The sequence below is a fragment of the Actinomadura alba genome (assembly GCF_014323705.1).
In the GTDB taxonomy this organism is placed as follows: Bacteria; Actinomycetota; Actinomycetes; order Streptosporangiales; family Streptosporangiaceae; genus Actinomadura_C; species Actinomadura_C alba.
The window spans coordinates 55,935-111,089 of record NZ_JABVEC010000022.1; the positions used below are offsets into that span (position 1 = coordinate 55,935).

Genomic DNA, 55,155 nt, shown 5'->3' on the forward strand with positions numbered 1-55,155 from the left:
GACGCCAGGCCAGCGATTTTCCGCTCGGCCGCGGTGGCGGCGCCACCGTGGCCTGCCTGGGGAGAAGTCTGGTCGGATCCGCGCGGGACGGGCGTGCCTGCGCACGCCGCCCACCTGTGAGATGTTCTGTCGAGCGTTCCGCCGGGAGCCGAGGAGAGGCCGATATGACGCAGTGGCAGACCGTACGCCTGGAGACACCCGCGGACGGGGTACGGCTCATCACCCTCGCGGATCCGGAGCGGCGGAACGCGCTGGGCGAGCGGATGCGCGTGGAGCTGAGCGCCGCCATCGCCGCCGTACGGGAGGACCGCTCCGCGCGCGTGCTGGTCGTCGGAGCCGAGGGGTCGTCGTTCTGTGCCGGCGCGGATCTTCCCGCGCTGTTCGGTACGGAACAGGCCGACCGTCCCGTGGGGGAGTTGCGGGACCGGCTGCGCACCTACTACCAGAGCTTCCTCGCCCTGCGCGACCTGGAGATTCCCACGATCGCCGCCGTGCAGGGCCCCGCCGTGGGAGCCGGCCTCAACCTCGCGCTGTGCTGCGATCTGCGCATCGCCGGCCCGGACGCGACGTTCGCCGCCACCTTCACCAGGATCGGGCTGCATCCGGGTGGGGGATGCACCTACTTCCTCACCCGCGAGCTCGGCCCGCAGCGCGCACTGGCGATCATGCTGGACGGGGGTGCCCTGTCGGCGGAGGAGGCGCTGGCACAGGGACTCGTGCTCACCGTCGAAACCGACCCGCTCGCTGAGGCGATGCGGCGCGCAGAGCGGCACGCCGGACTGCGTCCCGAGTTGGCCCGCGACCTCAAGCGCGCGGTCCGGCTGGCCACCCGCGACGATCTGGAGTCGGTCGTGGAGTTCGAGTCATGGGCGCAGGCGGAGAGCGCGACGCATCCCGAGGTCGCGCGATTCGCCGCGCGCTTCGACCGAAAGCGGTGAGCGCGTAACCGGATCAATCACCGAACTCGTTGAGGGCCCCGTACGGAGTCAACGCGGAGATGTAGTGATGCGGAAGATGGTCCTCATAGGAGTAGACGACGGGAAGCGAACGCAGTATCTGTGACCGGCGGGCGGCGAACGCCGATATTCCCAGCATCAGACCCAGAGCGCTCGGCATCTGCGAGGTGGGGTGCTGCTTGTCGTGCCAGTCACCCTGCCTGGGCCGGTGGGCGCACCCCAGGCGCCCCAGCCAGCCCAGCGCGTTCTGCTTGAGATGTGAGATCTGATACCGCCGCTCCCGACCGAAATGCTTGTACGGGCCGGAAGTGCGCGGTGGAAGATGCGGGACGACGTCGTTGTCGTAGGTGTACCGGATGACCTTGTCGCGCAGGAAGGAATTCTTCTCGCAGGCCGCGGCGAAGCTCGGGTCGCCGATCATGGGTTGGCCGAACGTGTAGACGGCTCCGGCGTTGAGCAGGTCCGCGAGCTCCTCGTACTTTCGCTCGTGTTGCATCATGACGGCCATCAACGCGGCCATCGCGCCGCCGAGGCTGTGTCCCGTGATGTAGAGCGCCTCCAGCCGCCCCGGCTCATGATCGCGTTCCCCGTTGAGCGTGCCGCGCAGGGACTCTCCCTTCAGGGCGCGGCGCAGCGCCTGCATGACCTCGTAGCGTGTGGCCCGCACGTTGCGGTAGAAACCGGCGTGCACGCCGGCGCACGGATCCCCGAGCTGGTAGCCCATGCGCTCCGGTTCGACGTCCCAGGCGGTCAGCCAGTTTATGAAGTTCGCCGGCTCGGTGCCCCGGTAGCAGAGAATGGCGACCCGGCCGTCGGCGCTCTGAATCAAGAACGACGTGGAACAGATGAACATCGGCTCGGCGATCGCCTGGATCATCCGGCAGCGATTGTCCTTTAGTCCCATTCTCGCCATGATTGTCGAGAGGGTCTCCGCATCCGAATAGGCGTATCCGGCGCACGTGGCGAGGACGTGTTCGATGATGGGGTCAGGGTGTTCCTTGACTGTCAGCAGATGGTCGACGAGGTTCGGATAGACCGGGAATCCGCGGCTTTCCGGAGCATCGTCGTAGGGCCGGAGATATTCGTAGGCCGGGGCTTTGACGTCATGGATCCGCATACCGCCGTTCGCCAGGACGGACTGCAGCCTCTCTTCCCATTGGAACTCAACGGTGTCCTTGAGGCCGGGTCTGCCCGAGACCGTCCTGCCGGATTCCCTACTGCGCTTGGTCTCTGCCATGAGTGTGAACCTCCGGACGGCATGAAATAGACGGTTCGTCTATTGCCTGGAGGTCCAAGGGCTAATCCCCGCTCTTGATCAAGCCCGCGTATCGTATCGGCGGGCCGGGTGGTCCGGCCGGTGACGGCCCGGTGACGGCGGTGCCGGTGCCTTCGGGTCGCTACGAGGGGGTCGGGAGCGGAGCACGCGCGGGTGACAATATCCTGTGCGGTACCGAGTTCCTCTAGCCCGAAGGGTCCACACGATGTCGAGCAACAGCCACGCGGGCCGCCCAGCGTCATGGGTCGCGGTCACCGTGATCATGGTGGGGTTCGTCCTCGGCGGATTCGGCCTGCCCATGGGGAACTGGGTCCTGTTCTGGGCCGGAGTGGGCGTGGTCGTCGTCGGTGGCCTGCTCGCGCTGTTCGCCGACATCATGAGCGACGTGGTCTTGGCGGAGCAGCGTCAATGATCTTCAACCGGCCTCCGCTCGAGGAACGCATCGCGGCGCGCCAGCGTGAGCTCGGACCGCTCAAGCCGGGACGGCATTTCGAGCACCGTCCCGCGGCCATCGTCTTCTTCGCCCTGATCGTCTGCGTGGTCCTGACCCACGTGGCCGCGTTCTTCATGATCGAGCTCGCCGCCGGCTGATCGTTCGAGGTCGACCGTTCCGTAGCCGGCGAAGATAATGTCGCCGATCGCGTAGCTCTCGGTGAGAATCCGCGTGTAGGTGGAGCGGCCTGTCAGCCGCGTCCCGCGCGTCGGCGTACCTCCTCGGCGAAGTCGGCGAGGCATTCGGCCAGCTCGCGATCATTGAGCTCGTCCGGTGCTCGGCCGCACTCGGCCTTCTCGGGCCGCCGCCCTTGCTCTGCTCCCGAGCTCGGCGCGGGCCGGCCGGACTCGGCGGTGGGCTGCCGCACCGTACGGGGCTGTACCTGGCCGTTCACGGAGACGTCGATGTAGCAGAGCGTCTGTCCGCCGTCGACGCCGTACACCCGCCAGTCCTGCCCGCCGAGCGGGATGAACTGCTCGAGGGTGCCGCCGCACGACGCGCTCTTGGCCTTGACGTTGAGCGCGTTGAGATCGGCGATGTTCGGGTCGCCGTCGGTGAGGGTGTAGAGGTCGTAGCGGTTCAGCCGCCCCGAGTCGACCTGGTCGGCGGGCACGACCCCGTACGCCACGAACAGCTCCGAGGAGGTGTCGCGCGGTGTGAGCGGCGTGACGTAGTAGAGCCGGCGGTCGGCGCCGCGCAGCAGGTACTCGCCGGGGTTGGCCTTCTGGGTCTCGAACCCGGTCGGTTCCAGACCGAAGGAGTCGTTGTGCTCGCCGCGGCCCGCGGCCCACTGGGCGGCGTCGCGCTGGGTGCGTACCAGTGAGATCGGGTAGACGGGGCCGGGCAGCTCTCCGGGCCGGACCCGGGGCCGGTGGGTGATGTCCGGGCGGCCGCTCGCGGACCCCTCCAGGATGAGCACTCCGGCGGCGACCGTGACCGTGCGATTGCGGTAGTCGATCGGCCGTTGTACGGCGATGACGATGACGGGCCGGTCGCCCTGGCAGTAGCCCCAGATGTCCTTGTCGGTATAGATCAGATCGGGATGGCGGTCCGCGAGCAGGTTGCGCAGGCTGTTGCGTCCGCTGCCGCCGAACGCCCGCTGGAACCGGTTGCCGGTGCCGAACCGGCACACCTGCGCGGAGTTGGTCCGGCCGTCCCACTGCGCGACGCCGTACGCCGGGGTGCCGCCGGATCCGTCGAGCACGGCCGACCACTGGCCGGTGTTGGGGGAGGAGCCCCATTGGTAGGTGAAGCTGCTCTCCATGACGTTGACCCCGGCCACCGGTGAGGCCGCCGCCTTCATCGCCGTCCGCGCCGCGGCGAGCGAGGACGTCCGCGACTCCCAGCGCAGGGCCGGATAGCCGTTGCCGACCTTGATGCAGGAGCGTACGTCGTGGCGGCCGAGCCGGTCGCAGCCGTCTCGGCCCGGCCGGGAGCCCTCGACCAGCTTGGCCATCGAGGACGGGGGACCGGCCAGGTTGGGCACGTGGAACACGGTGGCGCTGCTGTAGAACCGCTCCCGGTCCTTGTCGTTGTCCCAGAGAGCGCCCGGCATCGGCGCGAGGACCAGGCCGACGCCGGTCAGCACGAGCAGCCCCACCGTGATGGCCCGCCCGGGCGAGGTCCAGTCGACGTCCAACTCGGCGTATTCGTCGAGGCTGAGGACCAGCGCGGTCAGCAGCAGCCCGATGGCGATCCAGAGCCAGGTCACCGCGGGCAGCGTGAAGAGGTCGCCGCGCGGGAGGAACGAGCGATCGAACCACAGGGTGAGGACCTGCGTGAGCTTCCAGCCCGACATGAACATGTGCAGGAACAGCCCGACCAGCCCCACCAGCACGGGAATCCAGAGCCACAGCGCCGCGATCCACGCGGCACGTTTCCCAGGGGTCACGGTTCCTCCCGAACGCCGCTAAGCCGACAGATCGTCTCTTGGACGCATGAACGCGAAGACGCGTTCACCCGTACGGCCATCAGGCGAGCGGATCCCACGCGAGGAAGTCCTCAACGGTCGCCGCGAACGCCGCCGGGCGGGTCACCCACGGGAAGTGGGCGACGCCGGCCTGCGCGATCAGCCAGCCCTCGGGGAAGAACGCCGCAAGTTCCGCGGCCTGGTTCGGCGTGGGTCCCGCGTCGAGCTCGCCGACGACGACGAGCACCGGGGCGGTGAGCCGGGACAGCGCCGCGCGGGTTTCCTCCGGTGCGAAGGCGCCCTCGGTGTAGAAGCCCTCGGCGGCCGCAGGCGCGCGTTCCTCGAAGCCGCCGCGCGCATGGGCGAGGGCGGCGTCGTCCCACTGCCCGTAAAGGAACGGGGCCGCCCTCAACCGCACCGCCGGGCTGTCGTCGCCGGAGTCCCACGCCGTCATCGCCTCGCGCGCGTCGGCGTACCACGGCCGATCCGACATGCGCTCCAGCGCCGCGTGCCACTCCTCCTCGGTCTCCTCCACGCCGACCGCGGACAGGGCGGGGGTGACGAGGACGAGCCGGCGCAGCCGCTCCGGATGGCGGGCCGCGTACAGCACCGCCAGATCGCCCGCCGCCGAGTGGGCGAGCAGGTCCATGCGCTCCAGCCCGAGGTGGACGCGGAGCGCCTCGACATCCGCCACGAGGCGGTCGCAGCGGTACGTGGCCGGATCGGCCGGCCTGGCCGACTCCCCGGAGCCCCGGCCGTCGAGCCGGATGAGCGTCCGGTGCCGGGTAAGACCACCCAGGTCACCGAGGTAACGTGATGCGCGGCCCGGCCCGCCGGGAAGGCACACGAGAACCGGTCCTTCTCCCTCGACGTGGTAGGCGAGCTTGGTCGCGTCATCTGAGGTGAAAGCGGGCACGCCTCGAGCCCACCACGGCACCGAGGCGGTCCGCCGGCATTTCGCGGAACGCTGATCGTCACTGTTACGGTCGGGAGCGCGAAACTCATCCCCCGTAGTACCGCAGTGGCCCGCGCCCGCACGGCGCCGGTGCCCGCGGGCGTACGCCGGCGGGGTGATCGAATGGGCCGGAAGATGAGAAGGGATGGACGCCGGGTGGACTTCGAGCGATCGGCGCTGCCAGGAATCGGGCTTTTGCATGTCTTCACGACGCGGCAGGGCCGCCGAGTGGGGGTCGTCTCGCACCGCTCGGGCCGTCGTGACCTGGTGGTCTATGACGCCGACGACCCCGACAGCACGAGCGAGACGGTGGTGCTGACCGTCGAGGAGGCCGACGGCCTGGCCGAGCTCCTCGCCGCGTCCCGGATCGTCGAACGCCTCGCCGACCTCGAACGGCAAGTTCAGGGCCTGGTCAGCGAACGGATACCGATAGAGGCGGGATCGCCCTACGACGGACGGACCCTGGGGGACACCCGGGTGCGGACCCGTACCGGCGCGTCCATCGTGGCGGTGGTGCGGGGCCGTGAGGTGCTCGCCAGCCCGACGCCCGGCTTCGCGTTCGCCGCCGGAGACGTGGTCGTCGTGGTCGGCACCGCCGAGGGCACGGCCGCTGTCGCCGACATCCTCTCTTCGGGCTGAGGCCGCGCATGCACGACTTCTCGATCCTGCTGCTCGAACTCGGCGGCGTACTGCTCGGACTCGGCCTCGTCGGCACCCTCGCCGCCCGCGCGAGCATCTCGCCCATCCCCCTCTACCTCCTCGCCGGTCTGGCCTTCGGCGTCGGCGGCTTCCTGCCCCTGTCGGCCAGCCAGGAGTTCATCGCCACCGGCGCCGAGATCGGCGTCATCCTGCTGCTGCTCACGCTCGGGCTGGAGTACACGGCCGACGAGCTCGTGGGCAACCTGCGCCGCTCGGCACCGGCCGGGCTGGCCGACCTGGTGCTGAACGCCACGCCCGGCGCCGTCGCCGCGCTCCTGCTGGGCTGGGGGCCGGTCGCCGCCGTCGTCCTCGCCGGCGTGACGTACGTCACCTCCTCGGGCATCACCGCCAAGGTGCTGTCCGACCTGGGCTGGCTCGGTCACCGCGAGACCCCGGCAGTGCTGTCGATCCTGGTCATGGAAGACCTCGGGATGGCCGTCTACCTGCCGCTGCTCACGACGCTGCTGGCCGCGGGCGGCGTCGCGTCCGGGGCGCTCAGCCTGGGCGTCGCGGTCGCCGCGGTCGCCGTGGTGCTGCTCGTCGCCCTGCGGTACGGGCGTCAGCTGGAGGCGTTCGTCTCCTCGCCCAACGACGAGGTGCTCCTGCTCAAGGTGCTCGGGCTCACCATCCTCGTGGCCGGCATCGCGCAGAAGCTGCACGTCTCGGCCGCCGTCGGCGCCTTCCTGGTCGGCATCGCGCTGTCCGGCCCGATCGCGCACACCGCGCGGCAGTTGCTGTCCCCGCTCCGCGACCTGTTCGCCGCCGTGTTCTTCGTCTTCTTCGGCCTGCAGACCAATCCCGCCCACCTGGCGCCGGTCGCGGGCGTGGCCATCGCGCTCGCCGTCACCGGGGTGGTGACCAAGATGGCGACCGGATACATCGCGGCCCGGCGGGCCGGTGTCGGCTCGATGGGCCGGGCCCGCGCGGGCGCGGCGCTGATCCCCCGCGGGGAGTTCAGCATCGTCATCGCTGGGCTGGCCGTCGCGGCCGACGCCGACGCCGAACTCGCCACCCTGGCCGCCGCCTACGTGCTCGCCCTCGCCACGATCGGCCCGCTGGCCGCGCGCGCGGTCGAGCCGGTGATGAAGGCGCGGTTGCGGCGGCACAAGCGGCGGGCCGGTGGGGCGGCGAAGGCGATGCCGAGCCGGCCGGGAGATCCGGGAGATCCGGGAGATCCGGGCGAGCCGCCTGAGTCGCCTGGGTCGCCTCCGTCCGATGCCGGCGACGTCGGCACCGCCAACGGAAGGGTGACCACCCCACCGGATCCGGAGGACCGCTGACCATCGCGGTGCCGGCGGCTCTCTCGCGGAGCCGCCGGCGCTCCGACTTCTATAGGCGTTGACTTATATAAATTGATGCTTGTAGCCTCCTTGCTTGCACGCGTTCGATGTGCTCGGCGACCCGATCCGCCGAAGAGCCGAACACCAGGAGAACTTCGTGATCGATGTAACGCAGCAGGTCAACGCCGTACGACGGCAGCTGGGCACGCGCGTGGTCGAAGCCGGCGAGGTGCACGTCATGACGATCAGCCAGGCGTACGACGCGACCATCGAGGACGTGTGGGACGCCTGTACCGACCCCGAGCGCATCACCCGGTGGTTCCTGCCCGTCTCGGGCGAACTCCGGCTGGGCGGCCGGTACCAGCTGGAGGGCAACGCGGGCGGCACGATCGAGCGGTGCGATCCGCCGAAGGGCTTCGCCGCGACCTGGGAGTACGGCGAGGGCATCAGCTGGATCGAGGTGAGCCTGTCCACCGATCCGGACGGCCGCACCCGATTCCAGCTCGAGCACCTCGCCACCGTCGGCGACGACCAGTGGGACGAGTTCGGTCCGGGCGCGGTGGGAATCGGCTGGGACATGGGCTTCATGGGCCTCTACCTGTACATGTGCTCGACCCATCCGGGGGATCCGCAGGAGGCCAACGCGTGGCTGGCCTCCGATGACGGCCAGCGGTTCCTGACACTGTGCAGCGAGCAGTGGTACGAGGCGAATGTCGCGGCCGGGGCCGACCAGGCCAAGGCACGGAGCGCGGCGGACCGCGTCACGGTCGCCTACACCACGGCGTTCCCGGAGGAGGAGACCTCCGGCTAGGGTTTGCCGGGTGACGCCCTACCTGGACGACGCCGTCGAGGCGGTTCCGCTGGTCGGGGGCACTCATCACAGCGGCTGGCTGCTCACCCAGGCGGACGGCTCACGCCAGGTCGTGAAGGTCACGCCGGATGTCCCGGCCGGCCTGTTCGAGGCCGAGGCCGAGGGGCTGACGGTGCTGCGCGACAGCGGCGCGATCGGCGCACCGCGGGTCATCGACGTCGGCCCCGGCCATCTCGTCATCGAGGTGCTGGATCCACTGCCCGGATTCGACGACGGCCCGTTCTGGGAGCGGCTGGGGCATGCGCTCGCCCGGCTGCACTCCGTACGGGCTGAGCGGTTCGGCTGGCCGCACGACAACTGGCTGGGGCCGACCCCCCAGATCAACACCTGGACCGACGACTGTTACGAGTTCTTCGTACGTCATCGGGTGCTTCGCTATCTGCGCGAACCGGCGGCGGAGGCGGCGCTCGACGCCGCCGGCCGGGCCGCGGTCGAGCGGATCTGCGAGCGGCTGCCGGAACTGGTGCCACCGTCCTACCCCGCTCTGACGCACGGCGACCTCTGGTACGGGAACGTGCTGGCCATGCCGGACGGCTCGCCCGCGCTCATCGATCCGGCGGTGTCGTGGAGCTGGCCCGAGGCCGACCTCAGCATGATGATGTGCTCGGGGATGACGACGTCGGACGCCGGCTCCTCGGCCCTGGACCGGCTCTTCGCCGCCTACCACGAGGTCCACCCACCGGACCCCGGGTGGCGCGAGCACCTTGAGCTCCTGCACATCCGCGAGCTGCTGTGCGTGGTGTCGCAGGGCGGGCCCGACTGGGGGCTGAAGGGCGTGCTCAACCTGATCCGGCGGTACGGCTGACAAGTTGGAAACAGCTCAAGGAAGCACAGGCTCACCCCGAAGGCCACCGCCAGCGTCACGTCACCAATCGCGGGTTGCGATCAGCTCCTCCGTATCGGCGTCCTCGAACCCGTAGGACGATGCAACGAACACGAAGTCGGCTGCTATCAGCTCCCGCGCAACGGTCTCGATCTCGCTCTCGGCCGCCACCAACTCTTCGTCCAGTGCGTTGAACTCCTGCGTCGCCGCGTTCGTCAACTCGTACAACGCCGCCAGATCCGTCGGCCGCTCGGTCTCGATCCGCTCGCACAGCCTCAGCAGGATCGCCTTTCCCTTGTCAACGAGGTGGTCCGGGAAATATCCGTCCGAGTACATCCCACGCAGGAACGCGTACCCCGCCACCTGCTGGTTCACGATCGCCATGATGACCTCCGTCTTCTTCGACCGGCCGAAACCCCGACCATAGAGCGAACGACTGACAGATCCAGTGCAGCGCTGTAGACCAACACCGGAAGCTCCTGGCACGGCATCGCGACTTCTCAGCGAAGGTTGGCCGGCGGTTCTGCAACGCCGACGATGAAGCTCCCCTCCACCGGCCGGACCCGAACCGACCACCCCAGCGCCGTCAGGTCGCCCGTGAGCGTCCGGGCATCGTGGAACACCTTCACGATGCGGTGCCGGCTGCCGTCATCGAGCCGGCGCAGCACCGCGGGGACGGGCTGATCCGCGAGGACTTCCTCCCTCTCGGCTTCGGCGGGGCCGTCGTCGATGAAGATCGCTCTGCCGCCTGGCGCGAGCATGGCAGCGACGGTGTTCCAGAAGTCGGGCAACCGCGCCGGCGGGACATGGGAGAGCCAGAAGGCGAAGAACACCGTGTCGTAGCGCCGAGGCGGCTGCCACTCGAACACATCGGCCTGAATGAACTGGACGCTGAAAGATGCGGTCCTCGCACGAGCGAGGGCCAACACCTCGGCTGCCGCGTCGACAGCCGTCACCGAACGCGCCCGCGCGGCGAGCACCGGGGTCCACTGGCCCGTTCCGCAGGCCAACTCCAGCACGTCCCCGACAATCGGAAGGCCATCGGCCACAGCCGGCAACCCCTGCAGGTCCTCACGCTCTGCATAGGCCCGGTCGTACTCGGCCGCACCGGCCCGGTAGTAGGCGATCTGCTCCGCCAGGAGGGTGTCATCATCGCTGCCCATTGCCCGACGATACATACCGTCCTGCCACCCTCCACCCGCCGACCGGGGCGGCCGGCGTCGACCGTCAGCAGCGTTCGCGCGGGCGGAGGCCGCTCTCGTCGGGCATCCGGTCGAGGTAGGTCTCCTCGAGGAAGGCGAGGAACCGCTCGACGTCCCGCAGGTTGGACGCCAGCCCGAACGAGGCGCGGATGGCGCCGCCGCTCGGCAGGCCGAGGAACCGGAGGTGCTCGTCGAGGGACGCGGATGTGCGACGGCCCGACTTCGTCAGGGCCTTCTCGGTGATGGCGAAGGCGCCCTCGCCGGCACCGGGATTGCAGAAGCACCCCGTACGCAACGAGATCCGGCCGGCGGTCGCGTCCCTGGCCACGACGCGCTCGTCGACGACCTCCCCTCGGGGAGTCAGCACGTTGAAGGCGACCGTTCCGCCGCGCCCGGCCGTCCCCGGCGGGCCGTACAGCCTGATGAGCGGTGTGCCGTCGGTGTGCCGCAGGTCCCGCAGCCGGTCGAGTAGCCAGCCGGTCAGGCACGTGACCCGCCGGTGGATCAGATCCATGCCGATGCCGCTGACCCAGGCCAGGCCGGTCTCCACATCGGGAATGCTGAGGAAGTTCAGCGTGCCGTCCTCGAACGCCGTCTCGTCGTCGGCCAGCACGTGCCAGCCGCCGAGGGCGCTCGCCGCGTGGATGGTGCCGCCGGCGAACCAGGGCCGGCGCAGCCGGCCGAGGGCCTCCCAGCGGGCGAGCAGGCAGCCGACGCCCGTCGGGTAGCCGAACACCTTGTACCAGCTCACCGGTACGAAGTCCGGGTGCACCTCGCCGAGGTCGAGCCGGTTGGCGGGAACGTACGCGGCGGCGTCGAGCAGCACGTCATAGCCCTGCTCGTGGGCGAGCTCGATCCAGCTCAGCGGATGCTGCACGCCGGTGAAGTTGCTCTGCGCGGGGAACACGAACAGCCCCCGGCGGTGCCTGCGCCGGCTCAGCGCGGCGCGGACCTCTTCCGTCCCGGCGCGCAATTCCGGCGGCCGGACGGGCACGTACCGCACCGTCGCGCCGCCGGCCCGGGCGAACTCGCGGATCCCGTTCGCCGAGTTGTGGTTGTCGATGGTCAGCACGACGCGGGAGCCCGGCCGAAAGGGGTAGGCCTCACCGACCAGCCGGCACGCGCCGGTCGCGTTGTGCGTGAAGATCACCGCGTACTCGTCGGGCGAGGCGTTAAAAAACGCGAGGATCGCCGCTCGGGCGCTTTCGACGAGCGCGGTGGAGGCGCTCGACGTCGGATTCTCGGAGTGCGGATTGCCGAAGCACGCACCGCGCACCCGGTCGGCGTGTGCCCGCAACTGACTGTCGGCGGGCAATCCCGAACCGGTGTAGTCGAGGTAGACGTGATCTTCGGCGTCGAGATAGGCGTACTCCGACGCGCGCAGATCGTCCAGGCGACGGGTGGTGCCGTAGGAGGGGTAGGCGCGCCGAAAATCCGTATCAAAATCAATCACAACGGCCCCCGAACCCCCAACCCCGGCAAAGCGCCCACTTACCTACAAGATGACCATGCGTAGTCGACCAACTCGGCGGCAAGTGGACCGGCTGGCCGCATCCGGCCGACGTCACGACGCGGGCCTGGCCGTTGTCGGCCGTACCCGCCGTCGCCTGGCCTGCTGTGCGACTCTTGTACGGAAAAGGCGGTGCATCACGCGGGCGGTGGGCGGCTCCTTCGACATGAGGTCGACTCCCCGAGACGTCCGCCAGGTCTGGCCGTTCGCCGGCCGGGTGGCGGAGCTCGAACTGATCAGGCGGCGGCTGAGCACCCGCCGCTGCGCTGGGTCGCCGACGCGCTGCGGCCGCGTGACGGGCGAGAGGGGCACGTCCTCGTCGCCGACGACGCCCACCTGCTCGATCGCGCCTCGGCGGCCCTGCTCCTGCACCTCGCACAGGATGGCGGGACCAGGCTCATCGTCACCGTCCGGCTCGGAGCCGCCGCCCCGGACGCGGTGACCGCGTTGTGGAAGGACGACCGGCTGGCGCGCCTGGACCTCGGGCCGCTGACGCAGGCCGAGTTCACGAAGTTCTCACGGGGGCGCTGGGCGGTCACGTCGAGGCGCTGACCGTACGGCAACTGCACCGGCTCACCCAGGGCAACGTGCTGTTCCTGCGCGAGCTCGTGACGACCGGCGTCGTCGGCGGCGCCCTCTCGCTCATCGGCGGGGTGTGGAGCTGGCGGGGTGACCTCCCGGTGGCCGGACCGGTCAGGGAACTGGTCGAGAGCCAGATCGGCGACCTCACCGCCGCGGAGCGGGAGGTGCTCGAGTACGCGGCGTTCGGCGAGCCCATCGACGACGATCTGCTGGAACGGCTGGTCGACCCGGAGGCCCTGGAGCGCATGGAGGCCAGGAACCTCATCGTCTGCGCGCAGGAGGGCGACCGGCTGCGGGTGCGGCCGGCCAGTCCTCTGTACGGCGAGGTCGTCCGGGCCCGCTGCGGACCGCTGCGCGCCAAGCGGGTGAAGCGCCGCCTCGCGGACACCGTCGAGGCGCACGGCGCCCGGCCCGGAGACGCGCTGCTGGTCGCGGTCTGGCGGCTGGACAGCGGCGGCCGGGCCGACCCGGCCGTACTGATCGAGGGATGCCGGATGGCGAGCGCCCTGGGTGGGACAACGGCACCGCCGGATACTGCGGCCACCGCGCGCAGATCAGCCGGCTGCGCGGGATGGCCGGCGACGCCCTCGCGTGGAGCCTCGACGGAGCCGGGCGGCTTCCCGCCGGGCCCACCGGGTTCGCCGGGCTCTGCCTCGGCGAGCTGGCGCACGCCGCCGCGCTCACCGGCGACCTCGTCGAGGCCCGCCGCGCGCTGGCCGCCGCCGACGAGCGGACACTGCCCGCCTTCCGCACCATCGACTTCACCCTGGAGCTCGCCCACCCGTGGGTCTCGGCGGCCGGCGGCGACCTCACCGGGGCGGTCGCCGGTGCTCTGGCCGCCGCCGATCTCGCGGCCGGGCTTCGGTTGCGCGGGTACGAGATGTACGCGCTGCACGATGCCGTACGGCTGGGCGCCGCCGATCGCGCGGCCGACGGGGTCGCCGCCCGGATCGCCGATCGGCTCGCCGGGCTCGCGAGCCTCCTCGGCCGCCTCGACGCCCCATGACCGCCCCATCCGAAAGCGGAGGTCGCGGTTCCGCGGCTCGAACCCCGATAAGGACCTGCCGCCTTCACCCCGGGCGCTGCCCGTGTCACTCCCAGGGCTGCGGGCCGGCTATCTGCCGGGTTGTGACATTGAGACGGTTGTAGAGGTTGGTGATGCCGATGGCCAGGATGAGTGCTGCCAGCTCCTGTTCACTGAAGAGCTTGGCGGCTTCCTCCCAGATCTCGTCCGGGACGGGATCCGCGGTGTCGGCGAGGCGGGTGGCGGCTTCGGCGAGTGCGAGAGCGGCGCGTTCAGCCTCGGTGAAGTAGGGCGTGTGACGCCACGCTGCCACAGTGGAGCGCTTCTCGTCACTTACCCCTGCCTTGCCGGCGGTGCGTGAGTCGCCGTCCACGCAGACGCTGCATCCGTTGATCTGACTTACCCGTAGCTGGACCAGCTCCACCGTTGTCTGCGCGACACCGGCCTTGCGGACCGTCTTGCCCAGCTCCATGAGGGGCTTCATCGCCTCCGGGATGATCACGGCCGGGTTCTGAATGCGTGCTTGCACAGCTGCTTCCTTTCTGTCTTGCCAACTACGCCGCTGACGCGCGGCATCGCTGCGATGCGTTACTGCATTGACGCATCGGGAGGCGCACATGTGACAACGCACGCAGCTCAAGCCGACATCCGGGCCGACAACCTCCTGCTCGCCGGCGACCGTGTCGTGGTCGTCGACTGGCCATGGGCGGGCGTGGCCCGCGCCGTGGTTCGACCTGCGCGGGATCGACAGCAGGGGCAACGGTCCGGGAATGCGGGTGGAACGTGAAGGTGGCTCAAGGCATTCGATTGAAGCGGAATACCCCCGTATCGGGCTCGTCAGGGATCGACATCTCGAGCACGTCGGGCCCGCCGTTGTTCTTCTTCAGCGTCGCGGTCATGGTGTGCGGGAGGCCGGGGCAGCCCAACGTGATACGGAACCTTTCGGCGCCGGCCGCGTCGTCCTCTCGCGTGATCGTGCCGCCGCAATCGGTACCGTGATTCGGGCTGACGACCGCCCTGCCGTCATCGCCGATGTCGATCTCGGACTTGTTGCCGAAGTCCCGGAACAGGTAGGTGAACGTCTCCGCGTGAGACTTGTCCGCGCGCCAGTGCCCGACCACTGGGTCAAGATCGTTGCTGCAACCGGCCAGCACGATCGCCGTCGTCAGGCCGAGAAGAGTCGCCACCTGCGGTCGGCGAACGCGCCGATTTCCGCCACGCATCTGACCATGACCAGCCGACACCCGCCATCTACGACTATTCATAGTTCATCATCCAACCCCGGCCGGACAGCCGCGCAGAAACAAGGGAGCTCATGATTGAAAGAGGTCGAGCGCACGTGGGTGCGCACCCCGGTCATTCCCCTTGACGTTCTCCCGCGTTGCCCGAGGGGCGGATGCCAAATCCTCGCAGTTCAGTCGCACCACAGGTGAGCGACGAGCGCTGGAAGTGACTTGCCAAGCTAATAGCGCGCTCAAGTACGAGGACATCGCCGAGCCGAAAGCCGGGCGGCACGTCTGCCGGGGCACTCCAAATGATCACCCTAGATCCCGGCTTACCAGCTAGAACAACAGGTCACCGAGGTGGCGCACGGTTACGTTGGCGCTGTCCTCCGGGGCAGCGCTTCGATCCGCAGGAGGGCCGGCGGTACCCTCCCCGGAGGGTTCTCGTGCAACCAGGCGATGAGAGCGATTCATCGCGCGGAGGCGGATAGTTGAGAGGCACTACAGGGCCGGTGGTGCGATGGATTCGGCCGCGTGGTCTGAGTTCGGTCGGTGCGGCGGTCGGTGCGGTCGCCTGGGGCTGTGTCGGGGTGTGGCGGGCCGGCCATGAGGACAACCTTCCGTGGAATCAGACGAACCCGATCGCCTACGGAGCCTCCAAAGGCATCATCTTGGGCGCGTTGGCTGGTCTGTTCGCCACATTGTTCGTTCGCTGGTTCGGCCGAACTCCGCTTTGGGCGGCGGTCGGCGCTTTCGTCGGTGGCCTGCTGGGTGGCGCGCTGCTGGGCACTTGGCGGGGGCTGAGGGGACCACCTGACCCGATTCTTTATTACATGGACCCCATGCCGGCCGAACAGTGGTACTGGTCGCTGATGTTGCAGCATTGGGCGGCCAGGACGATCCTGCCTGCCGCGGCTTGCGCGATGGCTCTCGCAATCGTGGCATGGAGCCGGTCGCGGTGGTCATGGCGCCCGCGACCGATCGCGGTATCGACCGGGTTGTTGTGGTTGGCCGTCAGTCTGGGCATGTTCGTGCTGCCATCGGTCATCGCGTACGAGGGGACGATCGAAGGCAACGGCGAACACGTCAACGAATCCGCGATCGCTGCGTTTACGGCGTGGCTGATGGCGTTGATCGCCCTGATCGTCGGCGTCGTACGGGTGGCGTTCGGTTTGTCCCCTGGCTACGCGGTCGCGGGTAATGGCAACCCTGACGGCAACGACAGCAACTGAACACAACCGACGACACACGTTCACCGTCAACTACCTCGGCAGACGCCTCGCGATCAGGACGATCACCACGCCTGATCCGAAAATCGGAGGGTCACTGGGCGCGCGGTAGCACCCGGCGGAGCGCCAGCGGAGCCGGGTGGTGTGGAGTTGGTGGTCAGGCGGCGGTGTCGCGACCCGCACACAGCACACCAGCTCGGCCTTACCGATATCCAGCGCCGCGACCCGCGCGATGATCTCTTCGTTGTCCTGGGTTTCTGTGAGCACCTGACCCCCTTCTTGCCATCGCCACCAAGGCGGCTGCTGCCCGCAGGAGCCATAGAGACAGTTGGAGGAATCTGATCCTCGTGCTCGAAGCGACACTGAAGGGCCCAAGGCCGGCTCCCAGCACCCGGCTGAAAAACGACCTCGAAGATCATGGAGTAGTCGGCGTCAGCGGGCAGCAGCCACACCCGATCCACTGTGGCCGACGATGTCTCTCACGATGTGCGGCGGGACGCCGAGGTCGAGCAGCAGCGACACGCACGTGTGCCGGATGTCGTGAAAGCGGAAATTGTCGAGGCCGGCCGCTTTACTGATCCGTCCCGTTCACAGCGGCTGCTGGGCCAGCGCCTTCCGCGTGCGCAAACTCGACGGCGGAACGACCACCACCCTTGCCCGATGGCACCAAGTCCACGACCTACTCGACGCGGGCGTCGGCCTCGGCGAGTGCGCCCGGCGGCTGAACCTCGCCCTGAACACCGTCAAACGCTACGCGCGAATCGACAAGCCTGAGCGGATCCGGCGGGCGCCGCAATATCGTCCCACCCTCGTCGACCCTCTACCGCGATCACCTGCTAAACGCCGGGCCGAAGACCCCGCGGTACCCGTCCTGCAGCCCCTCAGTTACCACCGAAAGAGCGACAGAGCCGAACGCTGGACAGACCCCGGCAGAGACCAACCTCGTTCCGGTGGGTCAAGCCTTGGCACGCTGCTGCTTGAGGTGGAGCTCATCTTGGCGGACCCGGGTTTGGATGGTCTGCTCGCGTTCTAGCCAGTCGGGTCTTTCGGCCTTCAAGGTCTCGATCTCGGCGGTGGTAAGAGGGCCTGTGATGTCGGCGCGGGCCAGGCCCGAGGCGGAGACGCGGAGCTTGGCGGCGACGACCTGGCGGGGGTGGGGGCCCTCGCGGCGCAGGTCGGCGAGCCAAGAGGGCGGGTCGGCCTGGAGCGCGTTCAGCTCGTCCCGGGAGACGACGCCCTCCTGGAATTCGGCGGGCGCTGCCGACAACAGGATCCCCAGCTTCTTGGCCGCGGTCGCGGGCTTCATGGTCTGCGGGGCCTTCGCCTTGGACGTGCTCATGAGCTCAAGAGTAGCCAGCAGGAGGGAGTCGTCTGGACGCGGTTAGGCTGAGAAGGTGACCAAGAGTGAGTTCCGGCTGGCCTACGCGCCGGGAGTGACGCCCGGGAAATGGGCCCGGGTATGGGCCGAGCGAGTACGGGAGGTGCCGCTTCGGCTGATCCAGATGCCCGCCGCCGAGGCTGTCCTCCTGCTGCGGAACGGGGGCGTGGACGCGGCGTTTGTGCGCCTGCCCGTCGACCGCGAAGCTCTCCACGTGATCCCGCTGTACTTGGAGACGACCGTGATGGTGGTGCCGAAGGATCACGCGGTGGCCGCAGTCGAGGAGGTGGAGCTTGCCGACCTCGCCGACGAGCATGTGCTCGAGCCGCTCGACGAGGACTTGGCCTGGGTTGACCGGCCCGGGCAGCCCGCCTTCACCCGTCCCGAGAGCACGGCGGACGCGATCGAGCTGGTGGCGTCGGGGGCTGGCGTACTACTGCTCCCTCAGTCTCTGGCCCGTCTCCACCACCGCAAAGACCTCACCTACCGCACCGTGACCGACGCCCCTCAGTCCCAGATCGGCCTGGCCTGGCTCGAGGCCGAGACGACCGATCTCATGGAGGACTTGATCGGCATCGTCCGCGGCCGCACCCCCAACAGCTCCCGTGGCCGTACCCCCCAACAACCACCCACCCGTAAGAAGCCCCCGCAAAAGGACTCCACCCCCAAGCCTCGCCGCCGGACGCGCCGCCCGACGTGAATAGGGTCAGTGCTGTGGTGGTCAACGGAGTCCGAACAAACTCACCGCGGCGACCATCACGAGCGAGGTCAGAAGCCGAGGGCTATTCCTGGCGGCCCGTGGCCGACGCCCCAACGCCGCGCCTAGCCACCAAGCTGGCCAACCTGTAGACAGCTCGCCCTCCCACGCCGGACCTAAGCGTTCCCCGGTCGACCGGGCGCGGTCTTCTCCAACGCGACGGCACCCCCAGCGCACGGTGCTCCGAGTGCGCCCGACGACAACATTGACGGCAACGTCCCCTTCCAGAGGCTCACACGAGCACACGTCGACCACCGTCTGACCTCGCCACGGGTACCGTGAACAGGGCTGATGTCACTTCTGAAGAGCGGATGGTCAGTGGTTCACCCCCCCGGGGGGGCCTGCTGGCCGTGCCCGTTGCGTGCCCGTTAGAGCGGTCAATCAGGGGCACGTACGGTCACTTGCGGGTAGGTCGTCGCGTTGGCGCAGGTCAGCGATACCGCAGGTGAGCGGCGACCGCTGGAAGTGACTTCCCAAGCTAATGCTTAAGACGATCGCCGTGGCTCGAGCTCGGCCTTGGCCATCGTGCTCAGCGTGTCCGCGATCTCATGGTGCCGCTCGCCAGTGGCATGCACAGTTCGACCTCGTCCGCCGCGGGTCTGCGCCCCGTGCGTCCGCGAGGGTGGGTGTTCTTGCGCGGAATCGACAGCCATAATGGCGAGCATGAGCGGGGAGAACCAGGCCCAGCGTCAAACCGGGCGCATGAGTGTCACTGACATACTTCAACGTCTCTTTGGACGACAGCTGTCTCGCCGGGTGGTGCTCCTTCATCTCTCCGTCATCGGAGTGATTTTTGTCTGGCTAGTGCCTCGGAACTGGACGCCAGAGCCGCCTTTCTGGCTCATGCTCCTTTTCGCCTTGATCCTGGTATGGAGTTTCTGCTGGCTGTTGCCTCAAGTCTGGATGCCACGGCTGCCGTTCTGGCTCATGATCCTTCTCTTCCTCATCATGGCGATTCCTGGCGCGCTGTTGCCTTCGGAGTGGTTTACAGTGACCTTCGGTGGGCCATTGGTGGTCTCGATGTGGCTGTACGAAGCGTACAGGGAGACCCCAACCCACGCCGACACTCGCGATCCGTCCGCCAATGGCGAACCGCGCCAGAGCCCCACGCCCTGACGGCAACGGTGACGGCAACACAGGCGAACACCAGCGCACCTCGACGACCGTTAGCCACAGGACATCAGCGCACCAAGCCTTGATCATCTTGGGGTGGAACGAATTGATAAGAATGAGGTCGCTTGGTCAGGGATCGGCAGCATGCAACGCCGTGCCCGTTATGTGCCCGTCAGGATGGTGATCAAGGGGGACCCAGGGTCACTCACGGGCAGTCGACCGCCCAACCCGCAGGTCAGCGGATCGCCAGGTCAGCGACCAAGATCATTCCCCTGCAACCTGGCCACCCGTCTCGGCTCGCCGCTGGTGAACGGGGGGCAAGAGCGGGTACTCGCGGTCCGGTCGGGGTTCTGCCGCAGATCAGGACGACTGCTGTAGCAGTGACGTACAGCAACACCGCCGCACAGCGCCTCATCGGCTCGTACGCCAACACACGTCCCCACCAGCGCGGCGAGCGCTCGACCTCGGGGCTGCCGATAGTTCGCATCGAGGTGGTCAGCCGGGCCGTCGTCCTCCTCTGCGCGACCAGTGTCCGGCCTCTACGGAGCGCGGCTACGAGGAAAGCGACTCAGGAGAATGGGCACGGGGGAGGCGCTCGTACGCTCTGCCCCTCCTGGGCAGACAGGGCTTGGACGGACACTCTCGGTGGAGGCATCTCACGCCTGGCGCGACGACAGCGCGGTGTTCGACGAGGACCAGGGCGATGAACGTCAGGATCTCGTCGAGCAGCCGGCCTGGACGCGCTGCTTGGCGACGTTCGCGCCGAGTGAGAGACCCATCGGGTCGCTGTCCCGGCATTGGAAGCGGTGCAGCTGCGGCCCGTCCAAGCTCAGCAGACCAGCTGCCACCTTAGCTGCGCTGTCACTTATGATTGCGCGATGTCGCTCGCAGTGCGCTGGACTCGGCTGCTGATGGTGGTATCGGCAGCCGGCTTTACAGGCGCGGCCTTCGCAATCCGCGCCACGATGGACGGGCCCATCGAACAGTACTCAGGCGCCGCCTTGTCCGCGGCCATCGTCTACACGATAGTGATCTTCATATGGCCGCTGATCTCCCCACTGCCCGCTGGCAGCGCCGCGATCGCATACTGCTGGTTCATCGAGTTTGCACAGCTCACCCCCATACCCGCGGCACTCTCCCAACGCAGCTGGCTCGCGCGCCAGCTGCTCGGCGCCCAGTTCGACCTCATTGATGTTGCCTGGTACCCCGTCGGCGTCATCCCATTGGTCGCCGCGCATTGGTTCCTCCGGGCCCGCACACGTTCCCAAACAGACCCGACACCCGCCCTCACATCATGATCTTGGAACAGCCGTGCCTCCTGGGCTGCTAGTACGCCACCACACATCCCCTCCAGCGCAGCGAGCCCACGACCTCGGGACCGCCGATAGTTCGCATCCAGATGGTCAAGGCGAGCGGACGCCGGTTGGGCGAACTCGAACAGAGGACTGCGCCGCCCGCTGGACTCCCGCGGGCGGAGCGTTGAGGATGCGTAGAGGGCAGGTGGCGTTGCGAGCATTGGGTCAGGCCCTGGCTTGATCGTCTGACAGGATCGCGGCATGTCCATTGACGATCTGGAGACTCGTCTGGTCGCCGCCGCGCGTGCCGCCTTCGCCGAGGCGCGGGAACTGCACTCCGATGAGTCGTTCTACTGCTACGCGCTGTATACCGATGCGTTTGCCGCTTACATTTTGCCGACCTGCAGTTCCGAGCAGGGGTTGCTGCAGGTGGCTCGCAGGTACGCCGATGAGTTCGGGCGCACGGTGGCCGAGCAGGCGGATGACCTGCGATGGAATCCAGTGGATTCGCCGTACCACATGCTCGGGGAGGAGTATTTCGCCGGAGTCCTCGAGGTGCTCGCGAGCCGAGGCGACCCTTGGCAGCGCGATGACGACGGTCTCGATGTCGAGGTGGACGCCCGCATCGAGGCGTGCTTCCGCGCGCTGGCTCGGTTGGACGAGGAGGGGTTCTTCGGTGTCGGCGCGGAACGTGACCGGGTGATCGTCACCGTGCTTCAGGGCGACCAGAGCGACCGGAGCCAGTTGGCGAACGCGCAGCGGCTCAACCCGCCCGCCGCCGTCGCGCGCTTGGCGCGTGACCTGGACGTACCTGAGCCGGTCGGTGAGTTCGCCACCCTCGGCTCGAAGGGCGCGTACCAGATCACCGCGCTGGCGTACGCGGACCGTACGGGGTTGCTCGTGGCCTGCGGCTCGGACGGCGAGCTGTTCGCCTGGGATCTGGACGGCGATCGTGAGGTCCTGGCCGCCGCGCACTACGAGAATTACTGGGACGCCGCGATCTCAGCGGACGGCCGGACGCTGCTGGTGACCGACCACAAGCGGCTGCTGCGCGTCGAACTGCCCAGTGGCGTACGGCACGACCTGGGCGTTGCGCGCCCGTGGACCATCGCGGTCTCGCCCGATGGCGCGACTGTGGCCGCCGCCTGCAACGGGTTCGTCCAGGCATGTGCCGTCGCCACCGGAGACGAGCTCTGGCGGCTGGACCGCTCGGCCTCCGTGCTGCGCTTCACCCCGGACGGGACACTGCTGGCGATGGCCTGCGACGGTGCGGACAAGGGGGTCGCGCTGCTGGACGCCTCCGACGGGTCGCTGCGGCAGGAGCTGTTCCGCGCCGCACCACGGACACACCATTGCCTGGCATGGTCCTCCGACGGTCAGGTCCTGGCGACCGGGGAGGAGACGTCAGGGCAGATCCGGCTATGGCACCGGCGAGACGACGAATTCGTCGCCGGGCCGACGTTCGAGGCGCCGACCGCCGAGCCGTCGAAGCTCAACGGACCCAGGAACCTGGACTTCTCTCCCGATGGGACGCTGCTGGCCTCGGCCGGCAACGGCGATGTCCACGTGTGGGAGGTCGGCACCGGCCGACACCTTCACCGCCTGCGCGGAGCGCAGGAGTCCATGAGCTCCGTCGTCTTCGTCGACGATCACCGCCTCGCCGCAGCCGGTCGGGACGTCGATTCCGGCCCGCCCGTCCACCTCTGGACCATCGCGGACCGAGGCGCCGTCACCCCCACGAGCTAGGTCGTCGCGAATGCGTTCAGGCCGGTGAGTTCGTGCGAGAGGGCCCACAGACGCATGGCCTGTTCGGGGTCGGTCGCGTGGTCGCGTACGCCGACTTCGGTTTCGGTGCTCCCGGTGGGTTCGGCGATGTCGCAGTCCTCGCAGTAGACGCTCCCACTCGGGTCCGACGCGTGTCTCGGGGCAGGCCATGATCCCGGCGTTATTGATCACTATGTCGATGCCGCGGCCCGAGGTGACGAGGCGCTCGGTGAACGCCGAGTGTTCACATGGGGTAGCCGGCGATGTCGCCTTGGACGGTGACCCACTGGGTTTCGGTGAAGGCCTCGACGTTGGCGGCGGCCCCGCCGAAGCGGGAGCCGGTGCCGGAGGCGCCTACGCCGCCGAAGGGGGCTACGGCCTCGTCGTCGACGGTCTGGTCGTTGATGTGCACGATGCCGGTCGGGATGCGCTCGGCGAGGGCGAGGCCCTTCATCACGTCGCGGGTGAGGATGCCCAGCGACAGGCCGTACTCGGTGTCGGCGGCCAGCGACACCGCCTCCTCGGCGGTGGCGAAGCTCATCACCGGGGCGACCGGCCCGAAGACCTCCTGCGCGTACGCCGGGCTCTGCGGGGTGAGGTCGGCGAGCACGGTCGGCCGGTAGAACAGGTCCTCGTACGTGCCGCCGGCGGCCAGGCGCGCGCCCGCGTCCACGCTGCCCGTGACGAGTGAGTGGATCTTGTCGCGCTGCCCGGCGTCGATGATCGGGCCCAGCGCGACCTGCTCGGTCGCCGGGTCGCCGACCGGCAGCCCGTCGGCCTTGGCGACGAGGCGCTCGATGTACTCCTCGGCCAGGGACTCGTGCACGAGGTGCCGGCCGGTGGTCATGCAGATCTGTCCCTGGTGGAAGTACGAGCCCCAGGTTCCCGCGCTGACGGCCAGGTCGAGGTCGGCATCGTCGAGGACGATGAGCGCGGAGTTGCCGCCGAGTTCCAGATGCGCGCGCTTGAGATGGCGGGCGGCGAGCTCGCCGACCTGCCGGCCGGCCGCCGTGGAACCGGTAAAGGAGATCACGCGGACCCGGGGCTCCGCGACCAGCGCCCGTCCCGTGTCGGCCCCGCCCGGCAGCACGTGGAGCAGGCCGTCGGGCAGGCCGGCCTCCTCGAAGACCCGGGCGAGCACCACGCCGCCGCTCACCGCCGTACGGGGGTCGGGCTTGAGCAGCACGGCGTTGCCGAGCGCCAGGGCGGGCGCCACTGAGCGGATGGCGAGGATCAGCGGGACGTTGAAGGGGGCGATGACGCCGACCACGCCGACGGGGAGCCGGCGGGCCAGGCTGAGTCGCTTCTTGGCGGTCGGCAGGATCTCGCCCGGCGGCCGCGAGGGCAGGGCGGCGGCCTCGTAGCATTCCTGGGCCGCGACGTGGGTCTCGAACGCCGCCTTGCCGGGGATCGATCCGGCCTCCCGGACGATCCACCACTGGATCTCCTCAGCCGCCTCCTCGAACAGGGCGGCGGCGCGGCGCAGCACGGCCGCCCGCTCCTCGAACGAGGTCTCGGCCCAGGCCCGCTGGGCGGCGGCGGCCTGCTCGGCCGCCCGCGCGACGTCCCGTTCGTCCGCTATGCCGGTACGGCCGAGCTCCGACCCGGTCGCGGGCTCGACGACGGCGGCGTCCCCGCCGGAGGAACTCGTCCAGCCGCCACTGAAGATCGATCCGGTCCAGACCTTCGGATCCAGCAGTGACATCTCATCCTCCGGTTTCCGGGGCCGCGAACCCCGGGTTCATGGCCAGGCTCAGTTCCTGCTCGGACAGCCCGTCGCCCGAGAGCGTGGCCACGATCCGGCCGTGCTGGAAGACGGCGACCCGGTCGCAGAGCGCGACCAGTTCGGTCAGATCAGTTGAAGAGACAATAACTATCTTTCGAACCTCCGCAAGACCCCGGACAAGACGGTGCATCTCGGCGCGCGCACCGACGTCGACGCCACGTGTGGGGTCGTCGAGGACCACCACGGCCGTTCTCGCCGACCAGGGCGTGCACTTCGCCGCGCCCGAGGATGATGCCGGCGGAGTCCAGCGCGGTGACGCCGCCGTACCGTTTGGTGAGGTCTTGGGCGACGAGCTCGCGTGGATCAGGCCGACGCCTGCAGGGCCGCGAGCGTGAACACGAGCACGAGGAACACGACGTCGAGGGCGACCGTCGTCGCCGGGTCCCGGACCTTCAGCCGGCTGATGATCGCACCGATCATCAGCAGGGCCAGGCCGAGGGCCGCGGCCACGCCGAGCACCGGCACTGCGAGGCCGACCAGCAGGCCGACGCCGCCCGCGGCCTCGAGGACGCCGATCACCCGCCACAGGCTCGGTGACAGGCCGAGGCGGTCGCGGACGTTCGATGCCTGCGCCAAGTTCAAGACCTTGATCCCGCCCGTCGCGATGAACAGGAGGCCAAGGATCAGCGATAGCGCGATGGTCGTGGTGTTCACCGGCGTCCTTCGGGGTCGAGTCGGATGACGAGCCAGTCTGATCACCAAGGGCGGTCCGCGGCAATGGCGCCGGTGAATCCGCCGGTGCCGAAGGCGGGTGCGAAGCGGGCCCGCCGGGTCGGGCACAATGGCGCTGCGAAAGGCACGGCGGCGGTTGTTCTGGGAAGGGGATCCGGTGGCGGACATCGCGCGCGTCTGTGTGGTCGGGGCCGGTGCGATCGGTGGTTACCTCGGGGCCAGCCTGGCGGCGGCGGGATGCGTCACGAGCGCGGTCGCGCGGAACGCGACCCTCGGCGCGCTGCGCGAACACGGCTGGCGGCTGCGCACCGCCGAGGGGCTGATCACCGCGCCGGTCCAGGCCAGTGACGACCCCGCCGAGCTCGGCCCGCAGGACGTGGTCGTGATCGCAGTGAAGGCCCCGGCGCTGGCGGAGATCGCCACCCGCATCGCGCCGCTGCTGGGCCCCGAGACGGTCGTCGTCGCCGCCATGAACGGCGTGCCCTGGTGGTTCTTCGACGGATTCGGCGGGCCGTGCGAGGGGCTCCGGCTCGCCTCGGCCGACGCCGGCGGCGCCATGGCCGCCGCGGTCGACCGGGGGCGCGTCGTCGGCTGCGTCGTACACACGTCGTGCAGTGTGCCCGAGCCCGGCGTGGTGCAGCACGGAGCCGGCCGGGGCTTCATCCTGGGGGAGCCGGACGGCACCGTGACCGGCCGGGTGTCCGCGATCGCCGACCTGCTGGCCTCGGCGGGTCTCGAGCCGACCGTGTCGAGCTCCATCCGCTCCGACATCTGGTACAAGCTCTGGGGCAACATGACCATGAACCCGGTGTCCGTGCTCACCGGGGCCACGTCGGACCTGATCCTCGATGACCCGCTGGTGAACGGCTTCTGCCAGGCCGTCATGGCCGAGGCGGCCCGGATTGGGGCCAGGATCGGCTGCCCGATCGAGCAGAGCCCGGCGGAGCGCAACGCCGTGACCCGGCGGCTCGGCGCGATGCGGACCTCGATGCTCCAGGACGCCGAGGCGGGCAAGTCCCTGGAGCTCGACGCACTGGTGACCAGCGTGCGCGAGATCGCCCAGGCCGTCGGCGAGCCGACGCCGATGGTCGATGCGCTGCTCGGGCTCACCCGCCTCAACGCCCGCGTCCGCGGCCTCTACCCCTGGTAACAAAAGGAGACGATCAAGCATCGGGGTACTCATAGCGACCTCAATGCTTGATCGTCATAGAACCGGGTGCCAGATGGATCGGCTGTTCGACCGTGGCGGTGACGATCAAGGAACGTGGCACTCAGAGCGACCCTGATCCTTGATCAACTTGGTGCGTCGCGACTCGGCTGAGAAGTCACTCTGCCTGTGGCGGGTCCGCCGATGCCGGGCGGGGTGGCTCTCGATGTCCGGTTTCGACATCTCGCCACCTCGTGCCCTACGGTCGGGCCCATGTCGGCGATACACGATGTGCGGCTGTCCACCGAGGTCCGCGACGCTCTGGAGCGGGGCCTGCCGGTAGTGGCCCTCGAGTCCACGATCATCGCGCACGGGCTGCCCCGGCCGCGCAACCTCGAGGTGGCGGGCGAGCTGGAACGGCTCGTGCGCGACGGCGGAGCGGTTCCCGCGACGATCGCGGTGCTCGACGGGGTGGCGCACGTCGGGCTGGACGAGAAGGCCCTCGACCGGGTCGCCTTCGACGAGGACCTGCGCAAGTTCGGCAACCGTGACCTGGCCGTCGCGCTCGGCACCGGCGCGAGCGGCGCGACGACGGTGTCGGCCACCGCGTCGCTGGCGGCGCGGGCCGGTATCCGCGTGTTCGCCACCGGCGGTCTCGGCGGCGTGCACCGAGGATGGCGGTTCAGCCAGGACGAGTCCGCCGACCTCAACGTACTCAGCCGCACCCGGATCACGGTGGTCTGCGCCGGCGTCAAGTCGATCCTCGACGTGCCCGCGACGCTCCAGCGGCTGGAGACCCTCAACGTCGGCGTCGCCGGATACCGCACAGCCGTCTTCCCCGGCTTCTACCTGCACAGCTCCGGTGAGCCGGTGGACTGGACCCTCGACTCGCCGGGGCAGGTTGCGGCCGTCATGCGCGCGCAGGACGTCCTCGGCGGCCCGGAGACCGCGCTGATCGTCGCCAACCCGGTGCCCGAGAACGAGCAGCTCGACCCGGCCCTGCACGACCGCGTCCTCGCCGGGGCCCTCGAGGCGGCCGAGCGCGAGGGCGTCACGGGCCAGGCCATCACGCCCTTCCTGCTCGACCAGCTGATGCGGCAGACCGGTGGCGCCTCGCTGGAGGCCAATCTCGCCGCCGTACGCGGCAACGTACGGCTCGCGGCCGAGATCGCGGTGTCCTGGACGACCGGCTGAACGGGCGCGGGCTGCTCGTCGTCGGCGACGTCGTCACCGACGTGCTGGTGCTGCACGACGCTCGGGCGGGGGTCGAGACCGACGTGCCGGCCGATATCGAGGTACGGCCGGGCGGGTCCGGAGCCAACACCGCCGCCTGGGCGGCCTCACTCGGCGCGGACGTCCGGATGCTGGCTCGGGTCGGCGTGGACTCGGCGGCCTGGCACCACGCGCACCTGGCCGACGCCGGCGTACGGCCGGTCCTGCGCCCGGACGCCGAGCGGCCGACGGCCACGATCGTCGTCATGGTCGATCCGACCGGTGAGCGGACGATGCTCACCGACCGCGGCGCCGGCGGCTTCCTCGGGCCGGACGACTGGGACGATGACCTGCTGGACGGGGTCGCGCACGTGCACGTGTCCGGGTACACGCTGTTCACCCGTTCCGGCGCCGAGTTGGCCCGGCTCGTGATGGCGCGGGCACATGGGCGGGGCATCACCATCAGCGTCGACCCGGCCTCGACCGGGTTCCTGGCCGAGTTCGGCGTACACCGCTTCGTGGCGGCCACCGCGGAGGCCGACGTGCTGCTGCCCAACCGGGACGAGGCGCTGCTCCTGGCGGGCGTCGCGGACGAGGTGGCCGCCGCGGCGTACCTCGGCGGGCGCTACGGTCTGGCGGTCGTCAAGCTGGGCGCCGACGGAGCCCTCGTGGCGGGAGGCGCGGGCGATCCCGACCCGGTGCCCGCCGTACCCGCCCCGGTGCTGGACTCGACCGGTGCGGGCGACGCGTTCGCCGGCGGGTTCCTCGCCGCGCGACTACGCGGCGCGGCGGACCGCGACGCGGTCGCCGCCGGGTGCCGCGCGGGAGCGCGGGCGGTGTCCCGGATAGGCGGCCGGCCGGCGCTGGACGGGGACGTGCGCGCTCCTCGTCACTGAGACGTTCCCCTCGCGCTCAGGTTCTCGTCGTGCATCCGGGACGCGGCGAGGAGCTCGGCCAGGCCGTCGGCCTCCTCGACGGTCAGCACCACCGTCTCGCTGCTTTCGTCGTGCAACTGCTTCTTGTCGTGCTTCGTTTCTCCTCGGGCTCCGCGCGCGTTCTTCTCGTGCTCGGTTTCTTCTCATGCTCCGCGCAGACGCGCTTTGGCGTTCTCGCGTGCGCACAGCGGTCGCATCGGCGGGATCGGCCGGCCGGATCCGCCGGCCGATCCCACCGGGTACTAATCGGCGGCCCGCCGCAGCGTGCGGGCGATGGCGAGCTGGGCGGCGGCCTGGGCCGAGGCACCGCCCTCGTGCTCGTTGAACGGCCAGACCTTGATGTCCTTCTCTCCGGCGTAGTGGTTGTAGGCGGCGAACACCGTCGACGGCGGAGTGATCGCGTCGCGCAGGCCCACCGAGAACAGCGCGGGTGTGGTGTTCCTGGCGGCGAAGTTCACCCCGTCGAAGTGGTCGAGGGTCGCGAAGACCTGGTCCACCAGGTGCCGCTGCGTCTGCAGGAACCGGCTGAGCTCGGCGTACGGATCGGCGTCGGTGATCTCGCAGGCCCGCCGGATATGGGTCATGAACGGGACGTCGATGAAGGCGTGCCGCAGGCCCGGCACCAGCGCGCTCACCGCCATCGCGGTGCCGCCGCCCTGACTGCCGCCGGCCACCACGATCTCGGCGGCGTCCACGAGCGGATGGGAGCGGGCAGCCTCGACCGCGCGTACGCCGTCGGTGTAGAGCCGCCGGTAGTAGTAGTCCCCGGGGTCGAGCACGCCGAGCGTCAGCCGGCCGGGCACCATCGGCCCGGTGCCGCCCACGGGGTCCGCGGTGTCGCCCGGCATCCGGCTGCCGCCCTGGCCGCGCGAGTCCATGACGAACACCGCCCACCCGGCCGCCGGCCACAGCAGCCAGTCGTGCGGCGTGCCGCGGCCGCCGTTGTAGCCGATGTACTGCACCACGCAGGGGAGCGGACCGGTGGCCGAGGCGGGCACGATCAGCCAGCCCTTGACGGGATGGCCGCCGAAGCCCGCGAAGGTCACGTCGTAGGTGCGTACGAGCGACAGGCCGGTGTCGACCTCGGTGAAGACGGCGTCGAGATCGTGCTTGCGGGCCTCCTCGAGCGTGCGGTTCCAGAACGCGTCGAAGTCGGCGGGCTCGTGCCTCGGCGGGAGGTAGCCGCGCAGTTGGTCGAGGGGCATGTCGATGAACATCGTTTTCTCCCGTCGGGGGTGGACCGTCACGGGGCGGACCGTCGCTGGGGGCATTATCGCGATCACCTCGTCGACGGTGCCGCCCCGGGAGCCGTCACTCGGTGGGCCGGAGCGGAGCCCGTGACGTGAACGGTGATCCGACCCGGGTGGTCGTGGTCGACGACGAGCCGATGGTGTGCGCCCAGGCCGGGCTGCCGGCCTACGTGGCCGGCTCGCGGAACGCTGACCTCCGGACGTCCTGAGTCGGAAATAGAGGTTTGCCGAATCACTCCCTATGGAGTTCTCGTCGTGCGCTAGGGGTGGCCCGCACGACCGTTGTGGAACTCGCACGACAATGCAAACAGGTCAACGGCAAACAATGCCAAAATAGCCGAATAATTCAGCTACTCCCCAGTACGGAATTCCGGTGTATAAGTAAATCCGTACACTCCAATTCCCCCCTTTGGAGAGCTGATGCGCGTTCCCCGCCCCCTCGCGCTAACCGCCGCCTGTACGGTGGCCATCACTGCCGGCATGACTGCTGCGGCACAATCCGCATCCGCGGCCGTCAACTATGTGGCGCTCGGTGATTCGTACGCATCCGGACTCGGAGCCGGAAGCTACGACTCGGCGAGTGGCAACTGCAAGCGCAGTAATAATGCGTATCCGAAATTGTGGGCCATCGCCAACTCGCCTACCTCATTCCAATTCGCGGCGTGCTCGGGAGCGACGACAACGTCGGTCATGAACGGCCAGCTCGGCCCCCTGAACTCGGGTACGACGCTCGTCACCGTGACGGTCGGCGGCAACGACGCCGGATTCGCGAGCGTGATGGAAACGTGCGTGCTCAGCTCTGACTCCACGTGCATCAATGCGGTCAACAACGCCAAGAACTTCATGACGAACCAGTTGCCGGGCCGGCTCGACTCGGTTTACGGGGCGATCAGGTCCAAGGCGCCGAACGCGCGCGTCGTGGTCCTCGATTATCCGCGGCTCTACAAGATCGTGAGCGTGTGCGTCGGGCTCAGCAACACCAAGCGGAACGCGCTGAACGGCGCGGCGGATCTGCTGGATAGCGTCATCGCGAGCGCTAGCAGCCGGGCGAGCTTCACGCTCTCGGGCGTGCGCGACGAGTTCTCCGGTCACGAACTGTGCAGTGCGGACGGATGGCTGAACTCGGTCACCTGGCCGATCGAGCACTCCTACCACCCGACCGCCCTCGGCCAGCGGAGCGGTTACTACGCGGCGCTCAATTCCACGATCTGACCCGCGATAGGCCCGCCCACGAAGTGCTCGATCGACGGCCGGGCGGCGGACATCTCAGAATGTCCGCCGCCCGGCCGTTTCGTGCGTCATCGGGTCGGGTCAACGCCTCGGGTCACACTGCGGGGTCACCGCCGCCCGCAGTGCCGGTCCCACCAGCAGTGCTTTTCCCTCCAGCAGTGCCCTCTGCGGTTGCACTTCTTCTTCCACTTGCACCGGCGGCAGCCAGCCGCCGTCTCGGTCGCGCGGGTGCCGAGAGCGCCTGCCTCGGCGGTCGCCACGGTCGCGGCCCGCGCCTGGTGTGCCTGGGTGGTGTCGGCGGTGGCGCCGCCGGCGGTCAGCGCGGTGCCACCCGCGGTCAGTATGGTGAGGGCCAGCCCGGTCAGCAGCTTTCTGGTCTGGTACATGACGTACCCCCATGAAGATGTCTGCGGCCGCATCGCCGTACAGCTCGGTGATCATCCAGTGGTGGGCCGGCATCACAATGCCGGTACCCGTGCGGTACCCGGCGCTGAGACCGAAAAATCGTACATTTCGGTAAATGCACGTCTCGGGGCCATAGGCAGAACCTATCGATCGCATCGGTAGCAGGTCTTGGACCGGCGCGCATGCCACGCGCTTCACTCGGTGCATCCCCGACCGACTGCAGCCGAGGAGTGACATGACGTCGGAGCGCACGTTCCGGATCGCCGCCATCCCTGCCGACGGGGTGGGCACCGAGGTCGTCGCCGCGGGCCGGGCCGTCCTCGACGCGCTCGCCGGGGCGTCGCACGGCGAGCTCGCCTTCGACTGGACCGAGTTCCCCTGGGGTTGCGGTCACTACGAGCGGACCGGCGTCATGATGGACGAAGACGGGCTGGAGACCCTGAAGGACTTCGACGCCATCTACTTCGGCGCCGTCGGCTGGCCCACCGTGCCCGATCACATCAGCCTGTGGGGCCTGCGCCTGAAGATCTGCCAGAGCTTCGACCAGTGGGCGAACGTCCGGCCGGTGCACTTCCTGCCCGGCGTGGTGAGCCCGCTGCGCAAGGCCGACGACACCGAACTCGACTGGGTGGTGGTCCGGGAGAACAGCGAGGGGGAGTACGCCGGCCTCGGCGGCCGCAACCTCTCGGCCCGCGGCCCGGGCAACGAGGTCGCCGTGCAGTCGGCCCTGTTCACCGAGGTCGGTTCGGAGCGGATCATTCGCTTCGCCTTCGACCTCGCCCGCGGCCGTACCCGGCGGAAGGTCTCCAGCGTGACGAAGAGCAACGCCCAGCAGTACGGCATGGTGCTCTGGGACGAGGTCTTCGCCCGGGTCGCGCGGGACTATCCGGACGTCGAGACCGAGAGCGTCCTGGTCGACGCGATGTCGGCCAAGTTCGTGCTGCGCCCCGAGGACCTGTCGGTCGTCGTCGCCTCCAACCTCCACGCCGACATCCTGTCCGATCTGGGCAGTGCGCTGGCCGGAAGCCTGGGGCTCGCCACGAGCGCCAACCTGAACCCGGAGCGCCGCTTCCCGAGCATGTTCGAGCCGGTGCACGGCTCGGCTCCGGACATCGCCGGGCGGGGCTTGGCGAACCCGATCGGCGCCATCGGCAGCGCCGCGCTCATGCTGGAGCACTTCGGGCTCGCCGACCACGCCGCCCGGCTGCGGAAGGCCATCGAGACCACGGCCGGTGCCGGTGTGCTCACTCCGGACGTGGGTGGTTCCGCCACCACTGCCGATGTCACCTCGGCGATCATCGACAACCTCGCGCTCTAGTGGCTCGGCTCAGATCCTTGGCCTTTCAATTGCCCTTGTTGCGTGGTCAGCCCGCTGGGGAGTCGGCGATCTGAGTGACGAGGAAATCGAGCCGTTCCTCCTGGCCGTCCGGGGGGATGCGGCCGCTGTCGGACAGGACAGCCATGCCGTGCAATGCGCTCCAGGTGACTTCGGCGAACAGTTCGCGTCGCTCGTTGTCCAGGCGGAAGCAGCTGACGAACTCGCCGAAAGCGGCCCGTAGCGGGGGTGGTGTCTCGGCGCTCGCGAACTTCAAGTCAGTGGGCAAGACGAACATGGCCTGGTACAGGGCAGGCCGCTCGGTCGCGAACTCCAGATAGGCGCGGCAGACGGCGCGCAGGGCCTGCCCCGGCTCTGGGGCGGCCTGCCGCGCGCGGCGCAGGTGGGCGGCGAGTTCGCTGAAGCCGTCGATGGCGACGGCGCTCACGATGGCGTCCTTGCCGTTGAAGTGGCTGTACAGCACCGGCTGGCTGTACTCGACGCGTTCAGCCAGCCGTCGTGTCGTCACCGCCTCCCAGCCTTCGGCCTCCGCGAGTTCGCGCGCGGTTGTGATGATCAGCTGATGACGGTGGGCGCGTTCACGTTCACGGCGCTCGTTGATGGCGGACATGACCACATCCTAGCAACGCTAGACATCCTGTCGAGGATAGGCCTATCGTCGCTATCACTATTAGCGCCGCTAGGAATCGCTGCGGGCGCTGCCACCGAGAGGGGAAGCAACCCATGCTCACCAACGTCGCCAACGTGCTCGCCGGCCTGATCGGCGCAGGCATCATCTTCGTCGGCGCGCGCGCCTTTTGGGCACCGCAGGCCGCGGTTGGCTTTGGTATCCCCGACACACCGACCGAGGACCGGAACTTTCAGGCCTGGCTGTCCGTCAAGGCCGTGCGCGACATAGCCTCGGGGCTCTTCATCTTCATCCTGCTGGCTGGAGCGACACCCCACTTGTTGGGCTGGTTCATGCTGGCCGCCACCGGCATACCCGTCGGCGACGCACTGATCGTGCTGCGCAGCAACGGACCCAAGGCCGCCGTTTACGGCATCCACGGGACCACCGCCGTGGTGATGCTGGCGATCAGCGTGCTGCTGCTCGTCGCGTAACCGCTTGTCACGCCGCTTGGGCCGGGTATTGCGTCCACTGACGGATGGGTGAGTCTAGGGCGAAGCTGGTCTTCGGTTCGGCGCGGGCTCCAACGATGCGAGACGAGCCACTAGGTGTCACCGCCCATCGGTCAGCAGGCCGGGGCGACGGGGTCGTTGGAGCCGGTGTTGAGGTAGACGTCGGGGATGAAGTGACCTGAGCCGACGCGGTTCCAGAGATCGCTCGTGCCGTAGGTACCCGTGACCGTCTGGCCGCGGACGGTGCACTCGATGATCACGTTGGCGTAGTTGGCGGCGAGCCCTCTGATGGCCGAGCCCGTGCTGGCCGAGGCCCGCAGGTTGAGCGGCCCGCCGCTGGTGCGCACCACGCCTTTGGGGCCGCTGCCCGTCCACAGGTACGTGACGTTCACCCACGCGTTGTCGGTCAATCCGAGGCCGTCCCAGAAGGTGCCGTCCGCGAGGTCGATCCCGGCCGGGTTGGCGACCGTACGGCCGAACTGGTCCCGGCCGCCGTTGTAGCCGGTCTGGTAGGCGGCCTGCGCCTCGGGCCGGCCCTGCGGCAGGTCCTTCCACATCTCGCGGGTGGCGGCCGGGTTCCAGTAGTCGTCCTTGGTGTTCCAGGGGCCGACGTCCCACACCGGCGCATATTCGCAGCGGCCGGTGGCCGGGGAGCAGGCCCGTACGGAGTAGTCGCCGGTGTTCCTGGCGGACAGGCCGCGGCGCGAGGGGAGCGCGACGAAGTGATCCCGGGTGGTGATCACGTGCCCGTTCGCGGTCGTTCCGCCGACCAGGCCCTCACGGGTCGCGTAGACCTGGTAAGTGAGGCCGGCGGCTTGTACGGATCCTCCGGCACGGCCGGATTTCGCGGACCGGTCGGCGGCCAGGTGCACGGCCGACACCGCGGGTGCGGCGTAGGCCGCCTTCGCCGCCGTGAGAACCACGCGCACCTGAACGCGGGTCGAGGCCGTGGGCAGCACCGTTCCGGCCGGTGCCCACTCGGTCCAGGCCACCCCGCCGAGATGGGCGCGTACGTCCACCTCGACGGTGGCGCCGTCGCTCACCTGTTCGTCGACCCGCGCCGTGACGCGGTCGACCGGCTCGGGCAGCTCACGCGGGGGCAGGACGAACTGGCCGGAGGCCTCGGCCCGGTCGAGGGACGCGGGACCGGACCCCGTCGAACGCAGCCGCAGCGCGTGGCCGTCGTATCGCACGTTGACGTCGTCACCGTCCACGGCGGACAGGTCGAGCGACCAGTCCGAGGTGGCGGCGTGGGCGGTGCCGATGGGCACGGTCGCTGCCGTGAGGCTCATCAGCACGATGGACGCGGCGGCCGCTGTACGGGCGGGGAGGCGGCCGGAACTCCTGCGAACCATGGTGATCACGGCAGTGAAGTTACCAAGCGGTACACATATTGGTAATCAGCAAGAAGTCACGAAACTTTACTGGCCCTGTCGGCTATTCCGTCAGGCGTGCACCGCGCAGCAGGGTGTGGGGTTCGGCACCTCGTAGGGGGCGATGACCCCCTTGCCGGCCGGCAGGGCGAGCAGCGTGAGCCGTCCCTCCCGCCATTCCGGCCGGACGTGGTCGCGGGTGTCGACCAGGACGTCGGCGCTCGGCTCCTCGCCCATCAGCACGACGATCCGCTCGATCGCCGAGCGGCCGAGGACCTCGCCCGCCGTCAGCGTGCCCGTGAGCCTCTGGGCACCCGGGAACAGGACCGCGCGGCCGGACCGGCCGTGCTCCGCCGCGGCCAGCGACGCGGCCTCGGCCTGGTCGGCCGGCCCGCGGACGTGTTCGCCCAGGGCGGCGCCGATGTCGTCCGGCAACCGGTCGAGCAGGTCGCGGGCCGCCCGGTCGGACGCCGCGCCGCCACCCGCCGGGACCACCTCGTACGGCAGCGACAGCGAGACGGCGACGTGCGGGCGCCCGCTGATCAGGTGGGTGTATCCGACGACGTCCTCGGGCAGCCCCAGCCGCCCGGGGAGGCCGACCAGCAGGTGATCGGCCTCCTTGAGCGTGCGGGACCCGGCGTCGATTCCGAGTACGGCCGGCTTCATCGGCCCGGCAGCACCCAGATGGGGTTGGTGTAGAACCACAGGTCCTTCCACGGGTCGGCGTCGCCGACGACGTCGATCAGCGGACCGTTGGGGTCCACCGCCGCGCCGCGCGGGCCCGGGCCGACGCGGTTGCCGTCGGTGCCGCGCAGCCGCACGTAGACCGGCCGGTCGATCTCGCCGAGGCTGTACGTCAGCTGCACCGTGCCGGTGTTCTTGCCGACCTCGAACGACTTGACCACCTTGGTCTTCGGCGCGACGAAGGCGTCCTTGTCGGCGCTCTTACCGGTGACGTCGCCCTGGATGACGTCGACCCGGGCGAGGGACGGGGCGAACTGCGCCCAGTTCGGCCCGCCGGGCAGCTCGATCTCGACGACGAGCTGAACCTTGGCGCCGCGCCGCACGTGCAGCGTGTCGCCGAGCGTGACGCCACGGGCGCTGCCGTTGGACTCGCGCACCCGTACGTTCAGGGACTTGACCAGGTTGCCGTGGTCGACCCAGACCCGGCCGGCCCGGATCGCGTCCATGACCGCCGCGTACGAGAAGGACGCCGCGCCGACATGCGTACGGCTGTAGTAGCCCGGCCAGAAGTCCCCGTTGGTGAGGGCGAGGTCCCCGCTGTACACCGGGTCTTCGTAACGGCCGTTGACCGGGAAGTTCGAGTTCGGGCCCCGTGCCGCAGTGTCGGCGTAGACCGAGTGCGAGTCGGAGTTGGCGGTGATCCACCAGGCCTTGCCCTCGGCGAGCAGGCTGTCCCACAGGCCGCCGACGGTGGCCGTCATCCAGTCGAAGCCGCCGAAGGTCCGGTAGCTCTCCGGCGGGTACGCCGCCCACGAGTCCGGGCCGGCGCTGTTCTCGTAGTAGCCACGCGCCGAGCCTTGCCCGTGCGGAGCCGGGATGCCGGCCGCCTGGTGGCCAGGTGCACCCTCCATGCCGACGGCGATGCTCGGCTGGGCGTCGCGCCAGGCGCGGATCTCGTGCGGCGTGTCGAGGCCCTTGCGCGCGGGGTGGTTGGCGAGGAACAGCGCGTCCTCGATCCGGCGCTTCTGCACGGCCTGGGCGAGGAAGTTCACGCCGGCGATGGCGAGCGCCTCGTTCGCGGCGGTGGGGGCGGTGGCGCCCTTGACGCTGCCGTCGAAGGAGTTCTCGAACTCCTTGAGCACCGCCACCTCGTTCTTGCCCGGGTGGACGAACACCGTGCCGTGCTCGGCGGCCGGGATGTTCCATTCCAGCCCCTGGAAGACCAGGGTCTCGTCGGTGGCCTTGCGGGCCGCGACGATGTCCGGGTTGACCTTGTCCACGCCGATCTTGGCGTGCTCCTTGCTGCCGTGGTCGGTGATGACCATCCAGTCGAGCCCGAAGGCGTTCGCGTGCCGGACGTGGTCGATGACCCGGTAGATGCCGTCCGAGCTGTACTGCGTGTGGATGTGGTGGTCACCGGCCAGCCAGAGGTAGTCCCCCTTGCCGGATCGCGTCGACCGGGCGGCCTTCTGCGCGGCGGCGGCCGCGGCCGGGGCGCCCAGGACGCCTGCCGCGGCGGCACCGGCGCCGAGCAGCCCGGCCCCGCGCAGCACGTTGCGCCGGGAGACCTCCGCCGGGGGCAGTTCCTCGTCCGGAATCGAGCTGTCGAGCACCGGCGGCAGGTCGGCGGGCTCGTGAGTGTGGTGGTGATGATCGTGGCCGTGGCCCATGTCTTGCTCTCCCCAAACGGCCGGCATCTTTTCCGGCCCCGGAGAGCACCTTGGAGGGGATCTATGAACGCACTGTGACGAGCACCAGACAATGCTGATTTATCAGGATGAATTGCGTTTAGACGGCAGTTAATTGGCTAATGTTAATGGAAATCATTTTCAGACTACCGAAGGAACGTCGAGGATCTGGCCATGCGATGACCTGTAGAGCGGGTTCTCGGCGGCGGCTCCGGTGGTTTTCTCCTGCGAGGAGTTTGAGGAGCCTTTCCGCCGGAAAGGGGCCGTTCCCGCGCCATGGCATGTACGGATCCGCCGATCGTCGTCACGCGGAGGCGTACGACGTTCAGCGGCCGCCCTTCCGGCGGAACATCGAGGCCAACCCTTTGATCGCTCTCTCGTCCATGCTGCCGAACGGGTTGTCCGAGGTAGGTCCACGTGGCGGAGGGACGCTGAAGCCCAGCGCCGGACAGGTCGAGTTCGCCGTTGGGATCGGTAACACCGCCATGCGCCCCATCCTGGGCACGCTCTGCGGCTCCAGCGTCCGGCTGCCGCCGAGTTCCTCGGCCCGTAGGTCTCGCACAGTACGTCCACTGGCCAGCCGAACATCTTCGGGTAGAAGCGTCGGGCACGAGGGGCGTCGGGAGTGGAGATGTCGGGCCACGTTGGCGCGTGCTGGTGTCCGGTCAGGGTCACGAGGATCCTCCCGGCGGGGTGTCTTACGCGGTCGAATGGCGGAATCGTCGCTCGCGATCGAGGCATCTCCGCGGCCCCGGACCCGGCGGCGCAGGAGCACAGCGGCAGACCTCTGCAAGATCGGTGACGCGCGCTTGGCGGAGACCTACGCCGGAGACGGCTCGGGCTCCTCGACGAAACCGTTGAGGATCTGCTTCATCACGGTGATCGGTAGGGCGGGGTTCCCGGCGGCGGCTTCGGCGGTCTCCTTCTCCGCGAGGAGTTCGAGGAGCCTGCCTGTGGACAGACGCGGATCCCGCGCCATGGCCTGCCGGACCCGCCGATCGTTGTCATGGCTGAGGCGTTCGATTTCCTCGGCCGGGGTTCCGAGATCGAGCGGGACGAGCCGCCGCTCGTCCGGGTGAGGTGAGTCCGCGAAGCGGCGCAGGCCCTCGCGCGGGAAGTTGGGGTTGTCCAGCATCATCCCCTGCGTGTAGCCCTCGAATTCCAGAACCGTTCTGAGCAGGAGCGCGCCCGGCGGCTCGGGGTGGTTCTCGGCGAGAAATAGGCGGACGACGAAGTCCTCGTCGGCGGCGAGACGTTCGACCAGATCAGGGGGCAGATGCGGGCAGCACGCGGCGCTGCGCCGCAGCGACGGATGCGCGGACTCGGCGCATTCCCGCATGGCCCGCTGGTCGTCGCACAGTTCTCGCACCCAGATCAGCGGGCGGAACATCTTGTCCGGGTCGAGCCGGTAATCGATGGCCGCTCGTTGTTCCTCGGTCAGGCCGGGTCGTGCCGACACCGCCAGCCGTACCTCGGCGTCGGGGTCGACGGCCAGTTCCGCGATAAGGTCCGCGGGCAGACGCGGATTGGCCGCGACCGCGGCACGCAATCTGCTGTCCGCGTGCCGTGCGAGGCGCTTCGCGAGAGGCCGAGGCAGGGCGGCGCGCTCCGCGTCGTGAGCGGAGATCTCGGAGCCGGGTCTCAGCGAGACGACCTTTCCGTTGTGCTCCTCGTCCCGCTCCTTCTCGGCCGCGCGCCGTACGGCCGTGTCGGGGTCGTTCAGGAGCGCGTCCTTGACCTCGTCGGTGAGCAGCCACCAGCTCTCGGCGAGGCAGACGCGCACCGCCGGGCTCGGGTCGGCCGTGAGAAGGGCACGAACATGATCGGGGGTGTAGTGCTGGAGGGCGACCTCCTCACGGACCACGACCTCCGGATCGGCCGCGAGGCGCTCATAGGCCTCGACGGTCAAGGGCGTGCGCGGGGTCAGAGTGGCGACGTGGTACCGGTAAACGCAGTGCTCGACCAGCGCCGCCCGAATCCGAGGATCAGGATCGTCCGCCAGGCGAGACCGCTTCTCCGGCCCTATTCTGAGATTCTTGGAGAACGCCCAGCGGATCGTTCTGATCGGGTGGGCGACGATCGCATCGGTCACCATGTCCGGCAGTTGGGCACGCCCGCACAGCGCGAACCAGATCTCCTCGCAGTCCATTGCCAGCAGCCTGAGCAGCAGTTCCGCCGGCGCCCCACGATCGCGGGCCAGGCCGATCAGGCGGACATCGCGGTCATGGCACACGTAGCCTCATTTCCATGGAGTGGAGTGCCCGGTCCAAGGGGAGGACTTACAAGTCGTGCCGGCCGGACTTCACGTCCGTGATGAACGAGTCCCACGTGCCGGGCGCGAAGGCCAGGTGCGGCCCGTCGGGATTCTTCGAGTCCCGTACGGCCGCCGCCCCGTCAAGGGCAGCCGTCTCGACGCAATCGGTCTGGGTTCCACTGTGACTGGACTTGCGCCAGCCGGGCAGTGCTGCCACCTCGACACAGGCGGTTTCGGTACCGCTGCGGCGCGATTTGCGCCATTCGAGTTCGGGGGGATTCATCTCGCTCCTCGTCCACTCTCGTACTCGGCTGCCATCGACGCGATGCAATCGATGGATCGGCTTTCGTCGAGCGCCTGCTCTTGCAGCGTATCCACTGTTTCAACGAATGGGCGGACGTCCTTGGGGTCGTCCAGGAACAGTGATGAGCGCTTGTGCTCCAGGTGAACGATGGTCGGTGCCTTCGCGAACGACAACACCATGTGGGCGCCGTTCATCCCCGCGTGCGATCCACGGGTGAACGGAATGACTCGCACCGACACATTGGGGCGTTGTGCGACCTTGCAGACGTACAGCAGTTGTTCGGCCATGACCGTTCGTCCGCCGATCGGCCGCCGGAGTGCAGCCTCGTCCAGGATGGCCAGGAACTCCGGCGCCTGGGGTCGGGTGAGGACCGCCTGCCGTCCCAGGCGCATGGCCACTCGTGTCTCCGTTTCCGCGCCCGGTACGTTGCCGGCCTGCATCAGCGCGCGGGTGTAGTCGGCGGTCTGGAGCAGGCCGGGGATGAAGACGAGCTGAACCTCGACGATCCGGACGGCTTGGGACTCGAAACCGATGAGGGCGGTGAGCTGGCTCGGCAGCTGTGTATGGCCTGTCTCCCACCAGCCGGAATGGTCGCTGTCGCGGGCGAGGGCGAGCAGCCGGTCTCGTCGCGGCCCGGTGATGCCATAGACCACGAGAAGGGCGGCGATCTCCTCGGCGCCGGTCGTTCGGCACGGATATCGAGCTCATGACGCAGCTCACGGAGATGTCCGCCGAGCACGCGCCGCGCCGGTTCTCGCTATGCCTCGTGGACCGGGAAGTCGACGACGCGGCCGTGGTGGGCTGGGGAATGGCCTTCGCTGACGGAGCGGTGGCCTATCTGCCAGGCGATCCAGAGATGGGCGGCCGACGCAGGGTCATGTACGTCCCCACCGCTGACCGGGCCCGACACCGGTTGTCCCGACTCGCCGACGTACGGCTGATCTGGATCGACCCGGACCCTGAGTCCGCCTAGGAAGGATGGCTTGGTAACCCATGGGAATGTCAGCGTCCGCCGCACCGGCGGAACATCGCGATCAGTCCCTTGATGGCGCGTTTGTCCATGCCGCCGAACGGGTTGTCGCACGAGGTAGGTCCACGTGGCGGAGGGCGCTGAAGCCCCGCCTCGCTCAGGTCCAGTTCGCCGTCCGCAGTGGATGCGAGGGTCTCGAAGCTCTTGACGGCGGCCAGTCGGCTGCGCACCTGCGGTCGTGGGGCAATCGACGCGTCGGTGGCGGAATGGCCATGGCCGAGCGCTCTTAGCGGGGAAGGGCGAGCATTGTGCGAAGCGCCGTATCGACTTGGTCCAGCTCGTACAGCGAAAGCCGTCCGGCGAAGGCTCCGAGCCGCATCGGGTCGATTGCTGCGGTCTGTTCGACCATCACCCGGGTTTTACGGCCATTGAGCTCGATGTCGGGTCGGAAGAATGTGGCGGAGGCGCTTGTCGACGTCGGCGCGACAAGCACCGTGGACAGATGGCTGAGGAAGTCCGATTGGACTATCACCGCAAAACGATGGCCTTTCTGCTCGTGTCCGACCGTGTCCCTGGCTGCCCGCAGTCGGTACACGTCACCACGCACGTAGATCCTCCATGTCGCGCATGATTGCCTGGGCCTCGGCGCGGTCCTCCGGGTCGCTCGCCAGTCGCTTGGCATCGAGCTCGGCCAGTTCCATGTGGCGGCGCCACGCGGCTCGGCGGATGGCTTCGCGGATCACGTCAGTGGCGGATCTCCCATCGGAGGTCAACTCCGTGAGGGCCTTCTCCGTCTCGGGGTCGATGTTCACCGTCAGCATGCCCATATCCTCACTGTACGGTGCGATGCCGCGCAGGACTTTAAACGATTCCGTAAGCGTCCAACTAGCGGAGCGTAGTCAATCGGTCCGGATCGCCTTAGCGGGCGCGGCGGCGGAACATCGCGACCAGGCCCTTGATCGCTCGTTCGTCCATGGCGCCGAAGGGGTTGTCGTGGACGAGGTAGGTCCAGGTGGCCGAGGGGCGCTGGAGTCCGGCGTCGCTCAGATCGAGTTCGCCGTCGGCCGTGGGGGTGAGGGCCTCGAAGGTCTTGACGGCACGGTCGCGTGCGTCGCCGAGCAGCCGCTTGTAGACCGGGACCGCGTCGCGGTGGAACTCGTCGAGCGGGTTCAGGCCGCGCGCGAGTGAGCGCAGGTGGATGCCCTCGCGCAGATCGGCGAGGAAGCCGAGGTGCTCGGTCCAGCAGCGGTCCAGGTGGTACAGCGCGATCTGCCGGGCGGCGGCCACGAGCGCGGGCCTTCCGACGGCTTCCAGCAACTCGGCGTGGCGATCCGGGCTGCGCTTCGCCAGGAAGTCGGCGGCGGCCTCGGTGCGCAGCACCCCGTCGCGCTCGGCGAGCACCTCCCGGCGCTGAAGCTCGATCAGCCGGCTGTAGCGCCAGGTGTTGCGGTGGATCTCCAGGTCGACGCCCTCGGCCACGCGCTGGGCGTGCCCGACGACCCAGGTGGCGTTCGCGTCCTCGATCCGGCCTTCGACGTCCGGCGTGGCGTCGGGCTTCTCATCAGGGGCGTACTGCGTGGTCAGGTCGTCTTCCAGGCTGGCGAAGAACACCGAGCCGCCCGGATCGCCCTGCCGCCCCGCCCGGCCGCGCAGCTGATCGTCGAGCCGGCTGCTGTGGTGGCGGCCGGTGCCGATGACGTACAGGCCGCCGAGTTGGGCGACCCGGTCCCTGGCCGATGGGCTGTCGCCCTCTTCACCGTCCTTATCGCCGTCGCCGTCGCCGTCGCCGTCGTGGTCATCGTCGCCGTCCGCGGTCGCGGCGCCGCCCAGCCGGATGTCGGTCCCGCGCCCGGCGATCTGTGTCGACACGGTGATCCTGCCGTACGTGCCGGCCTCGGCGACGATCGCCGCCTCGGCGGCGTCGTTCTTGGCGTTGAGCACCACGCAGCTCAGCTTGGCGCGCTCGAGCCGCCGCGCCAGCCGCTCGGACTCGGCGATGTCGAGGGTGCCCACGAGGATCGGCCGGCCCTCGACGTGCACGGCGGAGATGTGCTCGACCAGCGCGATCTCCTTGTCCGCGACGGTGGCGTACAGCCGATCCGGCGCGTCTTCCCGCACACAGGGCACGTTCGGGGGGACGACCGCGACCTCGAGCCGGTAGAACTCGCGGAGTTGCTCGGCGACGGCCACGGCGGTACCGGTCATCCCGCAGACCGTCGGATAGCCTCCGATCAGCCCCTGCACGGTGACCGAGTCGAGGATCTCGCCGCTCTCGGTGGGGTCGAGCGCCTCCTTGGCCTCGACGGCCGCTTGCAGGCCGTCCGGCCAGCGCTGCAGGAGCGCGACCCGTCCGCGTGACTCGTTGATCAGGCGGACCTTGCCGTCACGGACGATGTAGTCGACGTCCCTGCGTAGCAGCGCGTGGGCGTGCAGCGCGACGTTGACGCCGGTCAGCGCCTCGACGTGCTCGGTGGTGTAGAGATCGATGCCGCCGAGCGCGCGTTCGACCATCTCGGTACCGGCACTGGTGAGCTGGACGTTGCGCCGTTCGTCGTCGATCTTGTAGTGCACGCCCGAGAGCAGCAGCCGTACGACCTCGGCATAGGCCGGCTCGGACTCCTGGAGCTCCGCCGCGCCGGCCAGCACCAGCGGCACCCGGGCCTCGTCGATCAGCACCGAGTCGGCCTCGTCGATGAGGGCGACCTCGTGTGCGGGCAGCACCCGGTCGGCGGTATCGGTGCAGAGCCGATCGCGCAGGAGGTCGAAGCCGATCTCGCTCACCGGGGCGTACGTCACCTCGGCCGCGTAGGCCGCCCGGCGCTCGTCGGGAGTGGAGTTCTGCCCGACCCACGCGATCGGCACGCCGAGCAGCGCGTAGAGCGGCTCCATCCATTCGGCGTCACGCCGCGCCAGGTAGTCGTTGACGGACATGACGTGCACCCGCCGTCCGCGCAGCGCGTAGCCGGCCGCGGCGAGGGCGCCGGCGAGGGTCTTGCCCTCACCAGTGGCCATCTCGACGACATGTCCGGACAGCATGCCCAGCGTCCCGATGAGCTGGACGTCGAAAGGACGTTCGCCGAGGGTGCGCCGTGCCGCCTCGCGGCCGAGCGCGCACAACTCCGCGAGATCCTCGCCGCCGGTCCCGCGAAGCGCCGCCGCGGCGGCGGTCAGCTCGGCGTCGGACAGCGCGCGGACTCGGTCCTCGCGAGCCCCGGCCTCGGCCACCGTGGCACGCAAGGGAGTCAGGTCTATGGTCCCGGGGCGCTGGATGAGCCGCCGGACCCGGTCACGCAGCCCCATCGGTCCAGCCGTGCGGGGTCACCTCGAAGAAGAGCATCGCCACACCTCAACCTAACCGATCTCCCGGGGTGCCGGACCCGGTAGCCGGACGGCGTGGCGGCCCGGCCGCCCGGCAGGGCCGGTCCGAAGGGGTGTTGATGAATTGCCCGGAATGCGTGGATCATTTGTCTATCTGGCAGTTCTGAGATCGGCGGTCCTGAGAGGAGCGGCACGGTGCTACACGCCTTCGTCTACAACGAAGTCGCTGTCCTGGTCCGGCATTGGTTCGAGGTGAGCATCCACGACAGCCACCTGGAGCACGGCGTCCGCATCGAGCTGAGGCTGCTCGCGCCGGAACCGCATCGCGGTAGCGAGTCGGCCGCCCAGAAGATCGTTGCGGACCGGCCGGTGTGGCGGGCGGATCTCTTCGACCGTCTCGACGGGCTGCCCGGAGACTTCCAGGCGGCGCACTTCCATCCGAGGTTCGCCGGTGTCGAGCCGAGCGACCGTCACTGGGCCGACGAGGTCAAGGCGGCCCCCTGGGATTGGCTGCACGGGCGGCTCTCCGACATCGCCGACGTGGCGTCGACCGCCGGGGCGCCGCTGCGGGACCCGGCGCTCGAGACCGAGCAGGTGCGCGCCGACGCCCCCGTGATCGTCGCGACGGCGCAGAGCCGGGCGGCGACCAAGTGCCTGTCCAAACAGCAGTGCTACGCCTGGACCCGGGACGGCGAGGACCTGGTGCACCGGATGCTGGGTCAGCTGGCTCAGCCGGAGCGGCTCGACCGCGACCGCGTCTCCCCGTGGCTGGCGTCGATGCGCTGAACCGGCTGTCGGCGAACGCACCACTCGGGCCGGGCGCGGTGGTCCGTTCGCCGATACCGAACGTCGCTCGGCATCGGCACCGACACCGGCACCGGAGCCGACCCCGACCCCGGCCCCGGCGCCGGCACCGGTGGCGACGCCCTTACTCGACCTCGGCCAGGGCCTGCGCGAACTGCGCCGCGTAGAGCCGCGCGTAGGCGCCGCCGGCTTCGAGGAGGCCGCTGTGCGTCCCCTGCTCGACGATCCGCCCGGACTCCATGACCAGGATCAGGTCGGCGTCGCGGATGGTGGACAGGCGGTGCGCGATGACGAAGCTGGTCCTGCCCTCGCGCAGTGATTTCATGGCCCGCTGGATGAGCACCTCGGTACGGGTGTCCACCGAGCTGGTCGCCTCGTCGAGGATCAGGATCGCGGGCTCGGCGAGGAAGGCCCGGGCGATGGTGATGAGCTGCTTCTCGCCCGCGCTGACGTTGGCGCCCTCGTCATCGAGGACCGTCTCGTAACCGTCGGGCAGGGTGCGCACGAAATGGTCGACGTGCGTGGCCTTGGCCGCCTCGACGAGCCGTTCCCGGCTCGCGCCTGACGCGCCGTACGCGATGTTCTCGGCGATCGTGCCGCCGAACAGCCAGGCGTCCTGGAGCACCATCCCGGTCTTGGACCGCAACTCCTCGCGGGTCATCGCGGAGATGTCGGTGCCGTCCAGGGTGATCCGCCCGCCCGTGACGTCGTAGAACCGCATCAGCAGGTTGACCAGCGTGGTCTTCCCCGCGCCGGTCGGACCGACGATGGCCACCGTCTGGCCCGGCTCGACGGTCAGCGAGAGATCCTCGATCAGCGGCGTGTCCGGGGTGTAGCGGAAGGAGACGTCACGGAACTCCACCCTGCCGCGCACCTCCGCCGGCCGCTCCGGCTCGGCCGGGTCGGGCTCCTGCTCGCGGGCGTCGAGCAGCGCGAAGACGCGCTCGGCCGACGCCATGCCCGACTGCAGCAGGTTGGCCATGCTCGCCACCTGGGTGAGCGGCTGGCTGAACTGCCGGGAGTACTGGATGAACGCCTGGACCTCGCCGAGTGAGAGCGTTCCGGAGGCGACCCGCAGCGCGCCGACCACCGCCACGAGCACGTAGTTCAGATTGCCGATGAACATCATCGCCGGCTGGATCGTTCCGGAGATGAACTGCGCCCTGAAGCTGGAGTCGTACAGGCTCTCGTTGTGCTCCTTGAAGGTCGCCGCGGCCTGGTCCTGCCGGCCGAAGACCTTGACCAGCGAGTGCCCGGTGTACATCTCCTCGATGTGCCCGTTGAGCCGCCCGGTGGTGCCCCACTGCTTCACGAACTGCGGCCGGGCCCGCTTGCCGATCATGCTGACGACGACGACCGAGAGGGGTACGGTCACCAGCGCGATCCCGGCGAGCAACGGAGAGATGAAGATCATCATGCCCAGCACACCGATGATCGTCAGCAGCGAGGTGACGATCTGGCTGAGGGTCTGCTGCAGGGTCTGGGACAGGTTGTCGATGTCGTTGGTGACCCGGCTGAGCACCTCACCGCGCGGCTGCCCGTCGAAGTAGCTCAGCGGCAGCCGGGCCAGCTTGCTCTGTGCCTGCTCGCGCATCCGGAACATCGGCCGCTGTACGACGGCGGTGGTCAGCCGGCCCTGCATCAGTCCCAGCAGCGACGCGCCGATGTAGATCGCCAAGACGATCAGCAGGACGTTGCCGACCTGCCCGAAGTCGATGCCGTGCCCTGGCACGACGTCCATCGATTCGAGCATGTCCGCTTGGGTGCCGTCGCCCTGCTGCCGCAGGCGCTCCACGGCCTCGGCCTTGGTCTCGCCGGCCGGGATCTGCCGGCTCACGACGCCGGAGAAGATCAGGTCGGTCGCGTGGCCGAGGATCCGCGGGCCGAGGACGGACAGGGTGACGCCGCCGACCGCGAGCGCGAGGGTGAGCAGGACGAGCGTGCGTTCCGGCCGCATCATGCGCAGCAGCCTGCGGCTCGAACCGCGGAAGTCCAGCGACTTCTCGGTGGGCATGCCGCCCATGAAGGCCGCGGGCCCGCGGCCCGCGCCGGCGCCCGCGGGACCGGGCCCGCGACTCGGGGTCGGGCGTTCGCCGGGGGCCTGCGAAGTGGGGGAGCTCATGCGGCCTCCTGCTCGGTGAGCTGGGAGAGCACGATCTCCCGGTAGGTCTCGTTGTCTTCCATCAGTTCCCGGTGGGTGCCGGTGCCGACGATGCGGCCCTCGTCGAGCACGATGATGCGGTCGGCGTGGCGGATGGTGCTGACCCGCTGGGCCACGATGACGACGGTGGCGTCGGCCGTCTCCTGGGCCAGCGCGGCGCGCAGTGCCGCGTCCGTCGCGTAGTCGAGGGCGGAGAACGAGTCGTCGAACAGGTAGATCTCGGGCCGGTGGACGAGTGCGCGCGCGATGGCCAGGCGCTGGCGCTGGCCGCCGGAGACGTTCGTGCCGCCCTGGGCGATGGGCGCGTCGAGACCCTCGGGCATCGCCTCGACGAAGTCGCGGGCCTGCGCGATCTCGAGCGCGTGCCACAGTTCCTCGTCGGTGGCGTCGGGCTTGCCGTACCGCAGGTTCGAGGCGACCGTGCCGGAGAAGAGGTACGGCTTCTGCGGCACGAAGCCGATCGCCTTCGCCAGCGCCGCCGGGTCGATCTCGCGCACGTCGACGCCGTCGACGAGCACGGTGCCGCCGGTGGCGTCGAAGAGCCGGGGGATGAGGTTGAGCAGGGTCGTCTTGCCGCTGCCGGTGCTGCCGATGACGGCCGTGGTCTCACCCGGCCCGGCGACCAGTTCGATGCCGCGCAGCACGGGTTCCTCGGCGCCGGGATAGCGGAACTCCGCATCGCGCAGTTCCAGGCGGCCACGGGCGGTGGAGCCGGTGACCGGCTCGGCAGGGGGGACGACGCTGGAATCGGTCTCGAGCACCTCCTGGATGCGGTCGGCGCAGACCTCGGCCCGGGGCACCATCATGAACATGAACGTCGCCATCATGACCGACATGAGGATCTGCATGAGATAGCTGAGGAAGGCGGTCAGCGCGCCGATCCGCATGTCGCCCTGGTCGATGCGGGCGCCGCCGAACCACAGCACGGCGATGCTGGAGCAGTTCACGACCAGCATGACCGTGGGGAACATCAGCGCCATGAGGCGGCCGACGGCGGTGGACACCTCGAACAGGTCGGTATTGGACCGAGCGAACCGGTCCCGCTCGTGCTTGTCGCGGACGAAGGCGCGGATGACGCGGACACCGGTGATCTGCTCACGCAGTACGGAGTTGATGCCGTCGATGCGTTCCTGCATGACGTGGAACAGCGGCCGGAGCCGTGAGATGAGCAGGCCGATGAGCACGGCGAGCACCGGAATGATGATGAGTACGAGCGAGGACAGCGGCACGTCCAGGTGGAGCGCCATCAGGATGCCGCCGACGCACATGATCGGGGCCGACACCATGAGGGTGAAGGTCATCAGCACCAGCATCTGGACCTGCTGGACGTCGTTGGTGGTCCGCGTGATCAGCGTGGGGGTGCCGAACCGGCCGACCTCGCGGGCGGAGAAGCTCTGCACCCGGTCGAAGATCGCTGCGCGGACGTCACGGCCGACCGCCATCGCGGTGCGGGCACCGAAGTAGACGGCGCCGATCGAGCAGATGATCTGCGCCAGCGTGACTGCGAGCATCACGCCACCGATCTGCATGATGTAGCCGATGTCGCCCACGACCACGCCGTGGTCGATGATGTCGGCGTTGAGCGTCGGCAGGTAGAGCGTGGCGAGGGTCTGCACCAGTTGCAGCGCCACGATCACGGCCATCGAGCGGTGGTAGGGGCGGACGAAGTCGCGCAGAAGTCGGATCAGCACATGGTCTCTTTCGGGGGGTTCGGGGAGGGAGGAGGCCGGGGCGGTCGTCACCGGCGTGGCCGTCCGTGCCTGGACGCGAGCCTCCGCGGGATCACGCCGGACAGGGGCCGCGGGTCAGGGTACGGGCGCGCGGCCGAAAGCGCACCGGGTTTTCCGGGTGGCCGGTGCGCGCGGGGCGGAGGACGGGGCGCTCATGCGCGCCGGCCCTCATGGGCGCGCGCCGCGGGGGCGATCAGTTCGATCGCGTCGCGCACCACGGCGGCGAACGGCGCGGTGGTCTCCGTGCGCAGATAGTGGCGGGTGGCCGTCCGCGCGGCGCTCGTCACCGCGGCGGCGAGGACCCTCGGGAACAGGTCACGCTCGGGGTCGGTGCCGGTACGAGCGGCGATCGCCTCGGCGAGCGGCCCCTCGACCGCGGTCAGGCCCTTGAGGTACTCGCCGCGCAGGGCCGGCTCGGAGATGAACATGCGCATCGTGACCTTGTCCGGCTCGGAGCGGCCGGCGTACTCCTCCGCCATCGCGTGGCCGATCGCCTCGGCGAGCGGCTCCTCGGGCGGCCGGGCGCGGAGGGCCGCTCCGATGCGCTGTGCCCGCTGGACGCTGAGGAAGCAGATGGCCTCCTCGCGGCTGGAGAAGTAGTTGTTGTACGTCCGCGGGGAGACGCCGGCCTCGGCGGCGATGTCGTCCACCCGTACGTTCTGGAGCCCGCGCTCGAGCGCCAGCCGCAGGGCCGCCCTGCTCAGGGCCTCGCGGGTGGCGAGCTTCTTGCGGGCGCGAAGTCCGCTCCGCCCCGCTTCCCCCAGCTGGTCACCGATGTCGGTAGTCATCCCGGGCAATATATCCGGAAGTTGCGCGACACGCATAATTTCGTGCCGCGCAACAGCCGTACAACTGACGGTGCGGGCGACGGTGCGCGCGACCGCCACGCGCCCGCGGCCGGCTCAGTTCGCCAGGGTGGCGTGCATCTCCCAGACCAGCACCTCGGCCGGCTCGGTGGCGGTGATCCGCTGACCGCCGGTCGCGGTGAAGCGCACCGCGTCACCGGTGCCGAGCTCGCCCGCGCCCTCCAGCGTCACGCCGCCGCGCGGCACGAACAGGTGCAGGAACGGCGCCTCGGGCAGTTCGACGGTCTGTCCGGGCTGAAGCCGGGCGGCGTGCAGGGCCGCGTAGCGATTCCTGATCCGGATGGCGGCGGCACCGTCGTGCCGGTCCATCCCGGACGCCACCGGCACGAGCCCACCGGCCAGCAGCTCGTCCTCGATCTCGAGCTGCTCGTACCCGGGGGTGATGCCGGCCTCGTCGGGCACCACCCACATCTGGACGAAATGCACCGGGTCGGTGTGCTCGCCGCCGCCGCTCAGCCGCCAGGAGTCGTTCTTCTCCGAGTGCAGGATGCCCGTGCCCGCGCTCATCCGCTGGGCCAGCCCCGGATAGATGACGCCCGAATGGCCGGTCGAGTCCTGGTGCACCAGCGAGCCGGTCATCACCCACGTGACGATCTCCATGTCGCGGTGCGGGTGCGTCTCGAAGCCGCTGCCGGGCCGTACGACGTCGTCGTTGTTGACCAGCAGCACCCCGTGGTGGGTGTTCCCGGGGTCGGAGTGCCGGCCGAAGGAGAAGGAGTGCTTGGAGTCCAGCCAATCGATCTTCGTCGCGAAGCGCTCGCCGGAGCGGCGAACGTCAACGTCGGGACGCCGGGCGGTGGTGGTCATGACGGGTTCCTCTCCTGGTTCCTCTCATGGACGAGGTCGGCGTAGTCCGGGTGGCGGGCGATCCAGGCCCGCACGAAGGGACACAGGGGCCGCACCCGCAGGCCGCGCCGCCGGGCATCGTCGAGTGCGGCGCGGGCGAGCGTGCCGCCGAGGCCACGGCCCTCCACTCTGGGCAGCACCTCGACGTGGGGCAGCACCATCACGTCGGCCGTGACCTGGTAGTCGGCGAATCCGATGAGGTCGCCGTCCAGATACGCCTCGTACCGGTGCCGGTCCGTGGCATCGATCACCGAAACGTCCATAACTCCTCCGAGGTCGGCGCTTTCCGCCCGAGATCGCTGACGGGCCGGCAGGTCGTTCGATCTGCCTTCGCCTCAACATAGTTTATGTGTCAACTATTTCTCCGGGCTACGCCCGCTGAACGGGACCGGGCCCGTTCAGCAGGCGGCCGGCCGCCGGCCGGAGTGCCTCACACGCCCACGGGGTGCCAGACCGTCTTGGTCTCCAGGAAGGCGGTCAGCCGTCCGGTGCCGGGGTCCGCGGTCCAGTCGGTGTCCGCCGCCGGGCGCAGCACCCGCTTGAGGTTCTCGGCCGCCGCCTGCTCCAGCGACGTCGCCAGCTCGGCCGGGGCACCGGCCAGGTCGAGCGCGTTGACGTCCATGTGCGAGGCCAGCCACGGGGCCAGTTCGGCCGCCTGGCCGGTGAGCAGGTTGACGACCCCGCCCGGCAGGTCCGAGGTGGCCAGTACCTCGGCCAGCGTGATGGACGGCAACGGGCTCTCGGTGACCGTCACGCAGGTGTTGCCGGTGGCGATGACCGGCGCGATCACCGAGACCAGGCCGAGCAGCGGCGAGGCCGGGGCGAGCACGCCCACCACGCCCGTCGGCTCAGGCGTCGAGAAGTTGAAGTACGGGCCCGAGACGGGGTTGGCGGCACCGGCGACCGCGCCGATCTTGTCGGTCCAGCCCGCGTACCAGACCCATCGGTCGATCGCGGCGTCGACCTCGGCGGCGGCGGGGGCCCTGCCCATCCCGGCCGACCTCAGCTCGTCGACGAACTGCGCCTTGCGCCCTTCGAGCATCTCCGCGACGCGGTAGAGGATCTGCCCCCGGTTGTAGGCGGTGCGCGACGACCATCCGCCGAACGCCTTGCGCGCGGCGACGACGGCGTCGCGCACGTCCTTGCGCGAAGCGCGGGAGGCGTTGGCCACGAACTTCCCCTTGGCGTCGGTCACCACATAGGACCTGCCCGACTCCGAGCGGGGGAAGGCCCCGCCGATGAACAGTTTGTAGGTCTTGCGCACATTCACGCGTTCGGTGCTCATTTGAGGTAGGCCCCCAGTCCGTGTCGTCCGCCCTCACGGCCGAAGCCGGATTCCTTGTAGCCGCCGAACGGCGAGGCCGGGTCGAACTTGTTGAAGGTGTTCGCCCAGACCACTCCGGCGCGCAGCCGCTCGGCCATCCACAGGATGCGCGAGCCCTTCTCGGTCCACACCCCGGCCGACAGGCCGTACGGGGTGTTGTTGGCCTTCTCGATCGCCTCGGCGGGCGTACGGAACGTCAGCACCGACAGCACCGGGCCGAAGATCTCCTCGCGGGCGATGCGGTGCGACGCGGCGACCCCGGTGAACACGGTGGGCGCGAACCAGAAGCCCCGCTCCGGCAGCTCGCACGGCGGCGACCAGCGGGTGGCGCCCTCGTCCTCACCGGCCTGCGACAGCTCACGGATCTTGTCGAGCTGGGCGGCGGAGTTGATCGCGCCGATGTCGGTGTTCTTGTCCAGCGGGTCGCCGACGCGCAGGGTGGCCATGCGGGTCTTGAGCCGGTCGAGCAGCTCCTCGGCGATCGACTCCTGCACCAGCAGGCGCGACCCGGCGCAGCACACGTGGCCCTGGTTGAAGAAGATCCCGTTGACGATGCCCTCGACCGCCTGGTCGAGGGGAGCGTCGTCGAAGACCACGTTCGCGGCCTTCCCGCCGAGCTCCAGCGTCAGCTTCTTCCCCGTCCCGGCGACCGACCGCGCGATCTGCCGGCCCACGTCGGTCGAGCCGGTGAACGCGACCTTGTCGACGCCCTGGTGCTCGACCAGCGCGCGGCCCGTGCCGCCCGCACCGGTGATGATGTTCACCACGCCGGGGGGCAGGTCGGCCTGCCGGCAGATCTCGGCGAACAGCAGTGCCGTCAGGGGCGTGGTCTCGGCGGGCTTGAGCACCACCGTGTTGCCGCAGGCCAGCGCCGGCGCGATCTTCCAGGCCAGCATGAGCAGCGGGAAGTTCCACGGGATCACCTGGCCGGCGACGCCCAGCGGCCTCGGGGCGGGCCCGAATCCGGCGTGCTCCAGCTTGTCGGCCCAGCCCGCGTAGTAGAAGAAGTGGGCGGCGACCAGGGGAACGTCCACGTCACGCGACTCGCGGATCGGCTTGCCGTTGTCGATCGACTCGAGTACCGCGAGCTCACGGGACCGCTCCTGGATGAGCCGGGCGATGCGGAAGAGGTACTTCGCCCGCTCGCGGCCGGGCATCGGCCCCCAGACCTTGTCGTAGGCCTGCCTCGCCGCCGTGACCGCGCGATCGACGTCCTCGGCGGTGGCGAAGGCGACCTCGGCGAGTACCTCCTCGGTCGCCGGGTTGATCGACTTGTGGTGGTCCTCGCCCGTGCTGTCGACCCACTCGCCGCCGATGAAGAGCCCGTAGGTGGCCCTGATGTCGACGATGTCGCGTGACTCGGGCGCCGGGGCGTATTCGAACAGCTTGCCGCTCATCCTCAGTCCAGTGTCTGGTAGTCGGGACCGCCGTAGACGCCGGTCGTCAGCTTGCGCCGCTGCATCAGCAGGTCGTTGAGGACGCTGGAGGCGCCCAGCCGGAACCATTCGGGGGTCAGCCAGTCCGGTCCGGCGGTCTCGTTGACCAGCACGAGGTACTTGATCGCGTCTTTGGTCGTACGGATGCCGCCGGCGGGCTTGACCCCGACCTGCCGCCCGGTCTGGGCGCGGAAGTCCCGTACCGCCTCCAGCATGACCAGCGTCACCGGGAGCGTCGCGGCGGGTGCCACCTTGCCGGTGGAGGTCTTGATGAAGTCGGCGCCCGCGAGCATGGCGAGCCAGGAGGCGCGGCGCACGTTGTCGTAGGTCACGAGCTCGCCGGTCTCGAGGATCACCTTGAGGTGGGCGTCACCGCACGCCTGCTTGGTGGCGACGATCTCGTCGAAGACCTTCCGGTGGTCGCCGGCCAGGAAGGCACCCCGGTCGATCACCATGTCGATCTCGGTGGCGCCGTCCTCGACCGCACGGCGGGTGTCGGCGAGCTTCGCGTCGAGCGGTGCCCGGCCCGCGGGGAACGCCGTCGCGACGCTGGCGACGCCGACGCCGGTGCCCCTGAGGGCCCGTACCGCCTCGGCGACCAGGTCGGAGTAGACGCAGACCACGGCGACGCGCGGCACCGAGGGATCACTCGGGTCCGGGTGCGCGGCCTTGGCGCACATCGCGCGGACCTTGCCCGGCGTGTCGGCGCCCTCGAGCGTGGTGAGGTCCACCATGGAGATGGCCAGGTCGATGGCCTCGGCCTTCGCCGATTTCTTGATCGACCGGGTGGCGAGGCGGGCGGCCCGCTCCTGCGCCCCCACCTGATCGACACCAGGCAGACCATGGAGAAAACGGCGCAGCGACGCGGCGGACGAGACGATGTCGTCCACGCCTTGCCGGTCGAGCGCGATGGGTTCAGCGGTCACGGGAAAAGGGTCCCTCCTGCTCGGGTAGCAGAGGGCCGGTGTTCTGGTCGTCGAGACCGATCAGGCGCACCTGGCCAGGAATGTCCACCCGAACATCATGCAGGGCGTTGAGGGCTCCTCGTGTCATCGGCCCGTCAGGCCGGCGTCGTGAGTGCTCTTCTCAGGGCGGGCAGCGCCGGACGACACGCTCCTTCGGCGGTCGGGTCTCGGTCAGCTCGTCGTACACGCCGAGCCGTTGAGGCTGAACGCGGTCGGCGCGGGGTTGCCGCCGCTCCAGGTGCCCTGGAAGCCGAACGAGGTGCTGCCCCCGGCCGGGATCGACGCGTTGTGGGCGACGTTCCTGGCGGTCACCGCGGCACCGCTCTGGGTGACGCCCGCGTTCCAGGCGTTGGTGACGCGCTGGTCGCCGGCGAACGAGAACGTCAGCGTCCAGCCGTTGACGGCGGCGGTGCCGGTGTTGGCGATGGTGACGTTGGCGGTGAAGCCGCCGGACCACTCGTTCTTGCCGTACGTCACCCGGCACGAGCCGCCGCCCCCGCCGCCGCTCAGGGTGGTCACCGAGGCCGTGCTCGAGTTGCCGGACACGTTGCCGGCCGCGTCGCGGGCCCGTACATAGAAGGAGTACGTGGTCGCGGGGGACAGGCCGGTGGCGGTGTAGGACGTGCCCGAGGCCGTGCCGACCTGGGTGAAGGCACCCCCGCCCTGAGCGCGGTAGACGTCGTATCCGGCCACGCCCACGTTGTCGGTCGACGCGCTCCAGCTCAACGACGCGCCGCTGGACGTGACGCCCGAGGCGCTGAGGCCGGTGGGCGTGCTGGGCGCGGTGGTGTCCGCCCCGCCGCCGCCCCCGACGCTGTAGGAGAAGTCGTTCACGGCGAGGCCCACGCCGCCGACCCATGGTTCGAATCCGGCCTGGACGCTGGTGAGGTACCACGAGCGCTGGGCGTATCCGCGGCTCACGGCGTCGTCGTAGAAGGTGCGCACCGGGAAGGCGATCGAGGCCGTCGACTGGGTCCGCACGTACGAGACCACGTTCCAGC

59 protein-coding genes and 1 pseudogene (1 of these 60 cut by a window edge) are annotated in these 55,155 nt (G+C 69.4%); 23 read left to right on the forward strand and 37 right to left on the reverse strand.

Features of this window, described 5'->3' with window-relative positions; translation table 11 throughout:
• Positions 1-164: 164 nt before the first annotated feature.
• A complete protein-coding gene (locus tag HKK74_RS25865; protein WP_187245948.1) occupies positions 165-938 on the forward strand; it encodes an enoyl-CoA hydratase in 774 nt (257 codons plus the stop codon).
• A gap of 13 nt (positions 939-951) precedes the next feature.
• On the opposite strand, the gene HKK74_RS25870 is transcribed toward HKK74_RS25865, so the two are convergent.
• Complete coding sequence (locus HKK74_RS25870; protein ID WP_187245949.1) at positions 952-2,193, reverse strand: lipase family protein; 1,242 nt, start codon at positions 2,191-2,193, stop codon at positions 952-954.
• A 244-nt stretch (positions 2,194-2,437) separates the two neighbouring features.
• On the opposite strand from HKK74_RS25870, the gene HKK74_RS25875 reads away from it, so the two are divergent.
• Both HKK74_RS25875 and HKK74_RS25880 read left to right on the forward strand, forming a co-directional pair.
• Positions 2,438-2,644 (forward strand): HGxxPAAW family protein, encoded by a 207-nt coding sequence (locus HKK74_RS25875; RefSeq protein ID WP_187245950.1) that lies wholly within the window; start codon positions 2,438-2,440, stop codon positions 2,642-2,644.
• Positions 2,641-2,823 (forward strand): hypothetical protein, encoded by a 183-nt coding sequence (locus HKK74_RS25880; RefSeq protein ID WP_222722734.1) that lies wholly within the window; start codon positions 2,641-2,643, stop codon positions 2,821-2,823. Before HKK74_RS25875 ends, HKK74_RS25880 begins: the two co-directional genes overlap by 4 nt.
• A 92-nt stretch (positions 2,824-2,915) precedes the next feature.
• Here HKK74_RS25880 and HKK74_RS25885 read toward each other — a convergent pair whose 3' ends face one another.
• Both HKK74_RS25885 and HKK74_RS25890 read right to left on the reverse strand, forming a co-directional pair.
• The gene (locus tag HKK74_RS25885; RefSeq protein ID WP_187245951.1) at positions 2,916-4,616 is read right to left on the reverse strand and encodes a hypothetical protein; all 1,701 of its coding nucleotides are present in this window, start codon (positions 4,614-4,616) and stop codon (positions 2,916-2,918) included.
• Positions 4,617-4,695: 79 nt separating this feature from the next.
• The gene (locus HKK74_RS25890; RefSeq protein ID WP_187245952.1) at positions 4,696-5,550 is read right to left on the reverse strand and encodes an alpha/beta fold hydrolase; all 855 of its coding nucleotides are present in this window, start codon (positions 5,548-5,550) and stop codon (positions 4,696-4,698) included.
• Between the two features lie 174 nt (positions 5,551-5,724).
• On the opposite strand from HKK74_RS25890, the gene HKK74_RS25895 reads away from it, so the two are divergent.
• The 4 genes from HKK74_RS25895 (at position 5,725) to HKK74_RS25910 (ending at position 9,244) form a co-directional block, all read left to right on the forward strand.
• Complete coding sequence (locus tag HKK74_RS25895) at positions 5,725-6,228, forward strand: cation:proton antiporter regulatory subunit (RefSeq protein WP_222722736.1); 504 nt, start codon at positions 5,725-5,727, stop codon at positions 6,226-6,228.
• Between the two features lie 8 nt (positions 6,229-6,236).
• Entirely contained in the window at positions 6,237-7,568 is a 1,332-nt protein-coding gene (locus HKK74_RS25900) for a cation:proton antiporter (protein WP_187245953.1), read from the forward strand.
• Positions 7,569-7,662: 94 nt separating this feature from the next.
• Entirely contained in the window at positions 7,663-8,379 is a 717-nt protein-coding gene (locus HKK74_RS25905) for an SRPBCC family protein (RefSeq protein WP_246491989.1), read from the forward strand.
• 10 nt (positions 8,380-8,389) lie between these two features.
• Positions 8,390-9,244: a fructosamine kinase family protein gene (locus HKK74_RS25910; RefSeq protein WP_222722737.1), complete on the forward strand. Its 855-nt coding sequence runs from the start codon at positions 8,390-8,392 to the stop codon at positions 9,242-9,244.
• A 60-nt stretch (positions 9,245-9,304) separates the two neighbouring features.
• Here HKK74_RS25910 and HKK74_RS25915 read toward each other — a convergent pair whose 3' ends face one another.
• The 3 genes from HKK74_RS25915 to HKK74_RS25925 all read right to left on the reverse strand — a co-directional run bounded on the left by HKK74_RS25915 (position 9,305) and on the right by HKK74_RS25925 (position 11,917).
• Positions 9,305-9,646 (reverse strand): DUF5713 family protein, encoded by a 342-nt coding sequence (locus HKK74_RS25915; RefSeq protein WP_187245955.1) that lies wholly within the window; start codon positions 9,644-9,646, stop codon positions 9,305-9,307.
• 116 nt (positions 9,647-9,762) lie between these two features.
• On the reverse strand, positions 9,763-10,425 hold the full coding sequence (locus HKK74_RS25920) for a class I SAM-dependent methyltransferase (RefSeq protein WP_187245956.1): 663 nt from the start codon (positions 10,423-10,425) through the stop codon (positions 9,763-9,765).
• 64 nt (positions 10,426-10,489) lie between these two features.
• On the reverse strand, positions 10,490-11,917 hold the full coding sequence (locus HKK74_RS25925; RefSeq protein ID WP_187245957.1) for an aminotransferase class V-fold PLP-dependent enzyme: 1,428 nt from the start codon (positions 11,915-11,917) through the stop codon (positions 10,490-10,492).
• Positions 11,918-12,106: 189 nt separating this feature from the next.
• On the opposite strand from HKK74_RS25925, the gene HKK74_RS25930 reads away from it, so the two are divergent.
• The gene (locus HKK74_RS25930) at positions 12,107-12,526 is read left to right on the forward strand and encodes a hypothetical protein (protein ID WP_187245958.1); all 420 of its coding nucleotides are present in this window, start codon (positions 12,107-12,109) and stop codon (positions 12,524-12,526) included.
• Positions 12,527-13,043: 517 nt separating this feature from the next.
• A complete protein-coding gene (locus tag HKK74_RS25935) occupies positions 13,044-13,562 on the forward strand; it encodes a hypothetical protein (protein ID WP_187245959.1) in 519 nt (172 codons plus the stop codon).
• 85 nt (positions 13,563-13,647) lie between these two features.
• Here HKK74_RS25935 and HKK74_RS25940 read toward each other — a convergent pair whose 3' ends face one another.
• The gene (locus HKK74_RS25940; protein WP_187245960.1) at positions 13,648-14,109 is read right to left on the reverse strand and encodes a carboxymuconolactone decarboxylase family protein; all 462 of its coding nucleotides are present in this window, start codon (positions 14,107-14,109) and stop codon (positions 13,648-13,650) included.
• A gap of 265 nt (positions 14,110-14,374) precedes the next feature.
• Positions 14,375-14,767: a hypothetical protein gene (locus tag HKK74_RS25945; protein ID WP_187245961.1), complete on the reverse strand. Its 393-nt coding sequence runs from the start codon at positions 14,765-14,767 to the stop codon at positions 14,375-14,377.
• Between the two features lie 551 nt (positions 14,768-15,318).
• On the opposite strand from HKK74_RS25945, the gene HKK74_RS25950 reads away from it, so the two are divergent.
• Positions 15,319-16,035 carry a hypothetical protein gene (locus HKK74_RS25950; protein WP_187245962.1) on the forward strand — a complete coding sequence of 239 codons (717 nt, stop codon included), beginning with the start codon at positions 15,319-15,321 and terminating at the stop codon, positions 16,033-16,035.
• 30 nt (positions 16,036-16,065) lie between these two features.
• Here the strand turns inward: HKK74_RS25950 and HKK74_RS25955 are convergent, their stop codons facing one another.
• Positions 16,066-16,299, reverse strand: a complete 234-nt coding sequence (locus tag HKK74_RS25955) for a hypothetical protein (protein ID WP_187246039.1) — start codon at positions 16,297-16,299, stop codon at positions 16,066-16,068.
• Positions 16,300-16,464: 165 nt separating this feature from the next.
• Complete coding sequence (locus tag HKK74_RS40220; protein WP_187246028.1) at positions 16,465-16,611, reverse strand: tyrosine-type recombinase/integrase; 147 nt, start codon at positions 16,609-16,611, stop codon at positions 16,465-16,467.
• Positions 16,612-16,621: 10 nt separating this feature from the next.
• Between HKK74_RS40220 and HKK74_RS41995 the strand changes: the two are divergent.
• Positions 16,622-16,903, forward strand: a pseudogene (locus HKK74_RS41995) (ISL3 family transposase); the annotation flags it as partial.
• An 84-nt stretch (positions 16,904-16,987) separates the two neighbouring features.
• Here the strand turns inward: HKK74_RS41995 and HKK74_RS25970 are convergent.
• The gene (locus tag HKK74_RS25970; RefSeq protein ID WP_187237995.1) at positions 16,988-17,371 is read right to left on the reverse strand and encodes a DUF5997 family protein; all 384 of its coding nucleotides are present in this window, start codon (positions 17,369-17,371) and stop codon (positions 16,988-16,990) included.
• 55 nt (positions 17,372-17,426) lie between these two features.
• On the opposite strand from HKK74_RS25970, the gene HKK74_RS25975 reads away from it, so the two are divergent.
• The 4 genes from HKK74_RS25975 to HKK74_RS25995 all read left to right on the forward strand — a co-directional run bounded on the left by HKK74_RS25975 (position 17,427) and on the right by HKK74_RS25995 (position 22,321).
• Positions 17,427-18,110 (forward strand): LysR family substrate-binding domain-containing protein, encoded by a 684-nt coding sequence (locus HKK74_RS25975; protein ID WP_312881759.1) that lies wholly within the window; start codon positions 17,427-17,429, stop codon positions 18,108-18,110.
• Between the two features lie 720 nt (positions 18,111-18,830).
• The gene (locus tag HKK74_RS25980) at positions 18,831-19,283 is read left to right on the forward strand and encodes a hypothetical protein (protein ID WP_187245963.1); all 453 of its coding nucleotides are present in this window, start codon (positions 18,831-18,833) and stop codon (positions 19,281-19,283) included.
• A gap of 875 nt (positions 19,284-20,158) precedes the next feature.
• Positions 20,159-20,578, forward strand: coding sequence for a ribosomal maturation YjgA family protein (locus tag HKK74_RS25990; protein WP_187245965.1), 420 nt, complete (start codon positions 20,159-20,161; stop codon positions 20,576-20,578).
• A 258-nt stretch (positions 20,579-20,836) separates the two neighbouring features.
• Positions 20,837-22,321: a DUF4303 domain-containing protein gene (locus HKK74_RS25995; protein WP_187245966.1), complete on the forward strand. Its 1,485-nt coding sequence runs from the start codon at positions 20,837-20,839 to the stop codon at positions 22,319-22,321.
• A gap of 262 nt (positions 22,322-22,583) precedes the next feature.
• Here HKK74_RS25995 and HKK74_RS26000 read toward each other — a convergent pair whose 3' ends face one another.
• From HKK74_RS26000 to HKK74_RS26010, 3 genes are all read right to left on the reverse strand, one after another.
• Positions 22,584-24,044, reverse strand: coding sequence for a benzaldehyde dehydrogenase (locus tag HKK74_RS26000; protein WP_187245967.1), 1,461 nt, complete (start codon positions 24,042-24,044; stop codon positions 22,584-22,586).
• 1 nt (position 24,045) lies between these two features.
• Complete coding sequence (locus tag HKK74_RS26005) at positions 24,046-24,306, reverse strand: hypothetical protein (RefSeq protein ID WP_187245968.1); 261 nt, start codon at positions 24,304-24,306, stop codon at positions 24,046-24,048.
• A 122-nt stretch (positions 24,307-24,428) separates the two neighbouring features.
• A complete protein-coding gene (locus HKK74_RS26010) occupies positions 24,429-24,779 on the reverse strand; it encodes a DoxX family protein (protein WP_222722738.1) in 351 nt (116 codons plus the stop codon).
• A gap of 175 nt (positions 24,780-24,954) precedes the next feature.
• Here HKK74_RS26010 and HKK74_RS26015 point away from each other — a divergent pair, with 175 nt between their 5' ends.
• The 3 genes from HKK74_RS26015 to HKK74_RS26025 all read left to right on the forward strand — a co-directional run bounded on the left by HKK74_RS26015 (position 24,955) and on the right by HKK74_RS26025 (position 28,052).
• The gene (locus HKK74_RS26015; RefSeq protein WP_222722739.1) at positions 24,955-25,947 is read left to right on the forward strand and encodes a 2-dehydropantoate 2-reductase; all 993 of its coding nucleotides are present in this window, start codon (positions 24,955-24,957) and stop codon (positions 25,945-25,947) included.
• Positions 25,948-26,217: 270 nt separating this feature from the next.
• Positions 26,218-27,138, forward strand: a complete 921-nt coding sequence (locus HKK74_RS26020; RefSeq protein ID WP_187245971.1) for a pseudouridine-5'-phosphate glycosidase — start codon at positions 26,218-26,220, stop codon at positions 27,136-27,138.
• A gap of 11 nt (positions 27,139-27,149) precedes the next feature.
• A complete protein-coding gene (locus tag HKK74_RS26025) occupies positions 27,150-28,052 on the forward strand; it encodes a carbohydrate kinase family protein (protein WP_281398025.1) in 903 nt (300 codons plus the stop codon).
• On the opposite strand, the gene HKK74_RS41040 is transcribed toward HKK74_RS26025, so the two are convergent.
• Both HKK74_RS41040 and HKK74_RS26030 read right to left on the reverse strand, forming a co-directional pair.
• Positions 28,046-28,168 (reverse strand): hypothetical protein, encoded by a 123-nt coding sequence (locus HKK74_RS41040; protein WP_281398020.1) that lies wholly within the window; start codon positions 28,166-28,168, stop codon positions 28,046-28,048. The genes HKK74_RS26025 and HKK74_RS41040 overlap by 7 nt on opposite strands.
• Positions 28,169-28,333: 165 nt before the next feature.
• Positions 28,334-29,308: an acetylxylan esterase gene (locus HKK74_RS26030; protein ID WP_187245972.1), complete on the reverse strand. Its 975-nt coding sequence runs from the start codon at positions 29,306-29,308 to the stop codon at positions 28,334-28,336.
• A gap of 453 nt (positions 29,309-29,761) precedes the next feature.
• On the opposite strand from HKK74_RS26030, the gene HKK74_RS26035 reads away from it, so the two are divergent.
• Positions 29,762-30,553: an SGNH/GDSL hydrolase family protein gene (locus tag HKK74_RS26035; protein ID WP_187245973.1), complete on the forward strand. Its 792-nt coding sequence runs from the start codon at positions 29,762-29,764 to the stop codon at positions 30,551-30,553.
• Positions 30,554-30,678: 125 nt separating this feature from the next.
• On the opposite strand, the gene HKK74_RS26040 is transcribed toward HKK74_RS26035, so the two are convergent.
• A complete protein-coding gene (locus tag HKK74_RS26040; protein WP_187245974.1) occupies positions 30,679-30,957 on the reverse strand; it encodes a hypothetical protein in 279 nt (92 codons plus the stop codon).
• 254 nt (positions 30,958-31,211) lie between these two features.
• Here HKK74_RS26040 and HKK74_RS26045 point away from each other — a divergent pair, with 254 nt between their 5' ends.
• On the forward strand, positions 31,212-32,294 hold the full coding sequence (locus tag HKK74_RS26045) for a tartrate dehydrogenase (protein ID WP_187245975.1): 1,083 nt from the start codon (positions 31,212-31,214) through the stop codon (positions 32,292-32,294).
• Between the two features lie 46 nt (positions 32,295-32,340).
• Here the strand turns inward: HKK74_RS26045 and HKK74_RS26050 are convergent, their stop codons facing one another.
• Complete coding sequence (locus tag HKK74_RS26050) at positions 32,341-32,922, reverse strand: TetR/AcrR family transcriptional regulator (protein ID WP_187245976.1); 582 nt, start codon at positions 32,920-32,922, stop codon at positions 32,341-32,343.
• A 113-nt stretch (positions 32,923-33,035) separates the two neighbouring features.
• Between HKK74_RS26050 and HKK74_RS26055 the strand changes: the two genes are divergently transcribed.
• Complete coding sequence (locus tag HKK74_RS26055) at positions 33,036-33,413, forward strand: DUF4267 domain-containing protein (protein WP_187245977.1); 378 nt, start codon at positions 33,036-33,038, stop codon at positions 33,411-33,413.
• 131 nt (positions 33,414-33,544) lie between these two features.
• Here HKK74_RS26055 and HKK74_RS26060 read toward each other — a convergent pair whose 3' ends face one another.
• The 6 genes from HKK74_RS26060 to HKK74_RS26085 form a co-directional block, all read right to left on the reverse strand.
• Positions 33,545-34,786, reverse strand: a complete 1,242-nt coding sequence (locus HKK74_RS26060; RefSeq protein ID WP_187246031.1) for a DUF8814 domain-containing protein — start codon at positions 34,784-34,786, stop codon at positions 33,545-33,547.
• Positions 34,787-34,876: 90 nt separating this feature from the next.
• Complete coding sequence (locus HKK74_RS26065; protein ID WP_187245978.1) at positions 34,877-35,470, reverse strand: hypothetical protein; 594 nt, start codon at positions 35,468-35,470, stop codon at positions 34,877-34,879.
• Entirely contained in the window at positions 35,467-37,158 is a 1,692-nt protein-coding gene (locus HKK74_RS26070) for a PHP domain-containing protein (protein ID WP_187245979.1), read from the reverse strand. Before HKK74_RS26070 ends, HKK74_RS26065 begins: the two co-directional genes overlap by 4 nt.
• A gap of 838 nt (positions 37,159-37,996) precedes the next feature.
• Complete coding sequence (locus HKK74_RS26075) at positions 37,997-39,409, reverse strand: LRV domain-containing protein (protein WP_187245980.1); 1,413 nt, start codon at positions 39,407-39,409, stop codon at positions 37,997-37,999.
• Between the two features lie 46 nt (positions 39,410-39,455).
• On the reverse strand, positions 39,456-39,713 hold the full coding sequence (locus tag HKK74_RS26080) for a DUF397 domain-containing protein (protein ID WP_187245981.1): 258 nt from the start codon (positions 39,711-39,713) through the stop codon (positions 39,456-39,458).
• Positions 39,710-40,387, reverse strand: coding sequence for a DUF5753 domain-containing protein (locus HKK74_RS26085; protein WP_187245982.1), 678 nt, complete (start codon positions 40,385-40,387; stop codon positions 39,710-39,712). The genes HKK74_RS26080 and HKK74_RS26085 overlap by 4 nt, the downstream gene beginning before the upstream one ends.
• Positions 40,388-40,440: 53 nt before the next feature.
• Between HKK74_RS26085 and HKK74_RS26090 the strand changes: the two genes are divergently transcribed.
• A complete protein-coding gene (locus HKK74_RS26090) occupies positions 40,441-40,707 on the forward strand; it encodes a hypothetical protein (protein WP_187245983.1) in 267 nt (88 codons plus the stop codon).
• A 29-nt stretch (positions 40,708-40,736) separates the two neighbouring features.
• Here HKK74_RS26090 and HKK74_RS26095 read toward each other — a convergent pair whose 3' ends face one another.
• The 4 genes from HKK74_RS26095 to secA2 form a co-directional block, all read right to left on the reverse strand.
• A complete protein-coding gene (locus HKK74_RS26095; protein WP_187245984.1) occupies positions 40,737-40,934 on the reverse strand; it encodes a hypothetical protein in 198 nt (65 codons plus the stop codon).
• Positions 40,935-40,990: 56 nt separating this feature from the next.
• A complete protein-coding gene (locus tag HKK74_RS26100; RefSeq protein ID WP_187245985.1) occupies positions 40,991-41,311 on the reverse strand; it encodes a type II toxin-antitoxin system PemK/MazF family toxin in 321 nt (106 codons plus the stop codon).
• Positions 41,301-41,531 (reverse strand): ribbon-helix-helix domain-containing protein, encoded by a 231-nt coding sequence (locus HKK74_RS26105; RefSeq protein ID WP_246491990.1) that lies wholly within the window; start codon positions 41,529-41,531, stop codon positions 41,301-41,303. The genes HKK74_RS26100 and HKK74_RS26105 overlap by 11 nt, the downstream gene beginning before the upstream one ends.
• Positions 41,532-41,622: 91 nt before the next feature.
• The gene (secA2, locus tag HKK74_RS26110) at positions 41,623-44,004 is read right to left on the reverse strand and encodes an accessory Sec system translocase SecA2 (protein WP_187245986.1); all 2,382 of its coding nucleotides are present in this window, start codon (positions 44,002-44,004) and stop codon (positions 41,623-41,625) included.
• Between the two features lie 213 nt (positions 44,005-44,217).
• Here secA2 and HKK74_RS26115 point away from each other — a divergent pair, with 213 nt between their 5' ends.
• Entirely contained in the window at positions 44,218-44,808 is a 591-nt protein-coding gene (locus HKK74_RS26115) for a hypothetical protein (RefSeq protein WP_187245987.1), read from the forward strand.
• 142 nt (positions 44,809-44,950) lie between these two features.
• On the opposite strand, the gene HKK74_RS26120 is transcribed toward HKK74_RS26115, so the two are convergent.
• From HKK74_RS26120 to HKK74_RS26160, 9 genes are all read right to left on the reverse strand, one after another.
• Entirely contained in the window at positions 44,951-46,948 is a 1,998-nt protein-coding gene (locus tag HKK74_RS26120; protein WP_281398021.1) for an ABC transporter ATP-binding protein, read from the reverse strand.
• A complete protein-coding gene (locus tag HKK74_RS26125; RefSeq protein WP_187245988.1) occupies positions 46,945-48,678 on the reverse strand; it encodes an ABC transporter ATP-binding protein in 1,734 nt (577 codons plus the stop codon). Before HKK74_RS26125 ends, HKK74_RS26120 begins: the two co-directional genes overlap by 4 nt.
• A gap of 191 nt (positions 48,679-48,869) precedes the next feature.
• Positions 48,870-49,505 (reverse strand): TetR/AcrR family transcriptional regulator, encoded by a 636-nt coding sequence (locus HKK74_RS26130; RefSeq protein ID WP_187245989.1) that lies wholly within the window; start codon positions 49,503-49,505, stop codon positions 48,870-48,872.
• 114 nt (positions 49,506-49,619) lie between these two features.
• On the reverse strand, positions 49,620-50,390 hold the full coding sequence (locus HKK74_RS26135; RefSeq protein WP_187245990.1) for a pirin family protein: 771 nt from the start codon (positions 50,388-50,390) through the stop codon (positions 49,620-49,622).
• Positions 50,387-50,692, reverse strand: a complete 306-nt coding sequence (locus tag HKK74_RS26140; RefSeq protein ID WP_187245991.1) for a GNAT family N-acetyltransferase — start codon at positions 50,690-50,692, stop codon at positions 50,387-50,389. The genes HKK74_RS26135 and HKK74_RS26140 overlap by 4 nt, the downstream gene beginning before the upstream one ends.
• A gap of 167 nt (positions 50,693-50,859) precedes the next feature.
• A complete protein-coding gene (locus HKK74_RS26145; RefSeq protein WP_187245992.1) occupies positions 50,860-51,714 on the reverse strand; it encodes an aldehyde dehydrogenase family protein in 855 nt (284 codons plus the stop codon).
• On the reverse strand, positions 51,711-53,150 hold the full coding sequence (locus tag HKK74_RS26150; protein ID WP_222722742.1) for an aldehyde dehydrogenase family protein: 1,440 nt from the start codon (positions 53,148-53,150) through the stop codon (positions 51,711-51,713). The genes HKK74_RS26145 and HKK74_RS26150 overlap by 4 nt, the downstream gene beginning before the upstream one ends.
• Before the next feature lie 2 nt (positions 53,151-53,152).
• Positions 53,153-54,079: a deoxyribose-phosphate aldolase gene (gene deoC / locus HKK74_RS26155; protein WP_312881774.1), complete on the reverse strand. Its 927-nt coding sequence runs from the start codon at positions 54,077-54,079 to the stop codon at positions 53,153-53,155.
• 246 nt (positions 54,080-54,325) lie between these two features.
• Positions 54,326-55,155, reverse strand: the 3' portion of a protein-coding gene (locus HKK74_RS26160; RefSeq protein WP_187245993.1) for a GH12 family glycosyl hydrolase domain-containing protein. 565 nt of this gene lie beyond the right edge of the window; the window shows 830 of its 1,395 coding nt (coding positions 566-1,395); its start codon lies off the right edge, out of view; the stop codon is at positions 54,326-54,328.

Bases quoted from the DNA above. Each gene is read 5' to 3' on its own strand.
- HKK74_RS26065 (WP_187245978.1), bottom strand. From the start codon at position 35,470: ATGAAGCCGGCCGTACTCGGAATCGACGCCGGGTCCCGCACGCTCAAG.
- HKK74_RS26020 (WP_187245971.1), top strand. From the start codon at position 26,218: ATGTCGGCGATACACGATGTGCGGCTGTCCACCGAGGTCCGCGACGCT.
- HKK74_RS26045 (WP_187245975.1), top strand. From the start codon at position 31,212: ATGACGTCGGAGCGCACGTTCCGGATCGCCGCCATCCCTGCCGACGGG.
- HKK74_RS25990 (WP_187245965.1), top strand. From the start codon at position 20,159: ATGTCGCTCGCAGTGCGCTGGACTCGGCTGCTGATGGTGGTATCGGCA.
- HKK74_RS26000 (WP_187245967.1), bottom strand. From the start codon at position 24,044: ATGTCACTGCTGGATCCGAAGGTCTGGACCGGATCGATCTTCAGTGGC.
- HKK74_RS25915 (WP_187245955.1), bottom strand. From the start codon at position 9,646: ATGGCGATCGTGAACCAGCAGGTGGCGGGGTACGCGTTCCTGCGTGGG.
- HKK74_RS25970 (WP_187237995.1), bottom strand. From the start codon at position 17,371: ATGAGCACGTCCAAGGCGAAGGCCCCGCAGACCATGAAGCCCGCGACC.
- HKK74_RS25895 (WP_222722736.1), top strand. From the start codon at position 5,725: ATGAGAAGGGATGGACGCCGGGTGGACTTCGAGCGATCGGCGCTGCCA.
- HKK74_RS25865 (WP_187245948.1), top strand. From the start codon at position 165: ATGACGCAGTGGCAGACCGTACGCCTGGAGACACCCGCGGACGGGGTA.
- HKK74_RS25870 (WP_187245949.1), bottom strand. From the start codon at position 2,193: ATGGCAGAGACCAAGCGCAGTAGGGAATCCGGCAGGACGGTCTCGGGC.
- HKK74_RS26145 (WP_187245992.1), bottom strand. From the start codon at position 51,714: ATGAGCACCGAACGCGTGAATGTGCGCAAGACCTACAAACTGTTCATC.
- HKK74_RS26090 (WP_187245983.1), top strand. From the start codon at position 40,441: ATGACGCAGCTCACGGAGATGTCCGCCGAGCACGCGCCGCGCCGGTTC.
- HKK74_RS26050 (WP_187245976.1), bottom strand. From the start codon at position 32,922: ATGTCCGCCATCAACGAGCGCCGTGAACGTGAACGCGCCCACCGTCAT.
- HKK74_RS25900 (WP_187245953.1), top strand. From the start codon at position 6,237: ATGCACGACTTCTCGATCCTGCTGCTCGAACTCGGCGGCGTACTGCTC.
- HKK74_RS25935 (WP_187245959.1), top strand. From the start codon at position 13,044: ATGCCGGATGGCGAGCGCCCTGGGTGGGACAACGGCACCGCCGGATAC.
- HKK74_RS26080 (WP_187245981.1), bottom strand. From the start codon at position 39,713: ATGAATCCCCCCGAACTCGAATGGCGCAAATCGCGCCGCAGCGGTACC.
- HKK74_RS26070 (WP_187245979.1), bottom strand. From the start codon at position 37,158: ATGGGCCACGGCCACGATCATCACCACCACACTCACGAGCCCGCCGAC.
- HKK74_RS26055 (WP_187245977.1), top strand. From the start codon at position 33,036: ATGCTCACCAACGTCGCCAACGTGCTCGCCGGCCTGATCGGCGCAGGC.
- HKK74_RS26035 (WP_187245973.1), top strand. From the start codon at position 29,762: ATGCGCGTTCCCCGCCCCCTCGCGCTAACCGCCGCCTGTACGGTGGCC.
- HKK74_RS25880 (WP_222722734.1), top strand. From the start codon at position 2,641: ATGATCTTCAACCGGCCTCCGCTCGAGGAACGCATCGCGGCGCGCCAG.
- HKK74_RS25995 (WP_187245966.1), top strand. From the start codon at position 20,837: ATGTCCATTGACGATCTGGAGACTCGTCTGGTCGCCGCCGCGCGTGCC.
- secA2 (WP_187245986.1), bottom strand. From the start codon at position 44,004: ATGGGGCTGCGTGACCGGGTCCGGCGGCTCATCCAGCGCCCCGGGACC.
- HKK74_RS26120 (WP_281398021.1), bottom strand. From the start codon at position 46,948: ATGAGCTCCCCCACTTCGCAGGCCCCCGGCGAACGCCCGACCCCGAGT.
- HKK74_RS26140 (WP_187245991.1), bottom strand. From the start codon at position 50,692: ATGGACGTTTCGGTGATCGATGCCACGGACCGGCACCGGTACGAGGCG.
- HKK74_RS25920 (WP_187245956.1), bottom strand. From the start codon at position 10,425: ATGGGCAGCGATGATGACACCCTCCTGGCGGAGCAGATCGCCTACTAC.
- HKK74_RS25875 (WP_187245950.1), top strand. From the start codon at position 2,438: ATGTCGAGCAACAGCCACGCGGGCCGCCCAGCGTCATGGGTCGCGGTC.
- HKK74_RS26135 (WP_187245990.1), bottom strand. From the start codon at position 50,390: ATGACCACCACCGCCCGGCGTCCCGACGTTGACGTTCGCCGCTCCGGC.
- HKK74_RS26040 (WP_187245974.1), bottom strand. From the start codon at position 30,957: ATGTACCAGACCAGAAAGCTGCTGACCGGGCTGGCCCTCACCATACTG.
- HKK74_RS26150 (WP_222722742.1), bottom strand. From the start codon at position 53,150: ATGAGCGGCAAGCTGTTCGAATACGCCCCGGCGCCCGAGTCACGCGAC.
- HKK74_RS26130 (WP_187245989.1), bottom strand. From the start codon at position 49,505: ATGACTACCGACATCGGTGACCAGCTGGGGGAAGCGGGGCGGAGCGGA.
- HKK74_RS26060 (WP_187246031.1), bottom strand. From the start codon at position 34,786: ATGGTTCGCAGGAGTTCCGGCCGCCTCCCCGCCCGTACAGCGGCCGCC.
- HKK74_RS25980 (WP_187245963.1), top strand. From the start codon at position 18,831: ATGAGCGGGGAGAACCAGGCCCAGCGTCAAACCGGGCGCATGAGTGTC.
- HKK74_RS26030 (WP_187245972.1), bottom strand. From the start codon at position 29,308: ATGTTCATCGACATGCCCCTCGACCAACTGCGCGGCTACCTCCCGCCG.
- HKK74_RS26105 (WP_246491990.1), bottom strand. From the start codon at position 41,531: ATGGGCATGCTGACGGTGAACATCGACCCCGAGACGGAGAAGGCCCTC.